The sequence below is a fragment of the Arthrobacter sp. Y3225209 genome, from assembly GCF_059090685.1.
On the sequence record NZ_JBNHFW010000030.1, the window covers coordinates 1 to 41,585 of the forward strand.

At 64.9% G+C, this 41,585-nt stretch carries 42 protein-coding genes and 2 pseudogenes; 24 read left to right on the forward strand and 20 right to left on the reverse strand.

Annotated features, from left to right (window positions below; genetic code table 11):
- Positions 1–463, forward strand: a pseudogene (locus AC5RVB_RS14255) (pyridine nucleotide-disulfide oxidoreductase); the annotation flags it as partial.
- On the opposite strand, the gene AC5RVB_RS14260 reads toward AC5RVB_RS14255, so the two are convergent.
- Positions 423–968, reverse strand: a complete 546-nt coding sequence (locus tag AC5RVB_RS14260) for a GNAT family N-acetyltransferase (RefSeq protein WP_290245462.1) — start codon at positions 966–968, stop codon at positions 423–425. The pseudogene AC5RVB_RS14255 and the gene AC5RVB_RS14260 overlap by 41 nt on opposite strands.
- Positions 969–1,014: 46 nt before the next feature.
- On the opposite strand from AC5RVB_RS14260, the gene purU reads away from it, so the two are divergent.
- The 7 genes from purU (at position 1,015) to AC5RVB_RS14295 (ending at position 9,212) form a co-directional block, all read left to right on the forward strand.
- Positions 1,015–1,896, forward strand: coding sequence for a formyltetrahydrofolate deformylase (gene purU, locus AC5RVB_RS14265; RefSeq protein ID WP_227904165.1), 882 nt, complete (start codon positions 1,015–1,017; stop codon positions 1,894–1,896).
- 31 nt (positions 1,897–1,927) lie between these two features.
- Positions 1,928–2,470 carry a gamma carbonic anhydrase family protein gene (locus tag AC5RVB_RS14270; protein WP_227904164.1) on the forward strand — a complete coding sequence of 181 codons (543 nt, stop codon included), beginning with the start codon at positions 1,928–1,930 and terminating at the stop codon, positions 2,468–2,470.
- Positions 2,471–2,562: 92 nt separating this feature from the next.
- Positions 2,563–3,777, forward strand: a complete 1,215-nt coding sequence (locus tag AC5RVB_RS14275; RefSeq protein WP_227928868.1) for an ROK family transcriptional regulator — start codon at positions 2,563–2,565, stop codon at positions 3,775–3,777.
- A gap of 190 nt (positions 3,778–3,967) precedes the next feature.
- Positions 3,968–5,533 carry a multiple monosaccharide ABC transporter ATP-binding protein gene (gene mmsA / locus AC5RVB_RS14280; RefSeq protein ID WP_494142980.1) on the forward strand — a complete coding sequence of 522 codons (1,566 nt, stop codon included), beginning with the start codon at positions 3,968–3,970 and terminating at the stop codon, positions 5,531–5,533.
- The gene (gene mmsB / locus AC5RVB_RS14285) at positions 5,530–6,822 is read left to right on the forward strand and encodes a multiple monosaccharide ABC transporter permease (RefSeq protein ID WP_494142981.1); all 1,293 of its coding nucleotides are present in this window, start codon (positions 5,530–5,532) and stop codon (positions 6,820–6,822) included. The genes mmsA and mmsB overlap by 4 nt, the downstream gene beginning before the upstream one ends.
- Before the next feature lie 54 nt (positions 6,823–6,876).
- The gene (locus AC5RVB_RS14290; protein WP_494142982.1) at positions 6,877–7,959 is read left to right on the forward strand and encodes a substrate-binding domain-containing protein; all 1,083 of its coding nucleotides are present in this window, start codon (positions 6,877–6,879) and stop codon (positions 7,957–7,959) included.
- A gap of 164 nt (positions 7,960–8,123) precedes the next feature.
- Positions 8,124–9,212 carry a Gfo/Idh/MocA family protein gene (locus AC5RVB_RS14295; RefSeq protein ID WP_494142983.1) on the forward strand — a complete coding sequence of 363 codons (1,089 nt, stop codon included), beginning with the start codon at positions 8,124–8,126 and terminating at the stop codon, positions 9,210–9,212.
- A gap of 63 nt (positions 9,213–9,275) precedes the next feature.
- Here the strand turns inward: AC5RVB_RS14295 and AC5RVB_RS14300 are convergent, their stop codons facing one another.
- The 3 genes from AC5RVB_RS14300 to AC5RVB_RS14310 are packed head-to-tail and all read right to left on the reverse strand — an operon-like array spanning position 9,276 to position 11,097.
- Positions 9,276–9,872, reverse strand: a complete 597-nt coding sequence (locus tag AC5RVB_RS14300) for a DUF3618 domain-containing protein (protein WP_494142984.1) — start codon at positions 9,870–9,872, stop codon at positions 9,276–9,278.
- Positions 9,869–10,294, reverse strand: a complete 426-nt coding sequence (locus AC5RVB_RS14305; RefSeq protein WP_494142985.1) for a phage holin family protein — start codon at positions 10,292–10,294, stop codon at positions 9,869–9,871. Before AC5RVB_RS14305 ends, AC5RVB_RS14300 begins: the two co-directional genes overlap by 4 nt.
- Complete coding sequence (locus AC5RVB_RS14310) at positions 10,294–11,097, reverse strand: hypothetical protein (RefSeq protein WP_494142986.1); 804 nt, start codon at positions 11,095–11,097, stop codon at positions 10,294–10,296. The genes AC5RVB_RS14305 and AC5RVB_RS14310 overlap by 1 nt, the downstream gene beginning before the upstream one ends.
- 197 nt (positions 11,098–11,294) lie before the next feature.
- On the opposite strand from AC5RVB_RS14310, the gene AC5RVB_RS14315 reads away from it, so the two are divergent.
- The 3 genes and pseudogenes from AC5RVB_RS14315 to AC5RVB_RS14325 form a co-directional block, all read left to right on the forward strand.
- Positions 11,295–11,828: a hypothetical protein gene (locus AC5RVB_RS14315; RefSeq protein WP_494142987.1), complete on the forward strand. Its 534-nt coding sequence runs from the start codon at positions 11,295–11,297 to the stop codon at positions 11,826–11,828.
- A gap of 5 nt (positions 11,829–11,833) precedes the next feature.
- Positions 11,834–13,303 carry a glutamate-cysteine ligase family protein gene (locus AC5RVB_RS14320; RefSeq protein WP_290245467.1) on the forward strand — a complete coding sequence of 490 codons (1,470 nt, stop codon included), beginning with the start codon at positions 11,834–11,836 and terminating at the stop codon, positions 13,301–13,303.
- Positions 13,304–13,486: 183 nt separating this feature from the next.
- Positions 13,487–13,894: pseudogene (locus AC5RVB_RS14325) on the forward strand (Hsp20/alpha crystallin family protein); the annotation flags it as partial.
- Between the two features lie 328 nt (positions 13,895–14,222).
- On the opposite strand, the gene AC5RVB_RS14330 reads toward AC5RVB_RS14325, so the two are convergent.
- The 4 genes from AC5RVB_RS14330 to AC5RVB_RS14345 form a co-directional block, all read right to left on the reverse strand.
- Positions 14,223–15,188 carry a bile acid:sodium symporter family protein gene (locus AC5RVB_RS14330; RefSeq protein WP_494142988.1) on the reverse strand — a complete coding sequence of 322 codons (966 nt, stop codon included), beginning with the start codon at positions 15,186–15,188 and terminating at the stop codon, positions 14,223–14,225.
- 150 nt (positions 15,189–15,338) lie between these two features.
- Positions 15,339–16,574, reverse strand: coding sequence for an NADP-dependent isocitrate dehydrogenase (locus tag AC5RVB_RS14335; RefSeq protein WP_227904152.1), 1,236 nt, complete (start codon positions 16,572–16,574; stop codon positions 15,339–15,341).
- A gap of 175 nt (positions 16,575–16,749) precedes the next feature.
- Complete coding sequence (purH, locus tag AC5RVB_RS14340; RefSeq protein ID WP_227904151.1) at positions 16,750–18,363, reverse strand: bifunctional phosphoribosylaminoimidazolecarboxamide formyltransferase/IMP cyclohydrolase; 1,614 nt, start codon at positions 18,361–18,363, stop codon at positions 16,750–16,752.
- A gap of 658 nt (positions 18,364–19,021) precedes the next feature.
- The gene (locus tag AC5RVB_RS14345; protein ID WP_494142989.1) at positions 19,022–19,999 is read right to left on the reverse strand and encodes an endonuclease domain-containing protein; all 978 of its coding nucleotides are present in this window, start codon (positions 19,997–19,999) and stop codon (positions 19,022–19,024) included.
- A gap of 136 nt (positions 20,000–20,135) precedes the next feature.
- On the opposite strand from AC5RVB_RS14345, the gene AC5RVB_RS14350 reads away from it, so the two are divergent.
- On the forward strand, positions 20,136–21,488 hold the full coding sequence (locus AC5RVB_RS14350; RefSeq protein WP_494142990.1) for an MFS transporter: 1,353 nt from the start codon (positions 20,136–20,138) through the stop codon (positions 21,486–21,488).
- A gap of 90 nt (positions 21,489–21,578) precedes the next feature.
- Here AC5RVB_RS14350 and purN read toward each other — a convergent pair whose 3' ends face one another.
- Positions 21,579–22,148 carry a phosphoribosylglycinamide formyltransferase gene (purN, locus tag AC5RVB_RS14355; RefSeq protein ID WP_227928858.1) on the reverse strand — a complete coding sequence of 190 codons (570 nt, stop codon included), beginning with the start codon at positions 22,146–22,148 and terminating at the stop codon, positions 21,579–21,581.
- A gap of 40 nt (positions 22,149–22,188) precedes the next feature.
- Here purN and AC5RVB_RS14360 point away from each other — a divergent pair, with 40 nt between their 5' ends.
- Positions 22,189–22,620: a hypothetical protein gene (locus tag AC5RVB_RS14360; RefSeq protein WP_227904147.1), complete on the forward strand. Its 432-nt coding sequence runs from the start codon at positions 22,189–22,191 to the stop codon at positions 22,618–22,620.
- 6 nt (positions 22,621–22,626) lie between these two features.
- Here AC5RVB_RS14360 and AC5RVB_RS14365 read toward each other — a convergent pair whose 3' ends face one another.
- Both AC5RVB_RS14365 and AC5RVB_RS14370 read right to left on the reverse strand, forming a co-directional pair.
- On the reverse strand, positions 22,627–23,937 hold the full coding sequence (locus tag AC5RVB_RS14365; protein ID WP_227904146.1) for a cell division protein PerM: 1,311 nt from the start codon (positions 23,935–23,937) through the stop codon (positions 22,627–22,629).
- Between the two features lie 73 nt (positions 23,938–24,010).
- Positions 24,011–24,757, reverse strand: a complete 747-nt coding sequence (locus tag AC5RVB_RS14370; RefSeq protein ID WP_494142991.1) for a TSUP family transporter — start codon at positions 24,755–24,757, stop codon at positions 24,011–24,013.
- Between the two features lie 22 nt (positions 24,758–24,779).
- Between AC5RVB_RS14370 and AC5RVB_RS14375 the strand changes: the two genes are divergently transcribed.
- The 3 genes from AC5RVB_RS14375 to AC5RVB_RS14385 are packed head-to-tail and all read left to right on the forward strand — an operon-like array spanning position 24,780 to position 26,890.
- Positions 24,780–25,415 carry a DUF1684 domain-containing protein gene (locus AC5RVB_RS14375; protein ID WP_494142992.1) on the forward strand — a complete coding sequence of 212 codons (636 nt, stop codon included), beginning with the start codon at positions 24,780–24,782 and terminating at the stop codon, positions 25,413–25,415.
- Positions 25,416–25,474: 59 nt separating this feature from the next.
- The gene (locus AC5RVB_RS14380; protein WP_494142993.1) at positions 25,475–26,077 is read left to right on the forward strand and encodes a GNAT family N-acetyltransferase; all 603 of its coding nucleotides are present in this window, start codon (positions 25,475–25,477) and stop codon (positions 26,075–26,077) included.
- A gap of 12 nt (positions 26,078–26,089) precedes the next feature.
- Entirely contained in the window at positions 26,090–26,890 is an 801-nt protein-coding gene (locus AC5RVB_RS14385) for an MSMEG_6728 family protein (protein ID WP_494142994.1), read from the forward strand.
- Here AC5RVB_RS14385 and AC5RVB_RS14390 read toward each other — a convergent pair.
- The 5 genes from AC5RVB_RS14390 to AC5RVB_RS14410 all read right to left on the reverse strand — a co-directional run bounded on the left by AC5RVB_RS14390 (position 26,887) and on the right by AC5RVB_RS14410 (position 30,578).
- Positions 26,887–27,483, reverse strand: coding sequence for a DUF6318 family protein (locus tag AC5RVB_RS14390; protein ID WP_494142995.1), 597 nt, complete (start codon positions 27,481–27,483; stop codon positions 26,887–26,889). The genes AC5RVB_RS14385 and AC5RVB_RS14390 overlap by 4 nt on opposite strands.
- 77 nt (positions 27,484–27,560) lie before the next feature.
- The gene (locus tag AC5RVB_RS14395) at positions 27,561–28,223 is read right to left on the reverse strand and encodes a hypothetical protein (protein WP_494142996.1); all 663 of its coding nucleotides are present in this window, start codon (positions 28,221–28,223) and stop codon (positions 27,561–27,563) included.
- Between the two features lie 237 nt (positions 28,224–28,460).
- Positions 28,461–29,111, reverse strand: coding sequence for a DUF6318 family protein (locus AC5RVB_RS14400; RefSeq protein ID WP_494142997.1), 651 nt, complete (start codon positions 29,109–29,111; stop codon positions 28,461–28,463).
- Between the two features lie 139 nt (positions 29,112–29,250).
- Positions 29,251–30,195: a hypothetical protein gene (locus AC5RVB_RS14405; protein ID WP_494142998.1), complete on the reverse strand. Its 945-nt coding sequence runs from the start codon at positions 30,193–30,195 to the stop codon at positions 29,251–29,253.
- Positions 30,159–30,578 carry a DUF6318 family protein gene (locus AC5RVB_RS14410; protein WP_494143003.1) on the reverse strand — a complete coding sequence of 140 codons (420 nt, stop codon included), beginning with the start codon at positions 30,576–30,578 and terminating at the stop codon, positions 30,159–30,161. Before AC5RVB_RS14410 ends, AC5RVB_RS14405 begins: the two co-directional genes overlap by 37 nt.
- A 588-nt stretch (positions 30,579–31,166) precedes the next feature.
- Between AC5RVB_RS14410 and AC5RVB_RS14415 the strand changes: the two genes are divergently transcribed.
- Positions 31,167–31,529: a GNAT family N-acetyltransferase gene (locus tag AC5RVB_RS14415; protein WP_227904138.1), complete on the forward strand. Its 363-nt coding sequence runs from the start codon at positions 31,167–31,169 to the stop codon at positions 31,527–31,529.
- A 20-nt stretch (positions 31,530–31,549) separates the two neighbouring features.
- Here the strand turns inward: AC5RVB_RS14415 and AC5RVB_RS14420 are convergent, their stop codons facing one another.
- Positions 31,550–32,254, reverse strand: a complete 705-nt coding sequence (locus tag AC5RVB_RS14420; RefSeq protein WP_494142999.1) for a hypothetical protein — start codon at positions 32,252–32,254, stop codon at positions 31,550–31,552.
- Positions 32,255–32,559: 305 nt separating this feature from the next.
- Here AC5RVB_RS14420 and AC5RVB_RS14425 point away from each other — a divergent pair, with 305 nt between their 5' ends.
- The gene (locus AC5RVB_RS14425) at positions 32,560–34,005 is read left to right on the forward strand and encodes a stealth family protein (RefSeq protein ID WP_423724636.1); all 1,446 of its coding nucleotides are present in this window, start codon (positions 32,560–32,562) and stop codon (positions 34,003–34,005) included.
- An 85-nt stretch (positions 34,006–34,090) separates the two neighbouring features.
- On the opposite strand, the gene AC5RVB_RS14430 is transcribed toward AC5RVB_RS14425, so the two are convergent.
- The gene (locus AC5RVB_RS14430) at positions 34,091–35,764 is read right to left on the reverse strand and encodes a catalase (RefSeq protein WP_494143000.1); all 1,674 of its coding nucleotides are present in this window, start codon (positions 35,762–35,764) and stop codon (positions 34,091–34,093) included.
- Between the two features lie 139 nt (positions 35,765–35,903).
- Here AC5RVB_RS14430 and AC5RVB_RS14435 point away from each other — a divergent pair, with 139 nt between their 5' ends.
- Positions 35,904–36,323 (forward strand): pyridoxamine 5'-phosphate oxidase family protein, encoded by a 420-nt coding sequence (locus AC5RVB_RS14435; protein WP_227904130.1) that lies wholly within the window; start codon positions 35,904–35,906, stop codon positions 36,321–36,323.
- A 27-nt stretch (positions 36,324–36,350) separates the two neighbouring features.
- Here AC5RVB_RS14435 and AC5RVB_RS14440 read toward each other — a convergent pair whose 3' ends face one another.
- Positions 36,351–37,247 carry a phosphodiesterase gene (locus AC5RVB_RS14440; protein ID WP_269436395.1) on the reverse strand — a complete coding sequence of 299 codons (897 nt, stop codon included), beginning with the start codon at positions 37,245–37,247 and terminating at the stop codon, positions 36,351–36,353.
- Between the two features lie 206 nt (positions 37,248–37,453).
- Here AC5RVB_RS14440 and AC5RVB_RS14445 point away from each other — a divergent pair, with 206 nt between their 5' ends.
- Complete coding sequence (locus AC5RVB_RS14445; RefSeq protein ID WP_341482051.1) at positions 37,454–38,059, forward strand: hypothetical protein; 606 nt, start codon at positions 37,454–37,456, stop codon at positions 38,057–38,059.
- 58 nt (positions 38,060–38,117) lie between these two features.
- Here the strand turns inward: AC5RVB_RS14445 and AC5RVB_RS14450 are convergent, their stop codons facing one another.
- Positions 38,118–38,867 carry a sulfite exporter TauE/SafE family protein gene (locus tag AC5RVB_RS14450; protein ID WP_227904128.1) on the reverse strand — a complete coding sequence of 250 codons (750 nt, stop codon included), beginning with the start codon at positions 38,865–38,867 and terminating at the stop codon, positions 38,118–38,120.
- Between the two features lie 102 nt (positions 38,868–38,969).
- On the opposite strand from AC5RVB_RS14450, the gene AC5RVB_RS14455 reads away from it, so the two are divergent.
- The 4 genes from AC5RVB_RS14455 to AC5RVB_RS14470 form a co-directional block, all read left to right on the forward strand.
- Positions 38,970–39,272, forward strand: a complete 303-nt coding sequence (locus AC5RVB_RS14455; protein ID WP_227904126.1) for an urease subunit gamma — start codon at positions 38,970–38,972, stop codon at positions 39,270–39,272.
- A gap of 8 nt (positions 39,273–39,280) precedes the next feature.
- Positions 39,281–39,595, forward strand: coding sequence for an urease subunit beta (locus tag AC5RVB_RS14460; RefSeq protein WP_227929655.1), 315 nt, complete (start codon positions 39,281–39,283; stop codon positions 39,593–39,595).
- Between the two features lie 2 nt (positions 39,596–39,597).
- Positions 39,598–41,304 carry an urease subunit alpha gene (locus AC5RVB_RS14465; protein ID WP_494143001.1) on the forward strand — a complete coding sequence of 569 codons (1,707 nt, stop codon included), beginning with the start codon at positions 39,598–39,600 and terminating at the stop codon, positions 41,302–41,304.
- 1 nt (position 41,305) lies between these two features.
- Positions 41,306–41,585, forward strand: a 280-nt coding sequence (locus AC5RVB_RS14470) for an urease accessory UreF family protein (RefSeq protein ID WP_494143002.1), incomplete at its 3' end; no start/stop codon positions are given.

Sequence of the window (41,585 nt, forward strand, 5' to 3'; positions counted from 1 at the left end):
CCGGGCCGTCGAGGCCCGGGTCAGTGCCCGCACCCGTGCCGGGCTGCCGCCGCTGAGCGTGGTCGCTGCCACCGGACTGCCGCTGACGCAGGAGTATCAGGACGGCATTGCCGCCGGCATCCTGGTCTCCCGCGGCCCCCTGGAGAGCCTGGGCACGGACACGGTCCGCTTCGTGGACGGCTCGGAGGAGAAAGCGGACGTGATCCTGTGGGCCACCGGGTTCCGTGCCGCGCTGGAGCATCTGGCCCCGCTGCGGCTGCGTGAACCCGGCGGAGGGATCCGGATGGACGGGGTCAGGGTGGCGCGTGAGCCCCGGCTGTTCCTGGTGGGCTACGGGGAATCCTCCTCCACACTGGGTGCCACCCGGGCCGGCCGTTCCGCCGCGCTGGCTGCAGTGCGGCTGCTGGAAGCGGAAGGCAGCCCTACCGCGGCTGTTCCAGCTCTTCCCACTCAAAGCGGGTAACCGTTCCACGCTCCCAGTCCCGGCGCAGGATGGCGTAGACCACGGTGGCCACCCGGCGGCCGTCCTCGAGCGGCCAGTCCTCCCGGTAGTGTGCCTCCTTCAGGAAGCCCGAGCGCAGCAGTGTCTTGCGCATGGCCACGTTGTCCTCGCGGGTACGGCCGGCAAATCGGTGGATGCGGGGATAGTCGCTGAAGACTTTTTCCGTCAGTGCCTGCAGCACGGGCACCGCGTTTCCCCGCCCCCGGAACCGTTCCACCAGCCTCAGGTCCAGCATGGGCGTGGGGGTATCCAGTTCCTCCAGGATGACCAGGCCCAGCCGGTGGTTGTCTCCGATCACCCAGTAGGTGCGCACGGTATCCCCGACGAAGCGCCCTTCCATCAGCAGCCTCCGGACCAGGCCTTCGGAAGGCGCCTTGATCCGGTGGTAGGGAAAACTGTTGGTGGTGAGGAACCGGACGAGTTCCTCCTCATCCTTGTCCGAAAGCGGCAGGAACGTCACATCCATGAGCCCAACCCTAAGCCAAGGCGGCAAAACCGGTAACCTAGCTAGGGTGACCGAATTGATTCCTCCCCTGCCCGCAGGCGCACGTACAGGCGCCTACACACTCACCCTTTCCTGCCCTGACCGGCCGGGAATTGTGCATGCGGTGAGCGCCTCGCTCGTGGCAGCGGAAGGCAACATTACCGAGTCGGCGCAGTACGGCAGCCCGGAGACCGGGTCCTTTTTTATGCGGGTGGAGTTCACCTCGCCCCGTTCCTATGAGCAGGTGCACAGCGAGCTGTCCGCCGTTGCCGGCGGCTTCTCCATGTCCTGGCAGCTGCACCGTGCCGGCCAGCGGGTCCGCACCCTGATTATGGCGTCCAAATCCGGGCACTGCCTCAATGACCTGCTGTTCCAGCAGCGGGCCGGCACCCTGCCGGTGGAAATCCCCGCCATTGTCTCCAACCACCGCGACCTTGAGCCGCTGGCAGAGTTTTACGGTGTGCCCTTCCACCACATTCCCGTAACACCGGAGACCAAGCAGCAGGCCGAGGACCACCTCCGTGCCCTGATGGCCGAACTGGACATTGAGCTGGTGGTCCTGGCCCGCTACATGCAGATCCTGAGCAACGAGCTCTGTGCCGACCTCTCCGGCCGGGCAATCAACATCCACCACTCCTTCCTGCCCTCGTTCAAGGGCGCCCGGCCCTACCACCAGGCGCATGCCCGCGGCGTGAAGCTCATCGGCGCCACTGCCCACTACGTCACGTCGGACCTGGATGAGGGTCCGATCATTGAGCAGGAAGTGATCCGGGTGGACCATGCCCGCTCCGCCGCCCAGCTCGCTGCCCTGGGCAGCGACGTTGAAGGGCGGGCGCTGTCCAAAGCCGTGCAGTGGCACGCCGAACACCGCGTCCTGCTGGACGGCATGCGGACCATCGTCTTCAACTAAGACGCCGTCCACCCCGGCTAGGCTGTGTGCCATGGCACACATTATTGAGTTCCGGGGCAAGTCCCCCTCCGTTGATCCCACCGTTTTCCTCGCCCCAACGGCGTCACTGATTGGCGATGTCACCATGGCGCCGGATTCCAGCGCCTTTTACGGCGTGTGCGTTCGCGGCGATTCCAACAGCATCACGGTGGGAGCGGGCACCAACCTGCAGGACAACGTGGTGCTGCACGCTGATCCCGGCTTCCCTACATCGGTCGGGGAACGCGTCAGTGTGGGCCACAATGCCGTAGTCCACGGCTGCACAGTGGAGGATGACTGCCTGATCGGAATGAGCGCCACCGTTATGAACGGCGCCGTCATCGGCGCGGGATCGCTCGTGGCGGCCGGCGCCCTGGTGCTTGAGGGAACCGTGGTGCCTCCGCGTTCCCTGGTGGCCGGCGTCCCGGCCAAGGTGCGCCGCCCGCTCTCCGACGAAGAGTTTGCCGGCGTCCGGGCCAACGCCGAGAACTACCGGCAGACTGCCGCCGAACACCGCAGTGCCGTCGCGGCCGCACAGCCGCCGGCAGCTGGCTGAACCGTGGCCCCGGAGGCAGGGACGCGAGTGCCGGACACCGTCATTGCGTTCACTTCTTGACGCCAACTGATGTGATGTAGCACTCTGAACTAATGCCAGCCGACCTATCCTCACCGTCGAGGAACCCCCTGACTCCGGAACCGGTCACCGCCAAGCCCGGTTCCCAGAGTGCCCTGCGTGCCCGCAACCGCCAGCGCATCATCGAGGCACTGGTTGCTTCCGGACCGCAGACCCAGGCCGAGCTTTCCCGCCAGACGGGACTCTCCAACGCCACCGTGTCCAACATTGTGAAGCTGATGCACCAGAACCGGCTGGTGAGCACCGAGCCCACCACCAGCTCCGGACGCCGCGCCCTCTCCGTCCGGCTCAATGACACCGGTGCTGTCGCCGCCGGCATCGACATCGGCCGGAGCCACGTCCGCGTGGTGCTGGCCTCGCTCAGTTACCGGATTCTGCAGGAGAAATCCCTCCGGCTTCCGCTGGGCCACTGCGCCTCTGAAGGCATGGACGCGGCAACGGAACTGCTGGAGGAGCTGCTGGAACGCCAGGGCGTGGACCGCAGCGCCCTACTGGGCGCCGGCGTCGGCATTCCCGGACCCATCGACCGGCGTACCGGAACCGTGGTGCAGGGCGCCATCCTGCCCGAATGGGTGGGCATCAACATGCGGCAGGACCTGGCCGAAAGGCTGCGCGTCCCCGTCTTCATCGACAATGACGCCAACCTCGGCGCCCTGGCCGAGGTGACCTGGGGGCCGCACGGCGGCACCGAGAACCTGATCTTCATCAAGGTGGCCACCGGCATCGGCGCCGGGCTGATCATCAACGGTTCGCTCTACTACGGCAACGTGGGCATTACCGGGGAAATCGGCCATGCCACCATCTCCGACCAGGGCCTTATCTGCCGCTGCGGCAACCGCGGCTGCCTGGAAACCATCGCCTCCACCGCCATCATGACCGAGCTGCTCAGCCGCAGCAGCCAGGAACCCGTGGGGACCGCGGACATCCTTGCCCGCGCCGCCGCCAGGGACCCGGCAACCCTGCGGGTCATCGACGACGCCGGCATGGCAGTCGGGCGGGCCGCGGCCAACCTCGCCAATACGCTCAATCCCGAACTAATCGTTGTGGGCGGGTCCCTTGCGGACCTCGGTGACACCTTCCTGGAGCCGATCCGGCGCGGCCTGCTGCGCCACGCCGTGCCCATGGTGGATGAGACCTCCACCGTAATGATGTCCTCGCTCGGGGAGCGTGCGGAAGCCCTCGGTGCAGCCGCCCTGGTGCTGCAGGAACAGGGCGCCCCGGTCCGCTGACCCCCCGGAAATACGCGGTATTGCGTTCAAGACTTGACGACAGTGCCTGTGACCATGTTAACTGCCTTATCGACCCACATGTGGGTCATCTCACGACAAAGAGGTCACACGGAGGCACTCATGCGAGCAGCAGCAGCTCCGGCAGAACACGCATACTGCGCGCCCTGCCCCGGCAGCAGGGACACCCTGCATGTCGGCTAATCCATTCATTCTGGAAATGGACTCCATCACCAAGGAGTTTCCCGGCGTTAAAGCCTTGTCCGACGTCTCACTGAAGGTCCGCGCCGGCGAAATCCACGCTATCTGCGGCGAAAACGGCGCCGGCAAATCCACCCTGATGAAGGTCCTCTCCGGGGTTTACCCCTACGGCACGTACACCGGCGAGATCTTCTTCCAGGGCCGTCCCGTCCAGTTCCGCGACATCCGCTCCAGCGAAGCTGCCGGCATCGTCATCATCCACCAGGAACTTGCCCTCATCCCGGAGCTCTCCATTGCCGAGAACATCTTCCTGGGCAACGAACCCACCCGTTTCGGAGTCATCAACTGGGACCGGATCAACTTCGAAACCCTGGACCTGATGGAACGCGTGGGCCTGAGCGAAGACCCCGCCACTCCCGTCAAGGAACTCGGCGTAGGCAAGCAGCAGCTGGTGGAAATCGCCAAGGCGCTGAGCAAAAAGGTTCAGCTGCTCATCCTGGACGAGCCGACTGCCGCACTGAATGAAACGGATTCCCAGCACCTGCTGGGCCTGATGTCCGGCCTGCGGGACAAGGGCATCTCCTGCATCATGATTTCGCACAAGCTCAACGAAATCGAGCAGATCTCCGACTCCATCACCATCATCCGCGACGGCAAATCGGTGGAAACCATCGACGTCGCCGTTGAAGGGGCGAACGAGGACCGGATCATCCGCGGCATGGTGGGGCGTTCCCTGGAATCCCGGTTCCCGGACCACACCCCCAATATCGGGGAAACCTTCTTCGAGGTCCGCGGCTGGACCGTGGGACACCCGTCCGTGGCGGACCGGCTGGTCTGCAAGGGCTCGGACTTCCACGTCCGCCGCGGCGAAATTGTGGGCTTCGCAGGGCTGATGGGTGCCGGCCGCACCGAACTGGCACGCTCCATTTTCGGCCGCTCCTACGGAAACTTCATCTCCGGCCAGATCATCAAGGACGGCAAGGAAATCACGCTCAAGAGCGTGCACTCCGCCATCAGCCACGGCCTGGCCTACGTCACCGAGGACCGTAAGACACTCGGCCTGAACCTGCTCGATGACATCAAGGCCACCACTGTCTCGGCGGACCTGAAAAGGATCACCCACGGCCTGGTGGTGGATGACGACGCCGAGTTCCGCCACGCCGAGGAATACCGCAGGAACCTGCGCACCAAGGCCCCGACGGTGGATGAAGGCGTCGCCAAGCTTTCCGGCGGCAACCAGCAGAAGGTTGTGCTGGCCAAGTGGATGTTCACCGACCCGGATCTGCTGATCCTCGACGAGCCCACCCGCGGCATTGACGTGGGTGCCAAGTATGAGATCTACGGGATCATCCAGCAGCTTGCCAACCAGGGCAAGGGAGTCATCGTGATCTCCTCGGAGCTGCCCGAACTGCTGGGCCTCTCGGACCGCATCTACACCATTTTTGAAGGGGCCATCACCGGCGAGGTCTCCAAGGCGGAAGCCAGCCAGGAGAACCTCATGAGGCTCATGACCTCCCCCACCAAGAAAACCTACGCCACTCAAGGAACCCTTTCATGAACGCCTTCAAGCAGCTCCTGAGCGGCAACGGCCGCCAGTTCGGGATGATCTTCGCCCTGGGCATCCTGGTCGTCCTTTTCCAGGTACTGACCGGGGGCAAGACCCTCACGTCCACGAACATGATCAACCTGTTCAACGGCAACTCCTACATCCTCATCCTAGCCGTGGGCATGGTCTTTGTGATCATCGCCGGGCACATCGATCTCTCCGTCGGTTCGGTGGCCGCGTTCTCCGGCATCGTCGTGGCCATGGCCATGCGTGACTGGGGGCTGCCCTGGTACGCCGGCATCATCCTGGGCCTGCTGGTCGGTGCCGCAATCGGCGCCTGGCAGGGCTTCTGGGTGGCCTACGTCGGCATACCGGCGTTCATCGTGACGCTGGCGGGCATGCTGATCTTCCGCGGAGCCAACCAGTGGGTCGGCAAGTCCAACACCGTGCCGGTCCCCTCCGAATTCCAGTTCATCGGTGCCGGCTACCTGCCCGAGGGCGGGCCCATCCCGGGCTACAACAACCTCACGCTGCTCCTCGGCCTGATCCTGTGTGCCGCCGTCATCTACGGTGAAATGCGCAAGCGCGGCCGCAATGCCAAGCTGGGCACCGTCAACCCGCCGGCCTGGGTCCCCATGGTGAAGATCGGCCTTCTCTGTGCCGTTATCCTCTACGCAACGTACCTCTTCGCCACCGGCCGTCCCGGCACCTCGTTCCCCATCTCGGGCATCATCCTCGGTGCACTGGTGCTGTTCTACGGTTTCGTCTCCAACAAGACCATCCTGGGCCGCCACGTCTACGCCGTGGGCGGCAACCGGCACGCAGCGGAACTCTCCGGTGTGCAGGGCAAGAAGGTGAACTTCATGGTCATGATGAACATGTCCATCCTCGCCGCGCTGGCCGGCATGATCTTCGTGGCCCGTTCCACCGCCTCCGGTCCGTTTGACGGAACCAACTGGGAGCTGGACGCCATTGCCGCTGTCTTCATCGGCGGCGCCGCAGTCTCCGGCGGCGTCGGCACCGTTGTCGGCTCCATCGTCGGCGGACTTGTGATGGCCGTGCTGAACAACGGCCTGCAGCTGCTGGGCGTCGGCGCGGATACCACCTCCATGATCAAGGGCCTGGTCCTGCTGCTCGCCGTCGCCCTGGATGTCTACAACAAGACCCAGGGCCGGCCCTCCATTACCGGGCTCCTGATGCGCAACTTCGGTGGGAACAAGCCGGCGCCGGCTCCCGCAGCCGTGGATGCCACCCCCGAAATGCCCACGGGCACCAAAACCGTCATCTCCACCGACGCCTAATCCTTTCCACTGACTGGCATTACTCACAGCACCGCTATCAAGAAAGAGAACACCATGCGTAAATTCGCAAAGTCCTTCGCCGTTGTCGCAACGGTGGCAGCATTGTCGCTGTCCGCCTGCGGCCGCTCCGAAGAAGCAGCATCCGAATCCGAATCCGGTTTCGGTGAGGGTGCCGCCATCGGCGTTGCCCTGCCGCAGAAGACCTCCGAAAACTGGGTCCTCGCCGAATCCCTGTTCAACGACGGCCTCAAGGACGCCGGCTTCGAAGGCCAGGTCCAGTTCGCCAACGGCGGCGTCTCCGAACAGCAGAACCAGATCAGCTCCATGATCACCAACGGCGTCGAGGTCCTGATTGTAGGCGCCATCGACGGCAGCCAGCTCGGCTCCCAGCTGCAGGAAGCCAAGGATGCCGGCATTACCGTCATCGCCTATGACCGCCTGCTGACCAACACCGAGAACGTGGACTACTACGTGGCCTACGACAACTTCAAGGTCGGACAGCTGCAGGGCCAGGCGCTGCTGGACGGATTGAAGGAAAAGAAGCCCGAGGGCCCCTACAACATTGAACTGTTCGCCGGATCCCCCGATGACGCCAATGCCCAGGTCTTCTTCGACGGCGCCATGGACGTGCTGAAGCCGGAGATCGAAGCAGGAAACCTCAAGGTTGTTTCAGGTCAGACGCAATTCAACCAGGCTGTCACCCAGGGCTGGAAGGCTGAGAACGCCCAGAAGCGTGCGGACACGCTGCTCTCCGCCAACTACGCCTCGGTGGAACTGGACGGCGTCCTCTCCCCCAACGACACCCTGGCCCGCGCGGTCCTGACCTCCGTTGAAGCGGCCGGCAAGCCGCTGCCCGTCATCACCGGCCAGGACTCCGAGGTTGAGTCCGTGAAGCTGATCATGGAAGGCAAGCAGTACTCCACCATCAACAAGGACACCCGCAACCTGGTGAACCACAGCATCGAGATGGTCAAGAACCTGGCCGCCGGTGAGGATGTTGAGATCAACGACGACGAGAGCTACGACAACGGCACCAAGGTTGTTCCGGCTTACCTGCTGGAGCCGGTCATCGTTACCAAGGCCAACGCCGGCGAAGCCTACGCCAACGATCCGACTCTTTCCGAGCTGGTCAAGTAAATAAGCATCACCTGAAGTAGCACTACCGCCCTCCGGGGCGGAACGGCCCGGGACCCTGACGGGACCCGGGCCGTTCCTTTGGGACTGGCACCGACCCCTAGGCTCGGGCCGCTGCCCACCATAGAGTAGGGGCACTCCCTGCAACGACGCGGAAGATGAGGACAATGACCGCTGTTCAACACATTCCCACCCCTCCCTGTGTGCAACCCGGGGCCCCCAGCCCGGTCCAGGCCACCGGCCGCACCCTCCGCTGGGGTGTAGTCGCCACCGGCAACATCGCCGAACGGGTCACCGAGGACATTGCCCGGCTTGAAGATGCCGTCCTGCAGGCAGTGAGTTCACGCGGCCAGGCCAGCGCCGAGGATTTTGCCCGGCGATTTGGCTTCGCCACCAGCTACTCCGACTCTTCGGAGGGCAAGGGCTACGACCAGTTGTTTGCTGATCCGGACGTGGACGTTGTTTACATCGCATCCCCGCACGCCCAGCACTACGAGATCACCCGGCGGGCGCTGGAAGCCGGCAAGCACGTCCTGTGCGAGAAATCCCTGACCATCAATGCCAGGGAAGCCGAGGACCTGATCGAGCTGGCGCGCTCCCGCAACGTATTCCTCATGGAAGCCGTGTGGACGCGGTTCCTGCCCTGCATCAACCGGATCTGGGAGCTGGTGGCGTCCGGGGAACTGGGTGACATCCACTGGGTCCAGGCCGATCTGGGCTTCCCGGCCGCCTATGACCCGTCGCACCGGCTCTGGGATCCCGCCGCAGGTGGCGGAGCACTGCTGGATCTCACCGTTTATCCGCTGACCTTTGCGCTCGGGGCCCTGGGATACCCGGAGACGGTCCACGCCATCGGCGCCGTCAACGCGGACGGCGTGGATGTCCAGAACGCGCTGACGCTGGGTTATGCCACCGGCGGGATGGCGCAGCTGACGTCCTCGCTGGTGTCCTCGTGCCCGCGGACGGCGGTGATCTCCGGCACCAAGGGCTGGCTGCGCACCGGGTCCCCTCTGCACAACCCGGTGGAACTGACGATCACCCCGCACATGGGCGAAGCCCGGACCGAACGGTTCCCGCAGGTTGGCAACGGCTACACCTACGAGCTGCGTGAGGTCAGCCGCTGCATCCAGGCGGGCCTGCTGGAAAGCCCCACCATGACGTGGGCCGATTCGTTGCGCACCATGCGCATCTTTGATGCCGCCCGCGCCCAGATGGGCGTGCTCTACCGCAACGACGAAGCGGCCGTACCACGCTGATACACGCACGACGGCGGCCCCAGACCCTCCCGGGGTGCGGGGCCGCCGTCGTTGTGCGGTTGTTTAGGCGTTCCGAACGTTCTGCTGGGCGTCGGTGGCCGACTCCTTCACCTCCGTCGCAGCGCTCTGTCCCTCGGACTTAACGCTTTCTGCGGCATCGGCAGCAGTAGCCTTGACGTTCTCCATGGCTTCCTGGGCAGGTTCCTTGAGCCCCTGTGCCATTTCCTTTGCCGCCCCTGCCAGCTCATCGGTCATCGGCTTGGCAGCGGTCTTGAGGTTGTCCGCCGCGACGCGTTCCTTCTCGCTGGCGGGGATCAGGGATGCAGCAAGAAGCCCGGCGCCGAACGCGATCAGGCCGGCTGCCATGGGGTTGCCCTGTGCCTTGCCTACCAGCTGCCCCGGAGCATCCTGCACAGCTGACCCGGCAGCGGACATACCCTCCGACATGCTGCCGCCGGCATTTGAGGCACTGTTACCCATAGAATCAGCCACACCCATCACCTTGTCCTTCACTCCGAATACCTTGTCCTTCACCTTGTCCGTCTGGCGCTGGACGATGTGGGAGGGGGTTACCTTGTCCGCCACGGCGTCCACGTTCGTCCCCAGCCGCTGGCGGGTACGCTCGATGTCGGCGCGAATCTCATCAGGGTTTTCACTCATCGTGTTTCCTCGCTTGGTTTCATGGTCCCGGGGATTTCCTGCAGGGTTTCCGAGGTCTGCGGCAGGCCCTTGATCTTCTTCATTTCCGTACGTCCGCGGGCCGCCAGGACAGCGGCAATAATGGCCCAGATGACGGCGACGATCACGGCGGACCAGCCGAAGCCGATCGCGGTGGTGCCGAGGCCGTACCAAAGGGCAACGGACAGGAAGAGGAGAACGAAGTAACCGGCGACGGCGGCGCCGCCCAACATTCCCGCACCTTTTCCGGCGCGGGTTGCCGACTGCTTCATCTCCACCTTTGCCAGCTCAACTTCCTGGCGCATCAGCGTGGTCATATCCTGCGTCACCTGGCCAAGAAGGTCACCCAGAGAGGTGGACTCCGCCTTGGCCTGTGCAGGCGTGGGAGGGATTTCGGTGCTCATTAGTGCCGACCACCACTGTAGGGATCAGCTGCCGGAACTCCGGTGGACGGCGTAGGCGGCAGGGTCTGAGCCGACGCCGGGCCGGAACCTGCACTGCGTACCGGCTCGGAGCCGAAGGGATCATCAATCCCCGTACCACTCCGGGACGCCTGGCCTTCCGCAGCGGTTCCGGAGCCCGTGGGCTGGGGTGGCTGGATCGGCGGAACCGGGGGCGCCGGCGGGGCTACATGCTGGCCGGTGGAGCCGCCGGACGTGTCCTGCGCCGGAACTCCGGCGCTGAGGCTCTTGTTCAGACGGCCGGCGAGGAAACCCGCACCGGCTGCGATGGCCAGGAATGCCATGGGCCTCTGACGGGCAAAGCCTTTGACCTCGTCCAGCAGCGATCCCGGGTCCCGTCCGTCAAGCCAACCGGCGACGGAGGAGGCGCGGCTGGCCGCTTCCCCTACAAGATCGGCGGCCACGCCGGACTGACCGGACTGCGCCATGGACTGCAGTTCATCGGCCACGGAGCGGAGGCCTTCGGCCACCTTCTGCTGCTGGGCACCCGCCTGCTCGGTGAGATCGGAGCGTGCCTGGGTGAAGAGGTCCTTGGCGTTGCTCTTCACCTCGGATGCCACGCCGGCAGCTTCGGTCTTGGCTGTCTCCGCCACCTGCTGGGCGTTGCCTTTGGCGTGCTGGGCGAGGTCACTCGCCTCCTGCTTGGCTGAATCGGTCTTGGCGGCTGCGGTTGAGTCAGATCCCTGTCCTGCGGTAGGGGATGCTGCATGGCTTCCGTCGCGCGGGCTGAAATTCTCTGTCATCATCGCTCTCTTTCGTCGCATTGTTGATCGGATCGAAACCGCAAAAACAATACTAAGCATACTTACCTAATTTTGGGTAATAAGCAACCTTGCTTATGCGCCCGGTGCGTGGTTGTCTGATTGGCACCGATGAGAAGAGACAACCGGGTACGGCCATCCAGCCGTACATCCGTTTGTCCGCAACCCCCAGGAGCATCAGCATGGCGGCACTTACGCGATCTGTCCATGACCTCACAGCAGCAGCCTGGTTCGGCGGTTCCCTTATGGGCGCCATCGGCCTCAACGGGGCGGCCGCGGAAGCGAAGGATCCCACGGAGAGGACCCGGCTTTCCGCCTTGGGATGGAAGAAATGGGCACCGGTCCAGGCAGCGGCAATCGGCGCCCATTTCCTTTCCGGACTAGCGCTGTTGGGTGACAACAGTGCGCGGGTAGCCCGGCAGGACGGGGTGGCCCGGCTTACCGCGTACAAAACTGCGGTTACCGTCCTCGGTGCAGGGGTCACCCTGTACGCGGGCATCCTCGGCGGAAAGGTGGAGCAGCTTTCGGAACAGGGCAGCCAGGGGGCCACCGAGCCGAGGGAAGGCGCTTCCAAGGAACTGAAGTCAGCTCAGAGGCAGCTCAAGGTCCTCCAATGGAGTATCCCCGTGCTGTCCGGAGCTGTCATTGTGATGGGCGCCCAGCACGGTGAGATGCAGCGGCCCGTCAACGTCTACAAGGGCCTGAAGGAGAAGTAGGGGTCATGGGGGCCGAAGTCACGAGCCGGACGTTCAGCAGGGCACAGCGGACCGCCTACCGGCAGCGGCTGCTGGAGAACCTGGACCACTTTGCCCATTACCTGTCCACGGCCCGGTTCGCCGACACGGCGAGCATTGGGCTGGAGCTCGAGCTGAACCTCACCAACCGGGACTTCTCCCCCGCCCTGCGCAACCAGGCTGTCCTGAAACGCATCGCTGATCCGGCTTTCCAGACCGAAATCGGCGCTTTCAACATCGAGATGAACCATCCCGCACTTTCGATCGGGCAGTTCGGACTCAAGGACCTCGAAGACGGCCTGCGAACGCAGCTGAACCGTGCTGACCAACGCGCGGAGCAGGAGGACGCGGACATCATGATGGTGGGAATCCTGCCCACCCTGACACCCGGGTTCATGGACGGCTGGGAGTGGCTCAGCAGCGGCCAGCGCTATGCCGCACTGAACACCTCGGTACTCCAGGCACGCGGTGAAGACGTTTTGCTGGATCTCTCCGGCCCGGAGCCTCTGTCCTTCTACGCCCAGAACATTGCCCCTGAAGCGGCGTGTACGTCGGTGCAGCTGCATCTGGAAGTCTCACCCGAGCAATTTGCACCGGCCTGGAATGCAGCGCAGATGATCGCCGCTCCCCAGGTTGCGCTGGCGGCCAACTCGCCCATTTTCATGGAACACGTCCTGTGGCATGAAACCCGGATTGAACTGTTCAAGCAGTCAATCGATACCCGGCCCCCGGAAATGCGCCAGCAGGGGGTGCGGCCCCGCGTCTGGTTCGGAGAACGGTGGATCACCTCCATCTTCGACCTGTTTGAGGAGAACGTACGCTACTTCCCGGCGCTGCTCCCGGAGCTCTCGGGCCGAGGGGATGAAACCACCTCTGCAGGTGCACCGCTGCTGGCTGAACTGCGGCTGCACAACGGGACCGTTTACCGCTGGAACCGGCCCATTTATGACCCGGGCAGCGGCACCCCCAATCTGCGGTTGGAAAACCGCGTGCTGCCGGCAGGTCCGTCAGTCATTGACGTTGTAGCCAATGCAGCTTTCTATTACGGCCTGGTGGAATACATCCGCACGGCAGACCGTCCACTGTGGAGCCGGCTTGCCTTCAAGACCGCGTCCGACAATTTCCTCTCCTGTGCCCGCCACGGGCTGGAGGCCACGGTGTATTGGCCGGGCATCGGCGAAATTCCGGTTGCTGAGCTGATTGTGCGGCACCTGATCCCGCAGGCCGCCGAAGGGCTGCGCGCCCTGAAGGTGGACCCCACGCTCATAGACCGCTATCTGGACGTTGTCTCCGAGCGGGCACGGACCGAGCAGAACGGAGCAGCCTGGCAGATCGCCACGCTTCGCCGCCTGGAGGAATCCGGACTGGCACGCAGCGCCGCGCTGGCCGAAATGTCCCGCCTCTACTGGGAGAACATGCACAGCAATACGGCCGTGCACGCCTGGCCGGTGGGCTGAGGACAGAAAAAACCGGTCCTCCCGGACCGTTTTTATCCATCTGATCTGGCACTCACTATGCCCGAGTGCTAGCGTAATTTCATCGTTGAGGTAGTGCGACTCAACCTTTATCGACCCTTCCACAATCGGCGTTTCCACCACCGATGCCCGACCGACGTCGGTGGCACAAAGGAGTTGATGAACATGGCGATGAAGTTTGATCCATTCCGTGAGCTGGACCGGGTTGCGGGCGCCCTTCTGGACCCGCGCCAGCGGCTTCGGCTGATGCCCATCGATCTGTACCGCGAGGGCGACCATTACATCCTCAATGCAGATCTTCCCGGCATCGATCCCGGCTCGGTGGACGTTGACGTGGATGGCCAGCTGCTGACCATCCGCGCCGAACGGACCATCCATACCACCGAAGGGGTGACCTGGCTGACCCGCGAGAGGGAAAGCGGCAGCTTCCTCCGGCAGCTGAACCTTGGCCAGGGCATAGATATCGACAACATCTCAGCCAAGTACGAGAACGGCGTGCTGAGCGTCTTCATCCCGGTCAGCGAGCGTTCGAAGCCGCGGAAGATCGAGGTTTCCGCAGCGTATAAGGACGGGAACACGATCTCGGGCCAGAGTTCCTCGGAGCCGGCGTCCGTTTCATCGGGCTCCGGAATGGGATCCGGTTCCAGCGGCTCGGGCTCCGGCATGGGCGGTTCCAGCTCAGGCATGGGCGGAGGTTCAGGAATGGGCTCCGGCGGCTCCGGTTCCGGCGGCTCAGGCTCGTCCGGGCCATCCTCCTCCGGCGATCAGGGTGCCGGCATTTAGCCGGCAAATTGCCAGCGCAGCAGGCCCCGGACTTCGGTCTGGGGCCTGCTGCTTTTGTTTGAGGCCGCGTTTGTTCGAGGCCTGCTGCCTTTGTTCAGGGCCGGCCGCCTCCAGACAGTCAGGACACCGGCCGGCGCTGCCAGATGGCGGCCATCAGGGCGCCGGAGACGTTGTGCCAGACCGAAAACACTGCCGCGGGCAACGCCGCTTCCGGAGCGAAGTACTGTTTCGCCAAGCCGGCAGCAAGCCCGGAGTTCTGCATCCCCACTTCAATAGCCATGGTCCGGCGTGACGGGATCGGCTGCCGGAACAGCTTGGCGGCGCCGTACCCCAGTCCCAGTCCCAGCGCGTTGTGCAGCACCACCGCGAGCAGGATAAGCCAGCCCGCGGTGAAAATTGCCTGGGCGCTGCCGGACACCACCGCGATCACCACAAACGTAATCGCCAGCACGGAAACCCAGGGCAGCACGGGGAGGATCCGGTCCACCAGCCGCGGCATCAGGTAGCGGATCACCAGTCCGAGCACCACCGGAATCAGGACAATCTGCACAATGGACCACGCCATGGAACCGGCGTCAACTGCCATGTACCGGCCCGCGAGCCAGAGCGCCAGCAGCGGGGTCAGCAGGGGCGCCAGCAGTGTGGACACCGAGGTCATGGCCACGGAGAGGGCCACGTTGCCCCGGGCCAGATAGGTCACGACATTGGACGCCGTGCCGCCCGGAGCGCAGCCCACCAGGATCAGGCCCGCTGCCAGTTCCGGGCTGAGATTCAGCGCCCAGGCTATCCCCAGACCCAGCAGCGGCATTATGACAAACTGCGCCACCACGCCCAGCAGCACCGGAAGCGGCTGGCGGACCACCATCCCGAAATCCGGGAGGGTCAGCGTCAGGCCCATACCGAACATAATCAGCATCAGACCCGGGTTAATGTAGGCGGAGAGCCCGGTGAAGGGCTGCGGGAAGAAGAGCGCAATCACTCCCCCGGCAACAATAAGCAGCGGAAAAACCGTTACCGCTATGCGGGCGCTGCGCTCTTCGGCAGCGGAAACCGCCGGGGCCGGCGTAGTGGTGGAATTCGACATCCCCACATGGTGGCACCGCGGGTACCTCCGCGCTACTTATTACGCGGCCTCCGTATTAAACGACGACGGCGCGCCGCCCCGCGAAGGGGCAGCGCGCCGTCGTCGTACTCCCCCGCAACAGGGCGGGGAAGGCGCGGTGAGGAGAGCCGGTTAGGCCGCAACCTCGGCGCCCAGGCGGGCCTTGAGGTTCTCATCCAGTGCGGCGAGGAACTCTTCGGTGGTCAGGTACGGCTGGTCCGGGCCGACCAGCAGTGCCAGGTCCTTGGTCATCTTGCCGGATTCGACCGTCTTGATGACAACGTCTTCAAGGGTCTCGGCGAAGTTGATGACCTCGGGGGTGTTGTCCAGCTTGCCGCGGTGCATCAGGCCACGGGTCCACGCGAAGATCGAGGCGATCGGGTTGGTGGAGGTGGGCTTGCCCTGCTGGTGCTGGCGGTAGTGACGGGTCACGGTGCCGTGTGCAGCTTCAGCCTCGACGGTCTTGCCGTCCGGGGTCATCAGCACGGAGGTCATCAGACCCAGCGAGCCGAAGCCCTGTGCCACGGTGTCGGACTGGACGTCGCCGTCGTAGTTCTTGCAGGCCCAGACGTAGCCGCCTTCCCACTTCATTGCGGAGGCAACCATGTCATCGATCAGGCGGTGCTCATAGGTGAGCCCGGCTGCTTCGAACTGGTCCTTGAACTCGGCGTCGAAGACTTCCTGGAACAGGTCCTTGAACTGGCCGTCGTAGGCCTTCAGGATGGTGTTCTTGGTGGAGAGGTACACCGGGTAGTTGCGCTGCAGGCCGTACGCGAAGGAAGCGCGGGCGAAGTCCTTGATGGAATCGTTGAAGTTGTACATACCCATGGCGACGCCGCCATCTTCGTTGTACGTCACAACCTGCTGCTTGATTTCTTCGCTGCCGTCGGCCGGGGTGTAGGTCAGCGTCAGCGTGCCGGCACCGGGAACCTTGAAGTTCGTGGCCTTGTACTGGTCACCGTGGGCGTGGCGGCCAATGATGATCGGCTTGTTCCAGCCCGGGACCAGGCGCGGGATGTTGGAGATGATGATCGGCTCGCGGAAGACCACGCCGCCGAGGATGTTGCGGATGGTTCCGTTCGGGGAGACCCACATCTTCTTCAGGCCGAATTCCTCGACACGTGCCTCGTCGGGGGTGATGGTTGCGCACTTGACGCCCACGCCGTGTTCCTTGATGGCGTTGGCGGCGTCGATGGTGACCTGGTCATCGGTCGCGTCGCGGTTCTGGATGGAGAGGTCGTAGTACTTCAGGTCTACGTCCAGGTACGGGTTGATCAGGCGGTCCTTGATGAACTGCCAGATGATACGGGTCATCTCATCGCCGTCGAGCTCTACGACAGAGCCCACAACCTTGATTTTCTCAGCCACACGGTCTCCTTGTGTGTTGGTGGGCACCGGAGCATGTCTTGTGGCATGACGGAACCCGTTTTTTAGGCTTGTATTTGAGTTCAACTATGCCACAGCGCACTATCTGTGCCCTAAAACGCGGGACGGCACATTACCTGCACCGTCCCGCGTTTTCGTATGGCCTGCGGCGTATTCGCTAGTGGAAGAAGTGCCGGGCGCCGGTGAAGTACATGGTCACGCCCGCCGCGGCAGCAGCTTCGACCACTTCGTTGTCGCGGATGGAGCCGCCCGGCTGGACCACGGCGCGCACACCGGCGTCGAGCAGGATCTGCAGTCCGTCCGCGAAGGGGAAGAACGCGTCCGACGCCGCTACGGAACCGCGGGCGCGGTCCTCGCCCCCGGCGCCCAGGGTGTTGGCCCGTTCAACGGCGAGCCGGCAGGAATCCACCCGGTTCACCTGGCCCATGCCCACACCCACGGACGCGCCGTTCTTTGCCAGCAGGATGGCATTGGACTTCGCGGCCCGCACGGCGGCCCAGGCAAAGGCCAGATCGGCCAGGGTGGCCTCGTCCGCCGGTTCCCCCGCGGCGAGGGTCCAGTTGGCCGGATCATCGCCCTCGGCCTGCAGCCGGTCCGCCTTCTGCACCAGCACACCGCCGGACACCTGCCGGAATTCGGCAGTGTTGCGGCCGTATCCGTCCGGCAGGGCGAGCAGCCGGATGTTCTTCTTCGCGCTGAGGATCTCGACGGCGGCCGGCTCGAAGTCCGGAGCAATCACCACCTCGGTGAAGATGTCCTTCACCGTTTCCGCCATGCCCGCGGTGACCGTGCGGTTGGCGGCAATCACGCCGCCGAACGCGGAGACCGGATCACAGGCATGGGCCTTGGCGTGCGCGTCCGCAATGGGATCGGCCGCATTCGGGGACGCCACCGCGATACCGCACGGGTTCGCGTGCTTCACGACGGCGACGGCGGGCTCATCGAAGTCGAAGGCGGCACGCAGGGCGGCGTCGGCGTCGACGTAGTTGTTGTAGGACATGGCCTTGCCGTGCAGCTGATCGGCCTGGGCAACGCCGGGCTGGCCGCCCTTCTCCACGTACAGGGCAGCGTCCTGGTGCGGGTTTTCGCCGTAGCGCAGCACTTCGGCGCGCTCCAGGGCGAGGCCGGTGTAGGCCGGCCACTTGGCGCCGTCCTCGGTGCCGTCGCCGAACTGCTCAGCCGTCCAGGTGGCTACCGCGTTGTCGTAGGCGGCAGTATGGGCGAATGCTTCAGCAGCCAGCCGGCGGCGCTGCGCGAGGTCGAAGCCGCCCTCCGCCGCTGCGGTGACAACGTCGGAGTATTTGTCCGGGTCAACCACCACGGCCACCGACGGGTGGTTCTTGGCGGCGGCGCGGACCATGGAGGGCCCGCCGATGTCGATCTGCTCCACCACGTCATCCTGCGCCGCGCCGGAGCGGACGGTTTCAACGAACGGGTAGAGGTTGACCACCACGAGGTCGAAGGGTTCAATCTCCATTTCCTCGAGCTGGGCCACATGGTCATCCCGGCGGCGGTCGGCGAGGATCCCGGCATGGACGCGGGGGTGCAGCGTCTTGACCCGGCCGTCGAGGCACTCAGCGAACCCGGTCACCTCGGAGACCTCGGTGACGGCGACGCCGGCAGCAGCAATCTGCTTGGCCGTGGAGCCGGTGGAGACAATGCTGACACCGGCTGCGGCGAGGCCTTGCGCGAGTTCCGTCAGCCCCGTCTTGTTGTAGACCGAAATCAGGGCCCGGCGGATAGGGACACGGTCGAGGACGGGGTTGCTCACAACTGACACTCCAAGGATTCGATGAACGGCGTGCGCAGGCCGTGCGGCCCACGAGAAGTTTATGCCTTGAGCCCTCCGCCCCGCCTCGGAGCGGTGTAACACCGTGTCTCGGGGGATGAATGCGGGGCGGGGTTGGGGGGTGCGGGGTGCGGTGTGGCGGGTGCGGGGTGCGGTGTGGCGGGTGCGGGGTGCGGTGTGGCGGTTGCGGGGTGTGGTGTGGCGGTTGCGGGGCGTGGCCGTTGCGCAGCGTGGTGGGGCGGTTGCGGAGCGTGGTGGGGCGGGTGCGGGGTGCGGTGTGGCGGGTGCGGGGTGTGGTGTGGCGGTTGCGGGGCGTGGCCGTTGCGGAGCGTGGTGGGGCGGGTGCGGTGTGGCGGTTGCGGGGTGCGGTTGCGGGCTCCAGCGGATCGAAACGGCACGATTTACCGTTTTGCGCATCGAGAAGGCACGATTTACCGTTTTCGGCCCGGAATTCGGTAAATCGTGCCTTCTCGATTCAGTGCCGCGGCACCGGGGACCCACCGCACCGGCGGGACAGGGACCAAGGGACCCCAGGGGCCGGCGGGACCGGGATCAAGGGGCCCGCTCCACCGGCGGGACCGGCACCCGGGACCGGCACCCGGGACCGGCCGGACCGGCCGGACCGGCAGCCCGGTCTGGTCTACACGGCTCTGCCGGGATACCAGCCCCGCGCACGCAAGGTACTACGGATACGTTCCTCCGTTGCTGCCCGATTTTCGGGGCGAAGGTGCTTTTTGCTGAAGCGCAGCACCACCCAGCCCAGTTGCCGCAGCCTCTCATCCCGTTCAATGTCGCGATGCCACTGGTCCGGATCCCGCAGATGGTGTTCCCCTTCGTATTCAAGGGCAATCCGCAGTGCCCGGTACTGCAGGTCCGGCCGGGACACGGGCCGCCCGCCGGCACCCATGATCCACCGGTTCACCTCCGGCTCCGGCAGGCCCGCGGACAGGATGAGCAGCCGCAGACGCGATTCCGGGGCTGAATCGACACCCGCGCGCATCAGCGCAAGTGCCGTCCGCGCCGTGGAAATGCCGCGGCTTCCGGATCTCCGGTCGATGAGGTCCTGCAGGTCCTGGACCCGGCACAGCGGATCGGGCCGCGGAAGGTAGCCGCCTCGCACCGGGGCATCCAGCCGTCGAAGCACCGAGTCGCCGGCCACCACCAGGTCAGCGACCGGGAGCAGGGCCGCGAGGTCACACCACGTCCATGCGGGAGAGGTGATCAGTATCCCGGCTATCCGTACTACGTCTTCCCGCAGGAGCGGAGCCTGATGCCCAACCACGCCCTTCCGCCGGGGCCGAGACAACCGCAGCGGCCGGGTGAGGTGAAGCGGGCCGTCCGCCAGGCGCCGCGGCAGCCACATTCCCCACAGGGCGGCGGCAGTGGCGTGGCTGGCTACGGTAAGGCCGCCAACAGGCGCAAGCGGACGAACGATGTGCAGCAGGGAAGGCTCCAGCCCCGTGACGGCACGGATGCCGTACCCGACGGCGTCGTACTCTTTCCTCCGCAGGGCCGCCGGCGGCACACCGCGTGCCCGTGCCTCCGCCACGGTGAACACGGACCCGGGCAGCACCGGTCCTGGAAGGGCCGGCTGTTCACCCCGCTGCGCGTCAGCCATGGCCCCATACTTCCTGCTTCCGCGGGTTCCTCCGGTTTTGTCCACAGGCATACGCCTGCACGCGGTACTGTTTTCCCCGATGCAATCAGCGCTCCGCTGCATCATCTTCTGCCCAGCTCCGGAAGGCCCCGCCCAGATGTCCATCACCAATGCCCTGCCCACCGGCGACCAGGTGGTCCAAAACCTGCCCTGGCGGTGGAACGTTCAGGGCCGGATCTTCCTGATCGGCGGCCTGGGCTTTATGTTCGACGCCTGGGACGTGACCCTGAACGGCGTCCTGATTCCCCTGCTCTCCAAGGAATGGGACCTGGTGCCGGCGCAGGCCGCCTGGATCGGTACCGCGAATCTGCTCGGCATGGCCATCGGGGCATTTGTCTGGGGGTCCATTGCTGATGCGATCGGCCGCAAGCGGGCGTTCTCGGCCACGCTGCTGGTCTTCTCGCTCTTCACCGTGCTCGGCGCCTTCTCCCCGGACATTGTCTGGTTCTGCATTTTCCGCTTTATGGCCGGGTTCGGCCTGGGCGGCTGCGTGCCCGTGGACTATGCCCTGGTGGGAGAGTTCACGCCCAAAAAACAACGCGGCCGGGTGCTCACCGCGATGGACGGCTGGTGGCCGGTGGGTGCGGCGCTCTGCGGAGTTACCTCTGCGGTGATCATGGCGACCTTCGCCGACTGGCGGTACACCATGCTGATCATGGTGCTGCCGGCCCTGCTGGTCTTCTGGGTGCGCCGCTCGGTGCCGGAATCCCCGCTCTACCTCGTGCGCAAGGGCCGGACCGCTGAAGCAGCCGCCGTCATCGAGGATCTGATCCGGCGCACCGGCGGCGCCAAAACCGAGTGGCGGCTGCCCGAACCCGCGGAGCCGGAAAAGCTGACACTGCGCACCATGGGCACCCAGCTCGCCGACCTCTGGCGGTTCAGCACCAAAACCACCATCGCCGCGTGGTCCCTGTTCCTGACCATCCTGCTGGTCTACTACCTGGCCCTGCAGTGGATGCCCAAGATCCTCGTGGACGCCGGGTTCGCGGAATACCGCGCGTTCCTGACCACATCCGGCATGGCCGCCGTCGGACTGCTGGGCGTGATTGCCGCCGCCCTGCTGGTGGAAAAGGTGGGGCGGAAGTGGATCCTGGCAGTGACCGGGCCGCTGTCCGCGGCGATCCTGGTGGTGGTGGCCCTGGTAGTGGACGTACCCACGGCCGCCACCATCTGGCTGCTGGCCTACGGGTTTGTGGTGCAGGTGGCCATTCCGGTGCTCTACGCCTACGTGTCCGAGCTCTACCCCACCGAGCTGCGCGGCAGCGGATTCGGCTGGGCGTCCACCGTCTCGCGGATTGGCGCCGGGTTCGGTCCTTTGATTTTCGTCTCGGTCCTGTGGCCGTACCTCGGGCTGCCGCTGTCCTTCGCGCTGGCCGGGGTGCTGGTGCTGCTGGCAGTACTCTGGATGGCCCGGTTCGCTCCCGAGACCAAGGGCGCGGCACTGGACTGAGCGGCCAGGGATCCGGCGGGCCGGGTCTTCGGGGGAACCCGCTGGACTGAGCAGCTAGGGCCCCGGTGGGCCGGGCCTTCCGGAACCCGCTCAGAGCCCTTCGCGGCTGAGGCGGTCCAGCGTTTCCAGCAGCAAACGGCGTTCCTGCACCTTGATGCGTTCGTGCAGGGTCTCTTCCGTGTCGCCGTCGAGCACCTCGACGGCCGCCTGGGCCAGGATCGGCCCGGTGTCCACGCCGGCGTCGGCCCAGTGGACGGTGCAGCCGGTGATCTTCACTCCGTAGGCCAGGGCGTCCCGCACCCCGTGGGCTCCGGGGAAGGAGGGCAGCAGGGCCGGGTGGGTGTTCAGGTAGCGGCCGTTGAAGGAGTTGATGAACTCCTCGTCCACTATCCGCATGAATCCGGAGGAGAGCACCAGATCCGGAGCGTAGGAGGCCACTTCCCTGGTGAGTGCCCGGTTCCAGTCAGCCCGCGCCGGATAGTCGCGGAAGTTCACCACAAAGGTGGGGTACCCGGCGTCGGCGGCGCGCTCCACACCGTAGGTGCCGGGCCGGTCCGAACCCACGGCGGCAATTTCGACGTCGAGCTGCCCGTCCCGGACGGCGTCCAGCACGGCCTGGAGGTTGGATCCGGTGCCGGACACAAGAACTACAATGCGCATGCGTCAACCATAGGGTGCCGCGTCGCCTAGGGTTAAACGCATGAACGACGACGGTGCCCAGACCCAGACCAAGTCCCCGGCCGGGGCGGACAGCAGCCGCCAGGATGTTCCCGACGAGCAGAAGCGCAACGCGGTTCAGTACGTTCGGATCTTCTGGTTGCTGGCAATCGCCACACTGCTGAGCAGCAATCTTGTACTGCCGTGGAAGCTGGTGCCGATAGCGCTCGGAACGGCCGCCGTCGTAGTAGGCATTATTGCGCTGGTCAAAGCCGCCCGGGCAAAGATGCGGCCCGTGCTGCCGGTCCTGATCTCCATCGGCCTGGTCATCACGTTCGTCACCACGCTCGGCATGGCGGCCATGGCCATGCTCTGGGACCGGACGGTGACCTACGAATCCTGCATGCGTTCAGCCATCACGCTGAACGCATCCGAGTCCTGCCAGTCCGAGTACCTGAGCTTCGAGCTGCCGTAACCTTCCTCAGGCCTTGAGCGCAGGTTCGCGTACCTGTTTCGGCTCGCGTTCCAGCCACGGGCCCACGGCGTAGCCAATGACGACGCCGACCCCAACCTCCGCGGCAACCCACAGGCCCAGCCACAGCGGGTCGGGACCGAGGCCGACAAAACGCCCCACGCCCAGCGAGCCCTGGGAAAGCCAGCCCGCTGCCGCCGCCAGCACGCCGGACACCAGGCCCACAATGGCGCCCAGCACCAGGGTGGATACCGGAGCGGTGAACCACCGGGCACGGATCTTGATGGACAGCCACTCATCAAAGTGGTTCTCACCCTCACGCAGGAACCACCAGCCGGCCAGGATGCCCGCGGCCACGGGGATCAGCAGGGCAACGTAGCCGTATTCCATGCCGCCTGCCGGCAGGGCCGCCAGCACCGGGACCGCCGGCAGCGGACCCACGGTGGTTTCCAGCGGGCTGATGATGCTGCCGGTGCCCATGGAGAACCCGGCGCCGGAAGCCCAGCCAAGGGTCCACACCACAAAGTTCGGCATCAGGCCCAGCTCCACCACGGTGAGCACCGCCCCGCCGATTATCCCTGCGTCGAGCCGCTGGTACACCGCCGCGATGGTGGCCCAGTTCAGTGCCAGGGCAACAACCAGCAGTACAGCTGACAGGCCCAGGGCGGCGACGATTCCCACCACCCCGGCCCGCAGCGCGGACCACAGGTAAGAACCTGCCCAGCGCGAATGCTGGCTGGTCCGGGCAATCCAGTCGGTAAGGTCCATGCCGATCAGGCGCACCCACGAACCGGCCTCGATCCGGGCACCCACAATAAGGCCGGCTCCGGCAGCAATCAGGGGCAGCAGTGCCCCGGCTGTCACCGAAATCCGGACACCGTCCGTACTGCTGAAATATGCCGCGGCCGCGCCCAGCAGTGCATAGGTTCCCAAGGCCCCGAGCAGGGCCTGCCAGAGCTGGTCGGTGTAGGAGGCCCGGGCCAGCCGGCGTCCGGCCCGCCAGGACAGGAAGAACGGAATCAGGCTCAGTCCGAGCGGAAGCAGTGAGAGCAGGCCGGTGGAGGGCGCTGCGCCGAGCTCCCCGGCGGGAAGGCTCAGGGACAGCGGCACGCCGTGGATCAGCAGCCAGGCCTGGCCGCCCAGCCGGGCAAGGGAGGAGAACTCCCGGTCGGTGAAACCGTTGGCAAACCAGACGCCGACCAGCGGCAGCAGTACCACCAGCGCCGAGAGCAGGGCAGCCTGGCCCAGTTCAAACGTTCCCTGCAGCCAGAGCGGCATGGGCGGCATACCCGGCTTCTTGCGCCGCAATAAAATCTTCATCGGTTCTATCGTGCCACCCGGCCCCGCGCAGCCCGGCGAGGCTCCGGCGTGAGTCGGCTAACGGAGCCCCGGGTCAGAGGTCGATCAGGCCCTTCACCAGCGCCGCAGCTGCTCCGATGAACGCGATCACAATCACGGCCAGGCGGGCCTGGTCATCGCGGATAAAGCGCTGCAGTTTCTCCCCCGCATAAATGCCGGCCACAATCATCAGCGCCACCAAGGCCCAGGCCCAGGCCTCGAAGGGCGGCATCTGTCCGGGGTCCAGAAAGAGCTTGGACGTCAGGGTGACGGCGGCCGTGGTGACGAAGAAGGGCTGCAGGGTGGCCGCGAAGGGCCGCTGCGGCCAGCGGGCCAGCAGTGCGTAAACGCTGACGGCCGGGCCGCCGACGCCGGCCATGGCGTTGGTGATCCCGGATGCGAAACCGGCCACCGCCTTGGGAGCATTTCCGGTCAGGACCACCGAGGTCCGCTGCAGGAGCAGGGAGATACTCAGGGCCACCAGGACGACGGCGCCTACCGTCACGGCCAGCGGTGCAGCGGGAAGGAACACCGCGGCAGCCGACGCCGGCACGCTGGCTATCACAGCGGGCACGGCGAGCCAGCGATACATTGACCAGTCCACATCCCGCCAGACGCGGCTCATAATCAGGAGCGAGGACACCAGGCCGCAGATATTTACCATGATCACCCCGCCGTGCGAACCGAGGATGATCACGAGGAACGGGGAAATCAGCAGCGCGAAGCCCAGTCCGGCAATCCGCTGGGCGATCGCTCCGATGAAGATGGCGACAAGCACCACAATAAGAAGTCCGGTAGTCACTGGAACACACTACGCTGGACAGATGGTATCCCCCGTCACTGCCCTTGCCACCGCCGACTGGCGCCGTAACGTGTTTGCCCTTTACGAGCAGGCCCGGCGCGCATCCGAATCGATTTCCGTGTCACACGCCCATTCCCTGTGGGCCACCGGCCGGGACCGGCTCTTCGGTACACACCCGGCGTCGCCCCTCCCCGAAGCCACGCGGCGTCGCTTCCGCGGCCTCCTCACCGCCCGCTACGATCCTGCGTTCCGCTTCGAGGCGGTAATTGAGGACGCGGGTGCCGGCCAGTCCATGGAGGTTGCCACGGGCACAGACGGCGTGGTGCCGTTTACCCGGCTGGGCACGGTCAGCGTTGACGGTGTGGGTTCCCTGGCGGTCTGGAACCTGGATTCCTACGGCGGAGGTATTTTCATTCCGGTCAAGGACGCAACCTCCGGCGCTGACGGCGGCAGCTACGGTGGCGGGCGCTACCTGCTGGACACCATCAAGGGAGCCAACCTGGGCGCGGGCGAACGGCCCGGCAGCCTGGTGCTGGACTTCAACTATCTCTACAACCCGTCCTGTGCCTACGACGAGGCCTGGGCCTGCCCCCTGCCCGGACCGGAGAACACCGTGGACGCCGGTCTTCCGGTCGGAGAGCTCTACGCCCGGTACTAAACCGGCGGTATGCCCGGGTCGAAGGGCAGGCATCTGCCGGGCATGCCTATGCTGGAGTGGTGCAAGCCTCGATTTCACATGCAACACCAGAAGATATCCCCGGGCTCGTCGAACTGGCCGCCCTTACGTTCCCGTTGGCGTGTCCGCCTGAGGTCACACCGGAGGACAGCACCGCCTTTGTCACGGAGAACCTGTCCGCCGAGCGGTTCGCCGCTTATCTGAATGACGAGAAGGCGCTGGTTCTGGCGGCCCGGGACGCCGGCCGTCTGCTGGGCTACTGCCTGCTGGTCCTGGCGGCACCGTCGGATCCGGAGGTGCTTGACGCCCTGGATCAGGGCCGGGCGGTGCGGCCTTCGGCTGAACTGAACAAGTTCTATCTGCACCCGGACGCTCACGGCAGCGGGCTGGCCGGCCAGCTGGTTGAAGCAGCCGCCGGCGCCGCGGCTTCTGTGGGGGCCCGCTCCATGTGGCTGGGCGTCAACAACCGTAACGTCAGGGCGCAGTCCTTCTACCGCAAGTCAGGGTTCCAGACCTCCGGCCGCCGGTCCTTCCGGGTAGGCAGCCATACCTTCCGTGACCTGATCATGGTCCGCCAGCTGGTGGCCGCTCCGGATGCGGGTGCCGGTGCTGTTCCCGGAGCGGCCCGTCCCGGCGAACAGTGACAGACTGGGCCGGTGCAAACCTTCCTCCCCTATGAGAGCTTCGCCCGCAGCGCGGCGGTGCTGGATCAGGCACGGCTGGGCAAGCAGCGCGTGGAGACCCTGCAGCTGCTGCGCGGGTTGGTGGTTCCGGACTACGGCTGGCAGCGGCACCCGGCGCTGCTGATGTGGAAGGGCTTTGTGCCCGCATTGACCGCCTACGGGCTGGCGATGACGGACGAGTGGATTGCCCGCGGACATGCCGATACCGTGCGCGAACAGATCCTGGAGTTCGCGCCCCGGGTGGACGGGGATGACGGCGCGGTTGAGCTGCCGTCCTGGCTGGGTGACGAGGAGCTGCACCGCAGCCACCGGTCCAATCTGATCGAGAAGTCTCCCGAGGTTTACGGGCCGCTGTTTCCGGATACCGATGCCGGGCTGCCGTACGTCTGGCCCTCCCCCGCCGACGTGCCGGATCCCGCGGATCCGGACCCCGCGGACACGCTGTGGGTGGCTCGGGCAGTGCCCGACGGCGATGCTGCCACCATCGTCCTGCCGATGCTTTCCGCAAAGGGCACGCCCATCACCGGCAAGCGTGGCCGGCAGCTGGTGCGGCTGCTGGAGGACATGGACGACGGCGATCCGGTGGCCGTGATAGCCCCGAATGACAGGTCGCGGCTGCTGCTGGGGCGTGCAGGTCCGGTGGAACTGACTAACGACACTGCCGTGCGGCCGGTGGCTCTCTCGGGGAGCATTCCCCGTTCTGCGTTCAGCTATCCCGCGGTGCTGCAGGATCCCCGGACCCTGTTTGCGGTGCCCCGGCCTGCCGACCTTTAGCAGTCGGGATTATCAGGGTGGAACTGACATTTATCCAGGACGTTCATAGTGGCGATGTTCGCCGCAACCCAATGATCGCCTTTCCATACCGCCTCGAAGAGTTGCACAACACCCAAATCGGCTTCACCTTCCAGTTGCAGGCCTTCGGGGCCGTAATACTCCATCGCCTCCTGTCTAAAGTAAACAACCGCCTGGTACCGCCCGTCGGGTGTGAGCACGTAGTCAGAGTGAACTTGCAAAACCTCTATAGCTGAGTTCGCCATCCAATCGTCGCCAATGTACCCGCCTTCGACTACCTCGAAATAGTTCGCACAGGTTTCGCATTCGGGACCACTCACAGCCTGAGTCAAAGAGGTATCGCCGGTCTCGTACCCGTAGTTCGCCGTCTCGTACCAATACTCAGCGAAGGCCTCAAGACCGACCTTGGATGCGGTTTTGGCTTCGACAGGCACCACTGGGAGCGGAACATTTTCAGCCGGACCCTTGGCGAACCCAGGCTTATATCTGGGGGTGGGAGTGGGGGTCGGGGTTGCTGTAACGGATGACTCCGTCGTTAGTGGGGACTCCCCCTCGAAGGCGTCCCCGTCGCTCATGGCACACCCTGCAAACCCGACAGCCGCCCCTATCGAGGCCATCATTATTGTGATGCGTCCCCGGCGTCCTTTGACCTTTAGCATCCGACGCCGTTCGGGTTCACCAGGCAGTTGTCCGCCACACTGCGGGTTTCCGACCGCCACACCCGCAGGGTCTGGGCAGGCGAGGACACCGTTGCCCGCCCGTCGATGGGAATCACGGTTCCCCCGTTCACCGAATACGTGCCGGAGAAATACACCGTTGCACCCACCTGATAATCGCCGCTGGCCGTATACGCGTGGCTGGTCTGGGTGGCCTCGCCCCAACGGTCCTGCGCCAATGGACCTCCCGGCACCGGGGTGGGACCGTACACCGTGCCGTCACCGTAGTTGATCTCGTATTCCGTCGGTGTGGCCACAATCCGGATGCTCTGCTCCAACAGGACCATCTCGAAAACCTGCTCAGTTGCCTCGATATACACGTTCGTTTCCATCCCGACCAACGTATGCGGGCTCGGCTGCAGCACCAGCCCACCGGGAACTATGGGCCGTTCCTGAAACGCGGCAAGGATTTGCGCCCGGATCTGCTCACCGATATCGACGGGTTCCTCGGAGTAGATGCACGACGGCGTGTCACTGACTCTTTCCCAAAGGCTTGGATCACGGCTCTTGAGCCCCCGGTACCAATAAACTAGCTGACCGTCTTCCCCCGCGGTGCAGGCGGCCTGATTGGCGGCAAGGCATTCCACGTGACCGGTCATATCATCGAAACATACCGGTTGGAAGCGATACCCAAAGGGGTCATCTGGGATTCCCACGGGCATATTCGTCCACATTCCGCTTTGCGGATCCTTGACAAATGCTGAGCCGGACACCTTGCCATCGTTAACGATGTCACCCTCACCTCCTATGTCGGCTTTGGCCATCTTGGCCGGCACCAACAATAAGCACATGGACAGAGCCGTCGCAGTGCAGGTGATTTTAAGCAACCGCATCGTTCATCCAGCCTTTATCGTGGCTATGTTCACTGCGATCCATTCGCCATCAGAGTAGGTGGCTTCGACAAGTTGGACAGATGGTTGAGTTCTCCTTTCGGTGGTCCCCAGGTGCCCCTCCGCACCGTAATACTCCATATCGTCCTGCTCGAGCTGGACTAGTGCTTGGTATCGATTTTCAGGCGTTAGTATAAAATCCGAATAAGCATCCTGAACGTCGATCTGTGATTTGGCCATCCAATCACCATCGATAAATCCTTTTAGAACAACGTCATAGTACTTTTGACACGTTTGGCATTCGGGACCGCTAATCGCCTTCACCAGGCTCACGTCCCCAGTCTCATATCCGTAGTTCGCAGCCTCGTACCAATACCGCGCGAACGCCTCCAGCCCTTCCTTGGACTCCAGCTTCGCCTCCTCCGGCATCACCGGCACAGGCACATTCTCCGCCGGACCATCAGCCGAAGCCGGCTTGTACTTCGCCGACGGGGTGGGTGTAGGCGTCGGCGTGGCAGAAGCAGAGACGGAAGACGGAGCAGGCGACGGTGACCCACCGCCGGGATCCCCCGCAGCCTGGGAACAGGCAACCAGCCCACCCAAAAGCACCCCCGCACCAAACAAGGATGCAACACGCCGCGCAATGGTTCTGATCATCTGTAACCCCCGGTCGGGCAACCCGCAAGACTGTCAGTCCGGCCATCCTAGCCAGCCCCACGCGCCCCCACCCCGTTATCCACAGGACAGTACACCGGAAGCCCGAACCGTGGGCTGTGTCAGGCCGACTAGAGTGCGTCTAGCATCCGACGCCGTTCGGGTTCACCAGGCAGTTGTCCGCCACACTGCGGGTTTCCGACCGCCACACCCGCAGGGTCTGGGCAGGCGAGGACACCGTTGCCCGCCCGTCGATGGGAATCACGGTTCCCCCGTTCACCGAATACGTGCCGGAGAAATACACCGTTGCACCCACCTGATAATCGCCGCTGGCCGTATACGCGTGGCTGGTCTGGGTGGCCTCGCCCCAACGGTCCTGGCCCAACGGGCCTCCCGGTACCGGGGTGGGACCGTACACCGTGCCGTCACCGTAGTTGATCTCGTATTCCGTCGGTGTGGCCACAATCCGGATGCTCTGCTCCAACAGGACCATCTCGAAAACCTGCTCAGTTGCCTCGATATACACGTTCGTTTCCATCCCGACCAACGTATGCGGGCTCGGCTGCAACACCAGCCCACCGGGAACTATGGGCCGTTCCTGAAACGCGGCAAGGATTTGCGCCCGGATCTGCTCACCAATATCAACCGGTTCCTCGGAGTAGATGCACGACGGCGTATCACTGACCTTTTCCCAAAGACTTGGATCACGGCTCTTGAGCCCCCGGTACCAATAAACTAGCTGGCCGTCTTCACCTTCAGTACACGCGGCCTGATTGGCGGCAAGGCATTCGACGTGGCCAGCCATATCATCGAAACACACCGGTTGAAAACGATATCCGAAGGGGTCATCCGGGACTCCGACAGGCATAATCGTCCACATTCCGCTTTCCGGATCTCGGACAAACGCCGAGCCAGCGACCTTCCCGACACCACCAACTTTGCCTTCACCACCACTCGTTTGCGCCACACCCGAATTAGCGAATATCAAGAGACACACACTGCAAACTGTTCCCAATATCAGAGAACGCAAAATAGACAAAGTAATTTTGTTCATTGTTTTATGGTTATGATTGCCGCGGTCAACCATTGACCGTTAGTCCAAGTAGCTTCAAAGAGCTGTACTATAGGCTGAAAATCCGCCTCCTCGGCTCCTTGAAGGCCCTCCGGGCCATAATACTCAATTCCATCTTGCTGAAGCTGCGCAAGGGCCTGATACCTTCCTTCAGGCGTCAATACATATTCCGAATATGCGTCTTGTATATCGATTTTTGCACCAGCCATCCAGTCATCGTCTATGAAGCCGTTTTCGACAACCTCGTAGTATTTGAGGCATGCATGGCATTCGGGACCGCTAATCGCCTTCACCAGGCTCACGTCCCCAGTCTCATATCCGTAGTTCGCAGCCTCGTACCAATACCGCGCGAACGCCTCCAGTCCCTCCTTGGACTCCAGCTTCGCCTCCTCCGGCATCACCGGCACAGGCACATTCTCCGCCGGACCATCAGCCGAAGCCGGCTTGTACTTCGCCGACGGGGTGGGTGTAGGCGTCGGCGTGGCAGAAGCAGAGACGGAAGACGGAGCAGGCGACGGTGACCCACCGCCGGGATCCCCCGCAGCCTGGGAACAGGCAACCAGCCCACCCAAAAGCACCCCCGCACCAAACAAGGATGCAACACGCCGCGCAATGGTTCTGGTCATCTGTAACCCCCGGTCGGGCAACCCGCAAGACTGTCAGTCCGGCCATCCTAGCCAGCCCCACGCGCCCCCACCCCGTTATCCACAGGACAGTCGGCGGGAATCCGGAACCGGAAGGTTACCGTGAATTTGAGCGGCACAGATTCACCGCTATGCTCATGTCATCGTGGTCCAGCAGCTGTCCACCCAGTTTCTAGTGTGGAGCCTGCCGTGAATCCCAAAACCCGACCAACCAGCGACGCTGTCCAGCCGGATCTGCCGGCGCCCGCGGAAACCTCACCGGAACCCGGCCCCGCCGCTCCGGCCGGTTCCCGAGGCAGGGCCCAGCGCCGCAAACCGGCCCCAAAGGTCGGAAAAACCGGCATGGCCAACGCGACCGTCTACAACAACCACCTGCACAGCCGGTTCGAGCTGTTTGTGAACGGCACCATGGCCGCTTACCTGCAGTATGAAATGCACGGCGGGGAGCTCTGGGCCCTGCGCATCATCGTGGACCCGGCGTACCGGCAGCGGACAGCCGAGACGCTCCTCATCGAGGAAGTGCTCGCTGATGCCCGCAGGAGCCGTATCGCGCTGCTGCCCTTCTGCCCGCGGACCCGGGCCTATGTTGCTGCCAGGCCCGAATACCTGCCGCTTATTCCGCGCCAACACCGGGCGCGCTTCGCCGTCTCAGCCACGGGCAAACGCACGCGGCTGCGCCCCGGCGCCGGTCCGGTTCCCGGATAGCCGTCCCGCCAACGGTCCGCTCACCCGGCGTTCCGGAGCGATGTCAGCATGCGCCGCAGGTCCCGGTATTCCTGCGTATCCGGATACCGGGCGGCGCCGTCGAGGTAGCTCTGTGCATCGCCCTGCGCATCGGCGGCCGGATACTCCCCCGCGAAGCGCCCGCCACTGGTTTCCGTCAACGTGAAGAAATCGAACAGTCCGCAGTTGCCATCCTGCCGTCCGCTCACCACGGCATAGGTGGCCTGGGCGCTCCGCGTTCCGGAGGGTGCCAGGGACCGGTAGACGAACCGTTGCTCGGATCCCTGCGCCGAGTCCAGTTCCGGCATCGGCACGCTTTCGTACTCGGTATAGGACGCAGGCTCTGCCGGCGCGGTGCAGCTCAAATCCGCAATGATGCCGGTATCCAGGCGTGCCACTACCCTGCCGGAGCCCTCGGCGACCTCAACTGAAATCCCGCCGGCCGGATCGTTGGCGAGCGCCGGCAGTTCGGTGACTTTCCAGTCCTGCGGGTGCTCAAAGCTCAGTGAACCGTCAGCGGTGGTGTATCCGGACCACGGGCTGGACGTGGCGGAGGACGACGACGGCGGCTCCGGCACTTGGGCGCAGGAGGACGCACCGGCCAGAAGTAATAGAGTCCCGGCCAGCAGGGCGTTTCGGGCGGTGATGCGTCGTGCGGTGTTACGGTATCCCACAGCGGCTCCCGGAATGTCCGTGTCCGAACCCATGCTACTGGCGGCAGGCAGCTGAGCACATAGCGTGCAGGCCGTCCGCTGCGGTATACCTGACGGTGCCGTGCCGACTTCCGCCGGTTCCCCAGTGCAGCGCTGCACATCATCCCAGCGCCTCACCCGTGGGCGCCCACCAGTTGTTGGAGGTTCCCATTACAGATACAGCCGCCGAACACGATGTCTACTTCGGAGCCCCGGAGCCGGACTTCGAGCCGGAGAACCTGCAGACCGCGTCCCTTGCCGTAGTTCAGCGGGTCAGGGACCGCCCCGACATCGCCCTGGTCAAGGGCCGTCTGGCCTTGATGGACACCGGCCGCACTGCTCATGAGGCCATGGTGGAGGATCTGCTTTTTGTGCGGAAGGTCCTCGAAGACGCCGGCATCCCCTATCTGCTGGTACGCGGCAATGACCAGCGGCCGGTGATCGCCGTCGACCTGCGCATGCGGGCCGCCCTGCGCAAGGCAATGGTGGAAGCCTGCCGCGACGAGCCGTTCTACGCCCGCAGCGTGGATACCAAAAAGAGCCGCACCCTGCTCATTGCCGACGGCAGCCTGGCCCCCACGGAAAAAACCCGGATCATCAGGGTCTACCGCCCGCGGGCCTTCAGCGGCACAAACCTGGTTCTGTCAGCCGCCGCAGGCGTCCAGCTCGAACTGTGGGACCTGGAAGGAGCCGAGATCACCCTGCCTGTGGAGAATTCCCTCACCCGCCGCACCCTTCCAGCCGCTGAAGTGGTGCGCGGAACGGTGGAAAAGCACGGACTCGTCTGGCCGACCATTGAAAACATGTTCGCCGACCATGCCACGGACATCCGGTTCGACATTGATCTGGTGTTCTCCTGGGTGGACGGCAGCTCAGCCGAGTTCCAGGCAGCCCGTGCCGCCCGGATGAAGGACGCCGTGGTGGGTGAAGGCGACGACCATGAGGCCCGCTTCCGCCAGATCAACGAGCTCAAGTACGCCCTGCGCTCGGTACACATGTTCGCGCCGTGGATACGGCGCATCTTTATTGCCTCTGATTCCCCTCGGCCGGCCTGGCTGGCGGAGCACCCGTCGGTCACCTTTGTGCCGGCTACGGAGCACTTCAGGGATCCGTCAGTGCTCCCCACCCACAATTCCCAGGCGGTCGAGGCGCAGCTGCAGCACATTCCGGGGCTGGCGGAGCATTTCCTGTACTCCAATGACGATATGTTCTTCGGCCGCCCGGTGGCTCCGGACCTGTTCTTCTCCCCCGGCGGGATCACCAAGTTCATCGAGGCCAGCACCCGGATCGGCCTGGGCGCCAACGACGCGGAGCGCAGCGGGTTCGAGAACGCGGCCCGGGTGAACCGGCGGCTGCTGTGGGAACGGTTCGGCCGCATCACCACCAGGCACCTGGAACACACCGCCGCTCCCCTGCGCCGGAGTGTCCTGCTGGAGATGGAGGAGGAATTCCCCGAGGAGTTCGCAGCCACCGCCGCCAGCACCTTCCGGGCCAAGGACAACATCTCGGTGACCAACTCCCTGTACCACTACTACGCCCTGCTGACCGGACGTGCCGTCACTCAGGAAACGGCGAAGGTGAAGTACGTGGACACCACGTCCTACGCCGGGCTGGAAGTCCTGGAGCGGCTGCTCGCGAAGCGGAACATGGACATGTTCTGCCTCAATGACGGCAGTTTCCCGGAGGTTCCCGCCGGTGAGCGTGCGGAACGGGTCACGGATTTCCTGGAGAAGTACTTCCCGGTCAAAGCGCCCTGGGAGCGCTGAGCAGCCTACTGCTTAAACGACGACGGCGGCAGCGCACCAAAAGTGCGCTGCCGCCGTCGTTGTTCGCTGAGGCAGCCGTGCTGTCCTAGCGGGTGACCACCACGTGCTCATTGGGCACGCAGTGCGTCATGGTGAGGCCTTCGACGTTGCGGGGACCGTTGTGGCCCAGGTTCTTCATCCGCACGGTTTCTTCCTCGTTGAGCGTCTGGGTAGCCAGCGGGCCAAGATCCTTGATCTCATCCAGGCTGATGCCCAGGCCCTCGCCCACTCGTGCGCCCAGCTCGTCGTCACACATGTAGAAGTGCCAGAGCATCCGCTCCTGCACCGGCCGGACCGCCTCGCCGATGTTGGCCACGAAGTTGGCGACCAGATCGTCCTTCTCCCACTGCTCCATCAGCTGGTAGCGCTGGCCGGCCTGCATGTAGTCATTGGTGCGCGGCAGGCGGGCACGGGTCAGGCGCCCCTCCAGCTCGGGGCCAACCTCGGCCTGCTCCGGCTTGGGGGCTTCCTGCAGGCCGCCGGTGATGTTCGGCTCGTAGTTCACGTGCGGGTTCTGGCCCGGCGCGAGGTCGGTGCCGAAGGACATCTGGCCGCCGCGCTGGTTGGTCGCCACCCGGGCATTCTTCGCGGAGTTCACCGGAAGCTGCAGGTAGTTCGGGCCCACGCGGTAGCGCTGCGTGTCCGAGTAGCTGAACGTACGGCCCACCAGCATCTTGTCGTCGGAGAATTCCAGGCCGTCCACCAGCACACCGGTACCGAAGGCGATCTGCTCGTTCTCGTTGTGGTGGTCGGTGACGTTGCGGTTCAGGGTCATGGTGCCCACGTACTTGGGCTCAAAGTCCTGCTCCGGCCAGGTCTTGGTGTCATCGAGCGGATCGAAGTCCAGTTCAGGATGATCGTGGTCATCCATCAGCTGCACGTACAGGTCCCACTTGGGGTAGTCGCCGCGTTCGATGGCCTCGTACAGGTCCTTGGAGGCATGGCCCAGGTCATTGGCCTGGATGTTCGCGGCGTCTTCCTCGGTCAGGGACTTCACGCCCTGCTGCGGCTGCCAGTGGTACTTAACCAGCTTGGACTCGACCTGTGCGTTGACCCAGCGGTAGGTGTTCACGCCGAAGCCCTGCATGTGCCGGTAGTCGGCGGGGATGCCGCGCGGGCTGAACAGGTTCACCAGCATGTGCATCGACTCCGGGGTCTGCGACATGAAGTCGAAGATGCGCGCCGGCTCCTGGCGGAAGGTGACGGGGTCCGGCTTGAGGGAGTGGATCACGTCCGGGAACTTGATGGCGTCGCGGATGAAGAAGACGCCCAGGTTGTTGCCGACCAGGTCCCAGTTGCCGTCCTCGGTGTAGAACTTGATGGCGAAGCCGCGCGGATCGCGGGCGGCTTCGGAGGAGTCGCGGCCGCCGATCACCGAGGAGAACCGGATGGCGACGTCGGTCTTTTTGCCCGGCTCGGAGAAGAGCTTGGCGCGGGTGTACTTGGCAATGGGCTCGTCGCCCCACTTGCCGGAAGCCTCAAATTCGCCGTAGGCAACGAAACCGCGGGCGTGCACCACGCGTTCCGGAATCCGTTCACGGTCGAAGTGGCTGATCTTTTCCAAGAGCTGGTAATTCTCCAGCGTGGCCGGTCCGCGGGCGCCCACCGTACGGGTGTTCTGGTTGTCGTAGACCGGGTGTCCCTGCCGGGTGGTCAGTGTCTTGGGGGCCTCGGCATTGTTCTGGCCGTTACCGGGATTCTGCGTATCTGCTTCTGTCATCACGTGCTCTCTGAGTGTGTGAGGTCCATAGCTGGCTGGCATAACTACCCTCTCAACTCTCTTCAAAACCCCGCAGTCAGTCAAGTTCGTAAGCAGCCTGATAGTAGCGGCCGGGGATCCCCCTTGGCACACTGGAAACATGACAAGTGACGAGCGCCCCCCGGTAGTGGAACTGACCTCCGAGCAAAGCTGGAAGTACCTCGAACACACGTTCCACGGCAGGCTGGCGGTCAGTGTCGCCAACCGGCCCAACATCTTTCCGATCAACTATTTTGCGCACGACGGCGTGATTCTCTTCCGGACGGCGCCCGGCACCAAGCTCGCGGAGCTCACGGTCAACTCGTACGTGGCATTCGAAGCGGACGGCGTCCACAGTGACCAGGCCTGGTCCGTCATCGTGCAGGGCACCACCCGGGAACTGGAGACCTCCGCGGAGATCGAGGCTGCCGAAAAGCTGCCGCTGAAGCCTTGGGTCCGGACCGAAAAATACCGCTTTGTGGAGCTCACTCCGGAAACCCTCTCGGGACGATTCTTCAATCTGGGGCCGGAACCGGAGTGATCCGGCCAGCGTGGGGCCGCCGAGGGTTCAGGCCGAGGTAAGCCGGCGGTCCTCGGGAATGCGGATTCCCGCAGCAGCCAGCCGGGCAGCAGTCTCCTCGGGCCCCACCCGCTCGCCCACGGTGGTGCTTTCCTCCAGGGGAACCACCGAGTGCACCACCGAATCCTCATACAGGTGCACCATGTTGTACCCCTGACCCGCGTTTTGCCCGCGGGTCCCCGGGGTGGAAAGGTCCTGTGCGTAGCAGGTGGCGGAGGCCACGGACACTGGAATGCCGGCGAAGGTACTGAACGTGGAGTAGTGCAGGTGCCCGGAAATAATGGCACGCACGTCCGTCCCGGACAGCACTGACGCCAGGTCCCGCTGGTTGCGGAGTTCCACCAGCACGGCAAGGTCCTGCACGCTCGGCACGGGCGGGTGATGCATCGCGAGGATGGTTCCGTCCGGAGCGGAAGTGTCCAGTTCCCGGCGGAGCCAGGCCAGCTGGGTGTCCGCCAGTTCGCCGTAATGCCGCCCCGGGACGCTGGTGTCCAGGGTGATGATGCGCAGCCCGCCCACATGGTGCACCTGGTCCACCGGAGACATCTCCGGGGCATCGTTCAGCAGGATTTCCCGGAAGCGGGCCCGGTTGTCGTGGTTGCCCATGGCCCAGATGACCTGGGCGCCCATTCGCTCCGCAGCAGGCAGGACAATGTCACGGATCCGCGCGTAGGCCCCGGCTTCACCCTTGTCGGCAAGGTCGCCGGTGAACACCAGGGCGTCGGGCCGCTGCCCGCTGTCTTCCAGCCGGGCGAAGAGGTTCCGGAGGTTGGCGTGGCTGTCCACGGCACCGTAGAGAGGTGCTTCACCTCCCAGCAGGTGGGTATCGCTTAGGTGGAGGAGGAAGTGGCGCGGACGGGGATGCTCGGCCGGGCGGAAATCCATCAGAACCTTCTCGACTCGACAGCTGCTACTGCGTACCTCTTCCATACAAGCAGACATCGCGGCCCCGGAGTAACCTGCACGGGCGCGTTTCGCCGGGTTTTGGCTGCCGGCCACGGGAATCGGAAGGAACTGCTCTGGCGCGCGGGACCGGACCGGCCGTAGGCTCGGTGGCAGGTTTGTACCCTTACGTCTGCGAAGGAACGTCCATGAAACTCAGCCATCTCCCCCTGCGGCTCACCACCGGCGCTTTCATCCTGAATTCCGGCCTCAACAAGCGCAACCTCGATGCCGAATCGGCCGCCGGCCTGCAGCAGATGGCCGCAAACGCCTTTCCGCAGGTCCAGGACCTTGATGCGGTGCGGTTCGGCAAACTGCTGAGCAATGCCGAGATCTGTGTGGGCCTTTCCCTCCTGCTGCCTTTCATTCCCAGCCGGCTGGCGGGCCTGATTCTGGGCGCATTCTCCGGCGGCATGATCCGCATGTACCTCAAAACCCCCGGCATGACCGAGGAGGACGGGATCCGTCCCACGGCTGCGGGTACCGGCCTGGCCAAGGACACGTGGATGGCCGGTATTGCCGCCGCCCTGCTCCTGGACGGCGGAAAGAAGAAGACCAAGGTCAAAGTGGTGAAGGTTCCGACCCCCGTGAAGGCGGCAGCCGCCGTGGCCGGTGTGGAGACAGCAGGCAAGGCTGCCCGCAAGGCAGCGGGGAAGGCTTCCAAGGGCGCAGCCAAAGCTGCCAAGGCCACAGCAGCCGGCAAAGCCGCAGCGGCCGCGGGTAAGGCGGTTAAGGACAAGGCAGCAAAGAACTAGACGGCGGGCGGCGGGCGGCGGGCGGCGGCCCGCACAGTTACGGCCACGGCCGGTTCCGTTACTGCAAACCGATGACGCCTTTCACCACGGCAGACGCAGCGCCGAGGTAGGCCAGCACAATCACGGCCCGCCGTGCAGCAGCCTGCGGTACATGCTGTGCCAGCGCCGCTCCGGTCCGCAGCCCGCCCAGCGTCAGCACCAGGAGCAACAGCCAGATCCACCACTGCAGATCCGGCCACTGGCCGGGATCCAGGACGGCATGGACCAGAATGGTCGCCAAGCTCAGGGACGCCAGGAACGGCTGCATGGTGGCCATAAATGCCGGCTGCGGCCAGCGTGCCAGCACGGCGTAGGCGCTCACTGCCGGCACGCCGGCACCGGCCATGGAATTGCTCAGACCGGCGAGCAGGCCGGCGGCCAGCTTCGGCGGCCCGCCGCGCAGCACCACGTCGGTCCGCGTTAGCAGCAGGGAGGAGGTCAGGGCGGCGAGCATAAAAACGCCAACACCTATTTCCAGCGGCGGCGCGGGCAGCTGTGAGGCGGCATAGGTACCCAGCAGCACCCCGGCAGCCGCCGGCGGCATCAGCCACCGATACATCCGCCAGTCGATCCGCCGCCACACTGAACGGATCACCAGTCCGGCAGCGACAGCCCCGCACACATTCGTCACGACGACGCCCGGAGCCGGGCCCAGGGCAACAATAAGGAACGGTGCCAGCAGCAGGCCGAAACCGATGCCGGCCACACGCTGGGCGATGCCACCAATGAAGACGGCAATCAGCACGGTTAGCAGCAGTCCGGAACTCACCGCCGCAGTCTATGGCGGGGCACGGGCCCCGCCCAATTCGCAATCTGTCACAAACACCCCCTGCGCAACACGACGGAAACAACCCGGTGGCAGAATCGCCGCATGTTCCTCACCCCCGCAGACAAGGACAAGCTGCTGCTCAGCGTGGCAGGCATGGTTGCCCGCGACCGCCGCGCCCGCGGCATCCGGCTCAACTACCCCGAAGCCGTGGCCCTGCTCTCCTGCTGGGTCATGGAACGGGCACGGGAAGGCGGGCTGGTAGCCGACCTGATGAGTGAGGGCCGGCAGGTGCTGCGCCGCGACGACGTGATGGAGGGGGTGCCGGAAATGATCCCGGACCTGCAGATTGAAGCCACGTTCCCGGACGGCCGCAAGCTGGTCACCATCACGGACCCGATCTCATGAGCGGCCGCATGATTCCCGGCGAAATCCGTACCGCCGACGGCGCCCTGGAGATCAATGCCGGCCGGGAAACCCGCACGCTGGTTGTTACCAACGACGGCGACCGTCCGGTGCAGATCGGCTCCCACTTCCACTTCGCAGACGTTAACGCCGCGTTGACCTTCGACCGGGCAGCCGCCGTCGGCTTCCGCCTCGGTGTGCCCGCAGGAACTGCCGTGCGGTTCGAGCCCGGCGCCTCCCGTGAGGTCACCCTCGTCCGGCTGGCAGGCACCGGCACCGTTCCCGGCCTCCGGCTTCGGCCCGACACACTGCAGGAAGGCGCCTAGGCATGCACATCAGCAGGCACGAATACGCCCATCTCTACGGACCCACCGTCGGCGACTCCATCCGGCTGGGAGACACTGATCTGTGGATCAGCCCGGAAAAGGACTACACCTTCGGCGGTGACGAGTCCGTGTTCGGCGGCGGCAAGAACATCCGCGAATCCATGGCCCAGTCCACCCGCACCTCGGCAGAGGGAGCCCCGGACCTGATCATTACCAACGTGGTGATTGTGGACCACTGGGGCATTGTCCGCGCCGATGTAGGTGTGCGGCAGGGCCGGATTGCCGGCATCGGGAAGTCCGGCAATCCGGACATCATGGACAACGTCCATCCGGCCCTGGTGATTGGTCCGGGCACCGAGGTGGTGTCCGGAGAGGGACGCATTCTCACCGCCGGCGGCATCGACACGCATGTACACCTGCTGGGCACCGACGCGCTGCGCGAGGCGCTGGCCTCCGGCATCACCACGGTGGGCGGTGGCGGAACCGGCCCGGCGGAAGGATCCAAGGCCACCACCGTGACCCCCGGAGCCTGGAACCTGCAGGTTATGCACCGGGCGCTGGATCACCTGCCCATGAACTTCCTGCTCTACGGCAAGGGCAACACCGTCAGCCAGGCGGCCCTCGGGGAACAGGCACTCGCGGGCGCCGCCGGGTACAAGGTCCACGAGGACTGGGGCTCGACGCCGGCCGCCATCGACGCCGCGCTGACCGCTGCGGACCGGTGGGGTGTCCAGGTGGCACTGCACGCGGACTCGCTCAACGAGGCCGGTTACGTCCAGGACACCCTTGCCGCCATCAAGGGCCGGGGCATCCACGTCTTCCATGCCGAGGGTGCCGGCGGCGGCCATGCCCCGGACATTATTACGGTAGCGGCCGCCGCGAATGTGCTGCCGGCCTCCACCAACCCCACACTGCCCTTCACGGTCAATACCGTGGCCGAGCACCTGGACATGCTGATGGTCTGCCACCATCTGAACCCGAGGATCCCCGAGGACCTGGCCTTTGCCGAGTCCCGGATCCGGGCCAACACCATGATGGCCGAGGACGTGCTGCAGGATCTGGGCGCCATGTCCATCACTTCCTCGGATGCCCAGGCCATGGGCAGGATCGGGGAAACCATCACCCGCACCTGGCAGGTGGCCCACGTGATGAAGGACTACATGGGTGCGGCGGAATCCGCGCTGCCGGCAGATAACGAAAGGGTGCGCCGGTACATTGCCAAATACACCATCTGCCCCGCGGTGGCGCACGGCATTGACCACGAGGTGGGATCCATCGAGACCGGAAAAATGGCGGACCTGGTGCTCTGGGAACCGGCGTTCTTCGGGATCCGGCCGGCCCTGGTGATCAAGGGCGGCGCCATTGTGGCCGGGCAGATGGGTGATCCAAATGCCACGCTGCCCACGCCGCAGCCGGTCTGGATGCGCGAGGCACTGGCCGGGACGGCGTCGTCGGCACCGCACCTGTCCACCTCCTTTGTGGCACCGGCGGCCCTCGAGGACGGATTGGCCGACAGGCTGGGCCTGGTCCGTTCCCTGACCCCCATCCGCTCCACCCGGAACGTCACCAAGGCGTCACTGCCCAACAACACGGCGCTGCCGGACATCCGGGTGAACCCGGAAACATTTATGGTCAGCATCGACGGGCAGGTCATTGAACCGGCCCCCGTTTCCGACCTGCCCCTGACCCAGCGCTACTCGCTGTTCTGACATGACGAGCGTGCCCGACGACACCGGAATTGCCGCGTTTCTGCTGGCCGATTCCCGCCTGCCCTCCGGGGCCTACTCGCACTCGGCCGGCCTGGAACCGGCAGTGATTGCCGGGCTGGGCGTGGACGGGGTATATCCCTACCTGCGCTCCCGGCTGCACACCGTTGTCCGCGTGGAAACCGCCGCGGCGGTGCTGGCGCACCGGACGGATTCGGGGTTTGACCGGATTGAGGCGGCCCTGGACGCGCGCACGCCCTCCGCCGCGCAGCGGGACGCCTCCC

Coding starts and splice junctions, on each gene's coding strand:
- AC5RVB_RS14410 (WP_494143003.1), bottom strand. CDS start 30,578: ATGCCGGAGGAGGCGAAGCTGGAGTCCAAGGAGGGACTGGAGGCGTTC.
- AC5RVB_RS14465 (WP_494143001.1), top strand. CDS start 39,598: ATGCACATCAGCAGGCACGAATACGCCCATCTCTACGGACCCACCGTC.
- AC5RVB_RS14365 (WP_227904146.1), bottom strand. CDS start 23,937: ATGAAGATTTTATTGCGGCGCAAGAAGCCGGGTATGCCGCCCATGCCG.
- AC5RVB_RS14330 (WP_494142988.1), bottom strand. CDS start 15,188: ATGTCGAATTCCACCACTACGCCGGCCCCGGCGGTTTCCGCTGCCGAA.
- AC5RVB_RS14315 (WP_494142987.1), top strand. CDS start 11,295: ATGGCGGCACTTACGCGATCTGTCCATGACCTCACAGCAGCAGCCTGG.
- AC5RVB_RS14400 (WP_494142997.1), bottom strand. CDS start 29,111: ATGATCAGAACCATTGCGCGGCGTGTTGCATCCTTGTTTGGTGCGGGG.
- AC5RVB_RS14390 (WP_494142995.1), bottom strand. CDS start 27,483: ATGAGCGACGGGGACGCCTTCGAGGGGGAGTCCCCACTAACGACGGAG.
- AC5RVB_RS14305 (WP_494142985.1), bottom strand. CDS start 10,294: ATGAGCACCGAAATCCCTCCCACGCCTGCACAGGCCAAGGCGGAGTCC.
- AC5RVB_RS14460 (WP_227929655.1), top strand. CDS start 39,281: ATGATTCCCGGCGAAATCCGTACCGCCGACGGCGCCCTGGAGATCAAT.
- AC5RVB_RS14350 (WP_494142990.1), top strand. CDS start 20,136: ATGTCCATCACCAATGCCCTGCCCACCGGCGACCAGGTGGTCCAAAAC.
- AC5RVB_RS14420 (WP_494142999.1), bottom strand. CDS start 32,254: ATGGGTTCGGACACGGACATTCCGGGAGCCGCTGTGGGATACCGTAAC.
- AC5RVB_RS14320 (WP_290245467.1), top strand. CDS start 11,834: ATGGGGGCCGAAGTCACGAGCCGGACGTTCAGCAGGGCACAGCGGACC.
- mmsA (WP_494142980.1), top strand. CDS start 3,968: ATGTCGGCTAATCCATTCATTCTGGAAATGGACTCCATCACCAAGGAG.
- AC5RVB_RS14260 (WP_290245462.1), bottom strand. CDS start 968: ATGGATGTGACGTTCCTGCCGCTTTCGGACAAGGATGAGGAGGAACTC.
- AC5RVB_RS14300 (WP_494142984.1), bottom strand. CDS start 9,872: ATGAGTGAAAACCCTGATGAGATTCGCGCCGACATCGAGCGTACCCGC.
- AC5RVB_RS14440 (WP_269436395.1), bottom strand. CDS start 37,247: ATGGATTTCCGCCCGGCCGAGCATCCCCGTCCGCGCCACTTCCTCCTC.
- AC5RVB_RS14310 (WP_494142986.1), bottom strand. CDS start 11,097: ATGATGACAGAGAATTTCAGCCCGCGCGACGGAAGCCATGCAGCATCC.
- mmsB (WP_494142981.1), top strand. CDS start 5,530: ATGAACGCCTTCAAGCAGCTCCTGAGCGGCAACGGCCGCCAGTTCGGG.
- AC5RVB_RS14345 (WP_494142989.1), bottom strand. CDS start 19,999: ATGGCTGACGCGCAGCGGGGTGAACAGCCGGCCCTTCCAGGACCGGTG.
- AC5RVB_RS14375 (WP_494142992.1), top strand. CDS start 24,780: ATGGTATCCCCCGTCACTGCCCTTGCCACCGCCGACTGGCGCCGTAAC.
- AC5RVB_RS14270 (WP_227904164.1), top strand. CDS start 1,928: ATGGCACACATTATTGAGTTCCGGGGCAAGTCCCCCTCCGTTGATCCC.
- AC5RVB_RS14435 (WP_227904130.1), top strand. CDS start 35,904: ATGACAAGTGACGAGCGCCCCCCGGTAGTGGAACTGACCTCCGAGCAA.
- AC5RVB_RS14445 (WP_341482051.1), top strand. CDS start 37,454: ATGAAACTCAGCCATCTCCCCCTGCGGCTCACCACCGGCGCTTTCATC.
- AC5RVB_RS14455 (WP_227904126.1), top strand. CDS start 38,970: ATGTTCCTCACCCCCGCAGACAAGGACAAGCTGCTGCTCAGCGTGGCA.
- AC5RVB_RS14395 (WP_494142996.1), bottom strand. CDS start 28,223: ATGACCGGTCACGTGGAATGCCTTGCCGCCAATCAGGCCGCCTGCACC.
- AC5RVB_RS14295 (WP_494142983.1), top strand. CDS start 8,124: ATGACCGCTGTTCAACACATTCCCACCCCTCCCTGTGTGCAACCCGGG.
- AC5RVB_RS14360 (WP_227904147.1), top strand. CDS start 22,189: ATGAACGACGACGGTGCCCAGACCCAGACCAAGTCCCCGGCCGGGGCG.
- AC5RVB_RS14425 (WP_423724636.1), top strand. CDS start 32,560: ATGGACACCGGCCGCACTGCTCATGAGGCCATGGTGGAGGATCTGCTT.
- purN (WP_227928858.1), bottom strand. CDS start 22,148: ATGCGCATTGTAGTTCTTGTGTCCGGCACCGGATCCAACCTCCAGGCC.
- AC5RVB_RS14290 (WP_494142982.1), top strand. CDS start 6,877: ATGCGTAAATTCGCAAAGTCCTTCGCCGTTGTCGCAACGGTGGCAGCA.
- AC5RVB_RS14275 (WP_227928868.1), top strand. CDS start 2,563: ATGCCAGCCGACCTATCCTCACCGTCGAGGAACCCCCTGACTCCGGAA.
- AC5RVB_RS14430 (WP_494143000.1), bottom strand. CDS start 35,764: ATGACAGAAGCAGATACGCAGAATCCCGGTAACGGCCAGAACAATGCC.
- AC5RVB_RS14415 (WP_227904138.1), top strand. CDS start 31,167: ATGGCCAACGCGACCGTCTACAACAACCACCTGCACAGCCGGTTCGAG.
- AC5RVB_RS14405 (WP_494142998.1), bottom strand. CDS start 30,195: ATGGTTGACCGCGGCAATCATAACCATAAAACAATGAACAAAATTACT.